The 56,428-nt window shown below is 72.8% G+C and carries 48 protein-coding genes, 1 tRNA gene and 2 pseudogenes (1 of these 51 cut by a window edge); 27 read left to right on the top strand and 24 right to left on the bottom strand.

The features are described from left to right. The 10 genes from DT057_RS11995 to DT057_RS12040 form a co-directional block, all read right to left on the bottom strand. Window positions 1–374, bottom strand: a 374-nt coding sequence (locus DT057_RS11995; RefSeq protein ID WP_338103505.1) for a biotin/lipoyl-containing protein, incomplete at its 3' end; no start/stop codon positions are given. Between the two features lies 1 nt (window position 375). Further along, window positions 376–1,389, bottom strand: coding sequence for an alpha-ketoacid dehydrogenase subunit beta (locus DT057_RS12000; RefSeq protein WP_128562340.1), 1,014 nt, complete (start codon window positions 1,387–1,389; stop codon window positions 376–378). Window positions 1,390–1,391: 2 nt separating this feature from the next. Then, window positions 1,392–2,624, bottom strand: a complete 1,233-nt coding sequence (locus DT057_RS12005; RefSeq protein WP_128562341.1) for a 3-methyl-2-oxobutanoate dehydrogenase (2-methylpropanoyl-transferring) subunit alpha — start codon at window positions 2,622–2,624, stop codon at window positions 1,392–1,394. Between the two features lie 365 nt (window positions 2,625–2,989). Then, the gene (locus tag DT057_RS12010) at window positions 2,990–3,604 is read right to left on the bottom strand and encodes a helix-turn-helix domain-containing protein (RefSeq protein WP_128562342.1); all 615 of its coding nucleotides are present in this window, start codon (window positions 3,602–3,604) and stop codon (window positions 2,990–2,992) included. A gap of 137 nt (window positions 3,605–3,741) precedes the next feature. Continuing rightward, window positions 3,742–5,040 carry an NAD(P)/FAD-dependent oxidoreductase gene (locus DT057_RS12015; RefSeq protein WP_238314081.1) on the bottom strand — a complete coding sequence of 433 codons (1,299 nt, stop codon included), beginning with the start codon at window positions 5,038–5,040 and terminating at the stop codon, window positions 3,742–3,744. A 34-nt stretch (window positions 5,041–5,074) separates the two neighbouring features. Continuing rightward, entirely contained in the window at window positions 5,075–5,830 is a 756-nt protein-coding gene (locus tag DT057_RS12020) for an SDR family NAD(P)-dependent oxidoreductase (protein ID WP_128562344.1), read from the bottom strand. Between the two features lie 25 nt (window positions 5,831–5,855). Beyond that, window positions 5,856–7,052: an NADH:flavin oxidoreductase/NADH oxidase gene (locus DT057_RS12025; RefSeq protein WP_128562345.1), complete on the bottom strand. Its 1,197-nt coding sequence runs from the start codon at window positions 7,050–7,052 to the stop codon at window positions 5,856–5,858. Between the two features lie 18 nt (window positions 7,053–7,070). Further along, the gene (locus tag DT057_RS12030; RefSeq protein ID WP_128562346.1) at window positions 7,071–9,089 is read right to left on the bottom strand and encodes a hydantoinase B/oxoprolinase family protein; all 2,019 of its coding nucleotides are present in this window, start codon (window positions 9,087–9,089) and stop codon (window positions 7,071–7,073) included. Continuing rightward, window positions 9,086–11,134, bottom strand: a complete 2,049-nt coding sequence (locus DT057_RS12035; protein ID WP_128562347.1) for a hydantoinase/oxoprolinase family protein — start codon at window positions 11,132–11,134, stop codon at window positions 9,086–9,088. The genes DT057_RS12030 and DT057_RS12035 overlap by 4 nt, the downstream gene beginning before the upstream one ends. Window positions 11,135–11,403: 269 nt before the next feature. Next, entirely contained in the window at window positions 11,404–12,447 is a 1,044-nt protein-coding gene (locus DT057_RS12040; protein ID WP_128562348.1) for an extracellular solute-binding protein, read from the bottom strand. 263 nt (window positions 12,448–12,710) lie between these two features. On the opposite strand from DT057_RS12040, the gene DT057_RS12045 reads away from it, so the two are divergent. Genes DT057_RS12045 through DT057_RS12055 form a run of 3 tightly spaced genes read left to right on the top strand, consistent with a single transcriptional unit; the run spans window position 12,711 to window position 15,546 of the window. Next, on the top strand, window positions 12,711–13,793 hold the full coding sequence (locus DT057_RS12045) for an ABC transporter ATP-binding protein (protein WP_128562349.1): 1,083 nt from the start codon (window positions 12,711–12,713) through the stop codon (window positions 13,791–13,793). After that, on the top strand, window positions 13,790–14,689 hold the full coding sequence (locus DT057_RS12050) for an ABC transporter permease (protein ID WP_238314082.1): 900 nt from the start codon (window positions 13,790–13,792) through the stop codon (window positions 14,687–14,689). Before DT057_RS12045 ends, DT057_RS12050 begins: the two co-directional genes overlap by 4 nt. Continuing rightward, a complete protein-coding gene (locus DT057_RS12055) occupies window positions 14,686–15,546 on the top strand; it encodes an ABC transporter permease (protein ID WP_238314083.1) in 861 nt (286 codons plus the stop codon). Before DT057_RS12050 ends, DT057_RS12055 begins: the two co-directional genes overlap by 4 nt. Window positions 15,547–15,628: 82 nt before the next feature. On the opposite strand, the gene DT057_RS12060 is transcribed toward DT057_RS12055, so the two are convergent. From DT057_RS12060 to DT057_RS12070, 3 genes are all read right to left on the bottom strand, one after another. Further along, window positions 15,629–16,525: a polysaccharide deacetylase family protein gene (locus DT057_RS12060; protein ID WP_128562350.1), complete on the bottom strand. Its 897-nt coding sequence runs from the start codon at window positions 16,523–16,525 to the stop codon at window positions 15,629–15,631. A 157-nt stretch (window positions 16,526–16,682) separates the two neighbouring features. Beyond that, window positions 16,683–17,378, bottom strand: coding sequence for a GntR family transcriptional regulator (locus DT057_RS12065; protein ID WP_128562351.1), 696 nt, complete (start codon window positions 17,376–17,378; stop codon window positions 16,683–16,685). Between the two features lie 143 nt (window positions 17,379–17,521). Next, a complete protein-coding gene (locus DT057_RS12070; RefSeq protein WP_128562352.1) occupies window positions 17,522–18,688 on the bottom strand; it encodes a M20 family metallopeptidase in 1,167 nt (388 codons plus the stop codon). A gap of 266 nt (window positions 18,689–18,954) precedes the next feature. On the opposite strand from DT057_RS12070, the gene DT057_RS12075 reads away from it, so the two are divergent. The 12 genes from DT057_RS12075 to DT057_RS12130 all read left to right on the top strand — a co-directional run bounded on the left by DT057_RS12075 (window position 18,955) and on the right by DT057_RS12130 (window position 35,748). Next, entirely contained in the window at window positions 18,955–20,310 is a 1,356-nt protein-coding gene (locus tag DT057_RS12075; RefSeq protein WP_128562353.1) for an MFS transporter, read from the top strand. Beyond that, entirely contained in the window at window positions 20,294–22,099 is a 1,806-nt protein-coding gene (locus DT057_RS12080; RefSeq protein WP_128562354.1) for a hydantoinase B/oxoprolinase family protein, read from the top strand. The genes DT057_RS12075 and DT057_RS12080 overlap by 17 nt, the downstream gene beginning before the upstream one ends. Next, window positions 22,086–24,110 carry a hydantoinase/oxoprolinase family protein gene (locus DT057_RS12085; protein ID WP_128562355.1) on the top strand — a complete coding sequence of 675 codons (2,025 nt, stop codon included), beginning with the start codon at window positions 22,086–22,088 and terminating at the stop codon, window positions 24,108–24,110. The genes DT057_RS12080 and DT057_RS12085 overlap by 14 nt, the downstream gene beginning before the upstream one ends. A 70-nt stretch (window positions 24,111–24,180) precedes the next feature. Next, complete coding sequence (locus tag DT057_RS12090) at window positions 24,181–25,404, top strand: amidohydrolase family protein (protein ID WP_128562356.1); 1,224 nt, start codon at window positions 24,181–24,183, stop codon at window positions 25,402–25,404. 79 nt (window positions 25,405–25,483) lie between these two features. Beyond that, a complete protein-coding gene (locus tag DT057_RS12095) occupies window positions 25,484–26,776 on the top strand; it encodes an MFS transporter (RefSeq protein ID WP_128562357.1) in 1,293 nt (430 codons plus the stop codon). Window positions 26,777–26,971: 195 nt separating this feature from the next. After that, window positions 26,972–27,922, top strand: coding sequence for an ABC transporter permease (locus DT057_RS12100; protein WP_128562358.1), 951 nt, complete (start codon window positions 26,972–26,974; stop codon window positions 27,920–27,922). A 42-nt stretch (window positions 27,923–27,964) separates the two neighbouring features. Further along, the gene (locus DT057_RS12105; protein ID WP_128562359.1) at window positions 27,965–28,855 is read left to right on the top strand and encodes an ABC transporter permease; all 891 of its coding nucleotides are present in this window, start codon (window positions 27,965–27,967) and stop codon (window positions 28,853–28,855) included. Between the two features lie 26 nt (window positions 28,856–28,881). Further along, a complete protein-coding gene (locus tag DT057_RS12110; RefSeq protein WP_128562360.1) occupies window positions 28,882–30,465 on the top strand; it encodes an ABC transporter substrate-binding protein in 1,584 nt (527 codons plus the stop codon). A gap of 11 nt (window positions 30,466–30,476) precedes the next feature. Then, window positions 30,477–31,493, top strand: coding sequence for an ABC transporter ATP-binding protein (locus DT057_RS12115; protein ID WP_128562390.1), 1,017 nt, complete (start codon window positions 30,477–30,479; stop codon window positions 31,491–31,493). Further along, window positions 31,490–32,599, top strand: a complete 1,110-nt coding sequence (locus DT057_RS12120) for an ABC transporter ATP-binding protein (RefSeq protein ID WP_162501383.1) — start codon at window positions 31,490–31,492, stop codon at window positions 32,597–32,599. Before DT057_RS12115 ends, DT057_RS12120 begins: the two co-directional genes overlap by 4 nt. Before the next feature lie 45 nt (window positions 32,600–32,644). Continuing rightward, on the top strand, window positions 32,645–34,279 hold the full coding sequence (locus DT057_RS12125) for an amidohydrolase (protein ID WP_128562361.1): 1,635 nt from the start codon (window positions 32,645–32,647) through the stop codon (window positions 34,277–34,279). 17 nt (window positions 34,280–34,296) lie between these two features. Further along, entirely contained in the window at window positions 34,297–35,748 is a 1,452-nt protein-coding gene (locus DT057_RS12130; RefSeq protein ID WP_128562362.1) for an amidohydrolase family protein, read from the top strand. Between the two features lie 48 nt (window positions 35,749–35,796). Here DT057_RS12130 and DT057_RS12135 read toward each other — a convergent pair whose 3' ends face one another. After that, a complete protein-coding gene (locus DT057_RS12135) occupies window positions 35,797–36,195 on the bottom strand; it encodes a group III truncated hemoglobin (RefSeq protein WP_128562391.1) in 399 nt (132 codons plus the stop codon). Between the two features lie 172 nt (window positions 36,196–36,367). On the opposite strand from DT057_RS12135, the gene DT057_RS12140 reads away from it, so the two are divergent. Continuing rightward, a complete protein-coding gene (locus tag DT057_RS12140) occupies window positions 36,368–38,335 on the top strand; it encodes a transglycosylase domain-containing protein (RefSeq protein WP_128562363.1) in 1,968 nt (655 codons plus the stop codon). A gap of 70 nt (window positions 38,336–38,405) precedes the next feature. On the opposite strand, the gene DT057_RS12145 is transcribed toward DT057_RS12140, so the two are convergent. Then, entirely contained in the window at window positions 38,406–38,675 is a 270-nt protein-coding gene (locus tag DT057_RS12145; protein WP_128562364.1) for a hypothetical protein, read from the bottom strand. A gap of 371 nt (window positions 38,676–39,046) precedes the next feature. Between DT057_RS12145 and DT057_RS12150 the strand changes: the two genes are divergently transcribed. Next, window positions 39,047–39,121 (top strand) — tRNA-Gly (locus DT057_RS12150). A 199-nt stretch (window positions 39,122–39,320) separates the two neighbouring features. On the opposite strand, the pseudogene DT057_RS12155 reads toward DT057_RS12150, so the two are convergent. The 5 genes and pseudogenes from DT057_RS12155 to DT057_RS12175 form a co-directional block, all read right to left on the bottom strand. Then, a pseudogene (locus DT057_RS12155) lies at window positions 39,321–39,458 on the bottom strand (IS5/IS1182 family transposase); the annotation flags it as partial. A gap of 180 nt (window positions 39,459–39,638) precedes the next feature. After that, window positions 39,639–40,544, bottom strand: a complete 906-nt coding sequence (locus DT057_RS12160) for a LysR family transcriptional regulator (protein WP_203236252.1) — start codon at window positions 40,542–40,544, stop codon at window positions 39,639–39,641. Between the two features lie 43 nt (window positions 40,545–40,587). Next, window positions 40,588–41,340, bottom strand: a complete 753-nt coding sequence (locus tag DT057_RS12165) for an SDR family oxidoreductase (protein WP_128562365.1) — start codon at window positions 41,338–41,340, stop codon at window positions 40,588–40,590. 108 nt (window positions 41,341–41,448) lie between these two features. Beyond that, a complete protein-coding gene (locus tag DT057_RS12170; protein WP_203236253.1) occupies window positions 41,449–41,823 on the bottom strand; it encodes a YciI family protein in 375 nt (124 codons plus the stop codon). Between the two features lie 292 nt (window positions 41,824–42,115). Next, window positions 42,116–43,045 (bottom strand): LysR family transcriptional regulator, encoded by a 930-nt coding sequence (locus DT057_RS12175; protein WP_308220162.1) that lies wholly within the window; start codon window positions 43,043–43,045, stop codon window positions 42,116–42,118. 154 nt (window positions 43,046–43,199) lie between these two features. On the opposite strand from DT057_RS12175, the gene DT057_RS12180 reads away from it, so the two are divergent. The 4 genes from DT057_RS12180 (at window position 43,200) to DT057_RS12195 (ending at window position 46,556) form a co-directional block, all read left to right on the top strand. Then, window positions 43,200–43,946: an SDR family NAD(P)-dependent oxidoreductase gene (locus DT057_RS12180; RefSeq protein WP_128562366.1), complete on the top strand. Its 747-nt coding sequence runs from the start codon at window positions 43,200–43,202 to the stop codon at window positions 43,944–43,946. A 33-nt stretch (window positions 43,947–43,979) separates the two neighbouring features. Continuing rightward, the gene (locus tag DT057_RS12185; RefSeq protein WP_128562367.1) at window positions 43,980–44,381 is read left to right on the top strand and encodes a DUF427 domain-containing protein; all 402 of its coding nucleotides are present in this window, start codon (window positions 43,980–43,982) and stop codon (window positions 44,379–44,381) included. 132 nt (window positions 44,382–44,513) lie between these two features. Beyond that, the gene (locus tag DT057_RS12190; protein WP_128562368.1) at window positions 44,514–45,260 is read left to right on the top strand and encodes an SDR family NAD(P)-dependent oxidoreductase; all 747 of its coding nucleotides are present in this window, start codon (window positions 44,514–44,516) and stop codon (window positions 45,258–45,260) included. A gap of 12 nt (window positions 45,261–45,272) precedes the next feature. After that, window positions 45,273–46,556, top strand: a complete 1,284-nt coding sequence (locus DT057_RS12195) for an MFS transporter (protein ID WP_128562369.1) — start codon at window positions 45,273–45,275, stop codon at window positions 46,554–46,556. Between the two features lie 190 nt (window positions 46,557–46,746). Here DT057_RS12195 and DT057_RS12200 read toward each other — a convergent pair whose 3' ends face one another. Then, a complete protein-coding gene (locus DT057_RS12200; RefSeq protein WP_244937374.1) occupies window positions 46,747–47,925 on the bottom strand; it encodes a LysR family transcriptional regulator in 1,179 nt (392 codons plus the stop codon). On the opposite strand from DT057_RS12200, the gene DT057_RS12205 reads away from it, so the two are divergent. From DT057_RS12205 to DT057_RS12225, 5 genes and pseudogenes are all read left to right on the top strand, one after another. Continuing rightward, the gene (locus DT057_RS12205; RefSeq protein WP_128562370.1) at window positions 47,924–49,159 is read left to right on the top strand and encodes an ABC transporter substrate-binding protein; all 1,236 of its coding nucleotides are present in this window, start codon (window positions 47,924–47,926) and stop codon (window positions 49,157–49,159) included. The two genes, DT057_RS12200 and DT057_RS12205, sit on opposite strands and share 2 nt — an antisense overlap. Window positions 49,160–49,161: 2 nt before the next feature. Then, a complete protein-coding gene (locus DT057_RS12210; RefSeq protein WP_128562371.1) occupies window positions 49,162–49,872 on the top strand; it encodes a nitroreductase in 711 nt (236 codons plus the stop codon). 14 nt (window positions 49,873–49,886) lie between these two features. After that, window positions 49,887–50,477: a DUF4863 family protein gene (locus DT057_RS12215; RefSeq protein ID WP_128562372.1), complete on the top strand. Its 591-nt coding sequence runs from the start codon at window positions 49,887–49,889 to the stop codon at window positions 50,475–50,477. Between the two features lie 486 nt (window positions 50,478–50,963). Continuing rightward, complete coding sequence (locus DT057_RS12220) at window positions 50,964–51,674, top strand: SDR family NAD(P)-dependent oxidoreductase (protein ID WP_128562373.1); 711 nt, start codon at window positions 50,964–50,966, stop codon at window positions 51,672–51,674. A 51-nt stretch (window positions 51,675–51,725) separates the two neighbouring features. Beyond that, window positions 51,726–52,028 (top strand): annotated as a pseudogene (locus DT057_RS12225) (NADPH-dependent FMN reductase); the annotation flags it as partial. A 197-nt stretch (window positions 52,029–52,225) separates the two neighbouring features. On the opposite strand, the gene DT057_RS12230 reads toward DT057_RS12225, so the two are convergent. After that, window positions 52,226–53,152: a LysR family transcriptional regulator gene (locus DT057_RS12230; RefSeq protein ID WP_162501384.1), complete on the bottom strand. Its 927-nt coding sequence runs from the start codon at window positions 53,150–53,152 to the stop codon at window positions 52,226–52,228. Between the two features lie 136 nt (window positions 53,153–53,288). On the opposite strand from DT057_RS12230, the gene DT057_RS12235 reads away from it, so the two are divergent. Beyond that, the gene (locus DT057_RS12235; RefSeq protein WP_162501385.1) at window positions 53,289–54,257 is read left to right on the top strand and encodes a Bug family tripartite tricarboxylate transporter substrate binding protein; all 969 of its coding nucleotides are present in this window, start codon (window positions 53,289–53,291) and stop codon (window positions 54,255–54,257) included. Window positions 54,258–54,433: 176 nt separating this feature from the next. Here DT057_RS12235 and DT057_RS12240 read toward each other — a convergent pair whose 3' ends face one another. After that, window positions 54,434–56,026 carry a DUF2272 domain-containing protein gene (locus tag DT057_RS12240; protein WP_128562376.1) on the bottom strand — a complete coding sequence of 531 codons (1,593 nt, stop codon included), beginning with the start codon at window positions 56,024–56,026 and terminating at the stop codon, window positions 54,434–54,436. Between the two features lie 116 nt (window positions 56,027–56,142). Next, window positions 56,143–56,428 carry the final stretch of a DUF3616 domain-containing protein gene (locus tag DT057_RS12245; RefSeq protein ID WP_128562377.1) on the bottom strand. Its footprint extends 704 nt past the window's final position, so the window shows 286 of its 990 coding nt (coding positions 705–990); its start codon lies beyond the right edge, outside the window — the gene reads right to left on this strand; its stop codon occupies window positions 56,143–56,145.

Consider the following 56,428-nt stretch of genomic DNA (forward strand, 5'->3'; position numbering starts at 1 on the left):
GGGGGCTCGAGGCCGTCGGCCGCGGGCTCGAGGGCCGCGACGGGCAGGCCCGCCTCCCGGCGCTCGGCCGCCGCGACCTCGGGCGCCACCGCGATCCCGGGCTCCGGCCCGGCCGGCGCCGCGCCGGCCTCTCCGTCGAGGGCCAGGCGGACGAGCTCGGCGCCCACCGCCAGGACCTGCCCGGCCTCGGCGCCGAGCGCCGCGACGGTGCCGTTCACCGGCGAGGGGATCTCCACCGTGGCCTTGTCGGTCATGACGTCGGCGAGCGGCTGGTCCTCGCGCACGACGTCGCCGACCTTGACGTGCCAGGCCGCGATCTCGGCCTCGGCCACGCCCTCGCCGATGTCCGGCAGCTTGACGATGCGGAACGCCATCTCAGCCCTCCATCGCCGCCAGAAGGGCGCGCCCGACGCGGTCCGGCCCCGGGAAGTAGGCCCATTCCTGCGCGTGCGGGTAGGGCGTGTCCCACCCGGCGACCCGGACGATCGGCACCTCGAGGTGGTAGAAGCAGGCCTCCTGCACCAGGGCGGCGAGCTCGGCGCCGAAGCCCGAGGTCAGGGTCGCCTCGTGGGCGATGACGCAGCGGCCGGTCTTGCGCACGGAGGCCTCGATCGCCTCCATGTCGAGGGGCAGCAGCGTGCGCAGGTCGATGATCTCGGCGTCGATCCCGGTCTCGGCCGCGGCCGCCTCCGCCACGTGCACGATGGTGCCGTAGGCCAGCACCGTCACGGCCGCGCCCTCGCGGCGCAGCGCCGCCTTGCCGAGGGGCACCGTGTAGTAGCCGTCCGGGACCTCGCCGCCCTCGTGCCGGGACCAGGGCGTGACCGGCCGGTCGTGGTGGCCGTCGAAGGGGCCGTTGTAGAGCCGCTTGGGCTCGAGGAAGATCACCGGGTCCGGGTCCTCGATCGCGGCGATCAGCAGCCCCTTGGCGTCGTAGGGGTTCGAGGGCACGATCGTCTTGAGGCCCGCCACGTGGGTGAACAGGGCCTCGGGGCTCTGGCTGTGGGTCTGGCCGCCGAAGATGCCGCCGCCCGTCGGCATGCGCACCACGAGGGGCGCCGAGAACTCGCCGCCCGAGCGGTAGCGCAGGCGCGCGGCCTCCGAGACGATCTGGTCGTAGGCCGGGTACATGTAGTCGGCGAACTGGATCTCGACGCAGGGGCGCAGCCCGTAGGCCGCCATGCCGACCGCGGCGCCGACGATGCCGAGCTCGCTGATCGGCGCGTCGAAGCAGCGGCTCCTGCCGAAGCGCTGCTGCAGGCCCTGCGTGCAGCGGAAGACGCCGCCGAAGTAGCCCACATCCTCCCCGAACACGACGACCGTCTCGTCGCGCTCCATCATCACGGCCATCCCGTCGCGGATGGCCTCGATCATCGTGCGGCGCGGCATGGTCAGTATCCCGCCTGCTGGCGCTGGCGGCGCAGGTGCGGCGGCATCTCGGCGAACACGCCCTCGAACATGTCGCGCGGCGAGGGCCTGCCGCCGGCGTGCAGGGTGCCGTGGCTCTCCGCCTCGCGCTGGGCCGCCACGACCTCGTCGAGGATCTCCGCCTCGCCCTGGCGGTGGCGCTCCTCCGACCAGGCGCCCCGGGCGATGAGGTGGGCCTTCAGGCGCATCACCGGGTCGCCGAGGGGCCAGGCGTCGAACTCGGTCTTGGGCCGGTAGGCGGAGGGGTCGTCCGAGGTCGAGTGGGCGCCCGCCCGGTAGGTCACGTACTCGACGAGGGTGGGCCCGAGGTTGCGCCGCGCGCGCTCGACGGCCCACTTCGCCACCGCGTGGACCGCGAGGTAGTCGTTGCCGTCGACCCGCAGCGCCGGGATGCCGAAGCCGTGCCCGCGCGCCGCGAACGTGGAGGAGCCGCCCCGGGCGAAGCCCTGGAAGGTCGAGATCGCCCACTGGTTGTTGACGATGTTGAGGACGACGGGGGCCCGGTAGGTCGACGCGAACACGAGGGCGGCGTGGAAGTCCGACTCGGCGGTCGAGCCGTCGCCGATCCAGCCCGCGGCGATCCGGGTGTCGTTCCGGATCGCCGAGGCCATGGCCCAGCCGACCGCCTGGACGTACTGGGTCGCGAGGTTGCCGGAGATCGAGAAGAACCCGTACTCCTTCGAGGAGTACATCACGGGGAGCTGGCGGCCGTGGAGCGGATCCTGCTCGTTGGAGTAGATCTGGCTCATCATGTCGACCATCGGGTAGCCGCCCGCGATGAGGAGGCCGGCCTGCCGGTAGGTCGGGAAGTTCATGTCGCCGGGCTCGAGGGCGCGCCGGAAGGCGGTGCTGACCGCCTCCTCGCCGAGGTGCTGCATGTAGAAGGAGGTCTTGCCCTGGCGCTGGGCCATGAGCATGCGGGCGTCGAAGGCGCGCAGCTTCATCATGTCGCGAAGCCCCGCCAGGAGCTCCTCGTCGGTCAGCGCGCCGGCCCAGGGCCCGACCGCGCGGCCCTCGCCGTCGAGGACCCGGATGATCGTGTAGGCGAGGTCGCGGATGTCGGCGGCCGGGACGTCGACCGCGGGGCGCCGGACGGCGCCCGCCTCCGGGATCTCGAGGTCGGCGAAGCTCGGGGTCCCGCCCGGGCGGACGGCCGGTTCGGGGACGTGGAGGCTCAGCGGAGCGGTTCCGGTCATCGCGTGCTCGGGGGGGTTGGGCGGGGGCGCGCCGGCCCGGCGCGGTCGGGGCGGGGAAGCGGGCGGGCGGAGCGGGGCGTCACCGCCGGGACCCGGGGCGGGAGCGGCCCGCGACCGGGTGCGCGGTCGCGCTCGCTCCCTCCCGGACCAGGCCTGCCCGAGGATCCTGCACGGTCTCGCCTCCCCCCAACATCCCGGAGGAGTAGCCGGATCCTGAGCGAAGTTGAAGCCCGCCCGGGCGAACTTCGCGCCCCGGCCCGAGGGACCCCGCCCCGGGCGGGCGTCGCGCACGAGGACCCCGCCCCGGGCGGGCGTCGCGCACCAGGACCCCGCCCCGGGCGGGCGTCGCGCAGCAGGGCCCGGCCTCAGGGGGGCGTCGCGTACTCGGCCCCCGCCATGATCCAGACGAACTCGGCCGGCCGGTCGCCGTCGTTCGAGAGGACGTGCGGCTGGTCGGCCCGGAACTGGAAGCTGTCGCCCTCGCCCAGCACGCTCTCGTCCCGGGCGACGGCGAGGCGGACGACGCCGCGCAGGACGAGCCCGGCCTTCTGCCCCTCGCCCATGATCATCTCGTCGATGCGCGAGCCGGGCGGCATGGTCACCAGCATGAAGCGCAGGCCCTCGGTGCCGGGCGGGGACAGGATCGCCTTGTCGATCCCGAGCGGGCCGACGCTGAGGTGGGGCCGCCGCGCGCGGCGGCGCACGAAGCCCGGCTCGGCGCCCGGGGCGGGCGCGCCCTCGATGAGCGTCATCAGGGAGACGTCGAGCGCGACGCGCAGGCGCTCCAGGATCTTCAGACTCGGGTTGCCGAGCCCGCGCTCGATCTGGCTGATGAGTCCCGCCGACACGCCGGCCTTGATGGCGAGCTCCGCGGTCGAGAGGCCGCCGCGCTGGCGCAGCGCTCGGACCCGCGCCCCCATGGCGGCGGTGTTGAGGGCGTCGCGCGGGCCGAGCGGCTCCGGCGTCGTGGTGGCGTCCATCTTCGTTGCTCTCCGGCCGCGCGCGATGGCGCATGAACCTCCCGCGGCGGCGCCCCGTCCGCCCCCTCGCGCCGCGCCCGCCCGGCCGTGACCGTCGCGTCCGCGGGGGACCTCCCCGGCGCGGGGCGGGCGCCGCCTCAAGCCCGCCGGCGGGCCACCCGCCGGGCGGCGAGCCGGTCCTGGAGGCTGTACCAGGCGAAGACGCCCGGCATGAACCACGCCCGCCCGTTGAGGAGCGGCACGTAGCCCGGCGGCCGGAACGCCAGGGCCGAGTCGCCCGCCTGGTCGCCCAGGACCTGGAGGGCGGCCTTCTGGCCGGCCCAGCGCGCCCAGACGACGCCGGAGCCGCAATAGCCCGCGGCGTAGCGCAGGCCGCGCCGGGTGAAGATGCGCGGGACCATGTCGCGGTTCATGGCGACGTGGCCGTACCAGCTGTGGGTGATCGCGCCGCCGTCGAGCTCGGGGAAGATGTCGGCGAGAGCCCGGCGCAGGTTCGCGGTCGGCCAGTCGGGGTCGCCCGCCACCGTCCCGTCCCGGCCGCCGAACAGGATGCGGGTGCCGTCAGGCGAGGGCCGGTAGTAGTAGTGGAGCTTGCGCGTCTCCGTGTACATCATCCGTGTCGGCATCAGCGCGCCCATCAGGTTCGGCGAGAGCGGCGCCGTGGCGATGATGCGGCTGCGCACCGGCACCAGGCGCCGGCGCAGCCAGGCGTCCGAGGCGTCGGTGTAGCCGTTGGTGCCCACGATGACGTGCCCCGCCCGCACGGTGCCCCGCGCCGTCGCGACCTCGTAGCCGCTCCCCTCGGGCCGCACGCCGCGCACCGCGGTCTCGCCGTGCACCACCGCACCGGCCGCCTCGGCGAGCCGCAGCATCCCGGCGTGGAACTTGGCGGGGTGCAGGCCGCCGATATCCATCCGGACGTTGCCGCCGTGGTAGTAGTCGGTGCCGATATAGGCGCGCTGCTCGGCCCGCGGGACGGCGTGCGCGTCGATGCCGAGGACGCGGTGGAGGTGCTCGGCATCGCGCGCGAGGCCCTCGTAATCCTCCGGCGTCGCCGCCCCGGCGAAGCGGCCCACGAGGGCGAAGTCGCAGTCGAGCCCCTCGCGGGCGATGAAGGCGTAGAGGTCCTCGCGGGCGGCCTTCGATTCCGCCAGGATCGCGTCCGCCCGGGCCTCGCCGAAGCGGCGGACCATCTCGGCCCGGCTCGGGCGCAGGTTGCCGCTCGTGATGCCGCCGTTGCGGGTGGAGGCCCCCTCCCCCGGCCGCATCTTGTCGAAGACCTGGACCGAGCGCCCGGCGCGGGCGAGGGTCAGGGCGGCGCTGAGCCCGGTGTAGCCGGCGCCCACCACCACGACGTCGCAGGTCCCCGCCACGGGCCGCGCCGCGGCCGAGGCCAGGGGGGCCGCCTGCCACCAGTATGCGTCGCGCTCGCTCAACGGTCCCTCCCCCGTGCCTGGCCGTGCGGCCGCCTCAGAGCCGGCCGCCATCGACCGCCAGCACCTGCCCGGTGATCCAGCCCGCCTGCTCGCTCGCCAGGAACAGGGCCGCGGCCGCGATGTCCTCGGCCCGGCCGAGGCGGCGGGTGTGCAGGGATTCGAGCACGCGCTGCTGGCCGGCCTCGCCGTAGGCCGCCCACTGGGCGTGGGTCGCCGGGTTCGTCAGGATCAGGCCCGGCGCCACCCCGTTCACCGTGGTGCCGTGCGGCCCGAGCTCCCAGGAGAGCTGGCGCACCACCCCGATGAGGGCGTGCTTGGCCGCCGCGTAGGCCTGGATGCCGGTGAGGCTCGGGCGCAGGCCGGCCCCGGAGGCGATCGCCACGATCCGGCCCCAGCCCGCCTGCCGCAGGTGCGGGCCCGCGGCCTGCGCGATCCAGAAGGCGGCGTCGACGTTGGCCTCGAACAGGGCGCGCCAGGCCTCCTCGGTGATCTCCTCGATCGGGCGCCCGACCTGGCCGCGCACGCCGCCGGCCGCGAGCGCCAGCACGTCGAGGCGCCCCTCGCGGGCGAGCACCTCGGCCACGAGGGCGTGGGCGGCGGCCCGGTCGGCGAGGTCGGCCGCGTGGGCCGGCGCGCCGAGGTCGCGGCCCGCCGCCGCGACGCCCTCGCGGTCGAGGTCGGCGAGGTGGACGCGGGCGCCGGCCTGCGCGAAGGCCCGCGCCATGGCGCGCCCGATGCCCTGGGCGGCCCCCGTCACCAGGACCACGCGTCCCTCGAGGCGGATGTCCATCGCGGTTCTCCGAGGTGTGAGGCCGTCAGGCCGAGATGCCGATCCGGTCGCGCATCTCGAGCCACCAGCCGTAGGAGGGCGGCCAGTGCCGCCAGTCGGGATCGGCGCCGAGGGCCTGCGCGGCGTGGAGCGCCCAGTGCGGGTCCGTCAGCGCCTCGCGGCCGATGGCGACGAGGTCCGCCTGCCCGGCCCGCAGGATGGCCTCCGCCTGCGGGCCGTCGAGGATCACGCCCACCGCCATCGTGGGGATCCCGGCCTCGCGGCGGATCGCCTCGGCGTAGGGCACCTGGTGGCCGCGCCGCAGCCGCGTGCGCGTCTTGACGAAGTCCATCATCGAGTTCTCGGCCCGGATGCCGCCCGAGGAGCAGTCGATGACGTCGACGCCCCGCTCCGCCAGCGCCCGCGCCAGCACGATGCTGTCCTCGATGGTCCAGCCGTCCGTGCGGGCGTCGAGGTCCCGGCGCCAGTCGACGCAGGAGATCCGCACGAGGAGCGGCCTGCCGGAGGGCCAGTGCGCCCGCACGCTCTCGGCGATCTCGAGGAGGATGCGCATCCGCCCGGCGCGGTCGCCGCCGTAGGCGTCCTCGCGGGTGTTCGACACCGGGGAGAGGAAGGAGTGGATGAGGTAGCCGTGGGCCGCGTGGATGTCGAGGACGTCGAAGCCCGCCCGCGCCGCCCGCCCGGCCGCCCGGCCGTAATCCTCGACGAGGCGCGCGATCTCGTCCGGCGTCATGGCGCGGGGCTGGTGCCAGCCCTCGACGCTGCGGCCGGCCGAGGCGCCGACGGGCTGCCAGGGCGCCTCGCCCCGGGCCGCCTCCGCGGCGCCGAGGGGGCCGAGCCCCTCCCAGGGCCGCTGGCGCGAGGATTTCGGGCCGGCATGGTGGAGCTGGGCCGCCGCGAGGCTGCCCTCCCCCTGCAGGAAGGCGGCGATGCGCGAGAGCGGCGCGACGTGGTCGTCCGACCAGATCCCGAGGTCGCCGTAGGTGTTGCGCCCGACCGGATCGACGATCAGGGCCTCCGTCATCACGGTGCCGGCGCCCCCGACCGCGTACTTGGCGAGGTGCTGGAAGTGCCAGTCCGTCGCGAGGCCGTCCGGCCCGGCCTTGTACATCTGCATCGGGGCGATCACGATCCGGTTCGGGAACGTGACCCCGCGCAGGCGCCAGGGGCTGAACAGCAGCGGGGCGCCGGCGGGGGGCGGGGCGGCGGGGCGATCGGTCATGCGGGTCCCTCCTCCCGGCTACTCGGCCGCCGCGGCCCGGCCCGGCCCGGCGCCGGGCAGGCCGGGCAGGTCGCCGAAGCGCCCGCGCAGCGCCTCGTAGGCGGCCTCGACGTCGGGCGCGCCGCCGCCGAGCGGCGCCTCCCGGTCCTTGAGCGCGGCGAAGAGCTGGTGCTTGACGAAGAAGCGCCAGGTCACCGGCACCAGGGCGAGGATGCGCGTCAGCGCGTCGTAGCGCTCCTGCGTCCAGACCCGCTCGAAGGCCCGGCGCCCCGGCCCGTGGCCGAACTCCGGCGCCGAGCGCCCCCGGGCCATCTCGCCCCGCAGGCGCGCGGTCGCGGCCGCGTCGAGGGTCGGGCCGTCGGCCACGACGACGCCGTAATCGGAGCGCGCCCGCGCGGCCGAGACGAAGCCCCGGCGCACGTCGGCGAGCACCTCCTCCTCCGGCCGCTCCAGCGGGTCGCCGTAGCCCCCGGCCCCCGGCCCCTGGATCAGGATGACGTCGCCCGGGTCGCACGGGACGATGTCGGTCGAGCCGAGCTCGACGCAGTGCGCCGTGCCGGGGTTCCTGGCGAAGCGCGAGGTGGCGCCCGAGCCCCCGCCCCTGAGGCCCCAGGCCGAGAACACCGAGCGGTCGCGGTTGCGCGCCGTCACCATCGATTGCGGCGCGAAGAGCTGGAACTCCATCTCAAGGGCGGTGCCGCCCCGATGGCGCCCCGGGCCGCCGGAATCCGGCACGAGCCCGTAGCGCAGGATCCGCACCGGCACCTCGGCCTCGTTGATCTCGACCGGGGTGTTCTTGAGGTAGGACATGTTGGCGCCGCAGCCCTCGGCGCCGTCCGCCCGCGGGCTGCCGCCCCCGCCCCCGCCGACCGGCCCGATCGACGCCATCACGGAGCGCCCGGCCCGGGTCGTGGTCTTGACGTTCATCAGGCTCATGCCGCTGCCGGGCGAGGCCGGCATGCGGTCCGGCAGGGCGCGGCAGAAGGCCCCGAGGACGACCGTCTGGGCGAGGTTGCACATCAGGCTGCGCATGCCGACCGCCGCCGGCATCACGGCGTTCATCACCGAGCCCTCGGGCAGGATCGCCCGCGCCGGCCGCACGAAGCCGGCGTTGAGCAGGGCGGTGCGGTCCTGGCTGTAGAGGGCGTAGACGACGCCCACCATGGCGAGGGCGTGCCGCTCCTTGCCGCCGGTCGGGACGTTGAGCGAGGAGGCGAGCTGCGGGTCGCTGCCCGTGTAGTCGAGCGTCAGGGTGTCGCCGTGGATCGTCAGGGTGACGGCGACCCGGACCGGGTAGCCGCCGGCCTGGTCCTCGTCGGCGTAGTCGGCGAAGAAGTACGCGCCGTCCGGGATCCCGCGGATCACCGCGCGCGCCTGGTTCTCGGCGTAGTCGAGCAGGTCGCCGAGGCCGGACCGGAACGCGTCCCGGCCGAAGCGGTCGATGATCTCGTGGATCTTGCGCTCGCCGACGTTGACGCAGGCGATCTGGGCGTTGAGGTCGCCCCAGTTCTGCTCGGGCAGGCGCACGTTGTTGGCGATCAGGCGCAGCAGGTCCTCGTTCATCACGCCGTCGCGCATGAGGCGCATCGGCGGGATGCGCAGGCCCTCCTGGTGGATCTCCGTCAGGCTGCGCGAGAGCGTCGCCGGCACGGCGCCGCCGACGTCGGTGTTGTGGATGTGGCAGCCGACGAAGCAGACGATCTCGCCGTCGCGGAAGACCGGCTTCCAGATGTGGACGTCCGGCGTGTGGGTGGCGACGTACCCGGCGTAAGGGTCGCTCGTCAGGCAGATGTCGCCCTCGCGGTAGTCGAAGAGCGGGATCACCTCGCCGTAATCGAGGCCCGTGTACCAGGTCGCCCCGAAGGTCTTGGGCGAGGCGACGGTCAGGCCCTCGGGCGTGAGGACCTGGCAGGAGAAGTCCTCGGTCTCCTTGACGAAGGTCGAGTGGGCCGTGCGCATGAGCGTCCAGCCCATGCTCTCGGCCGCGGCCGCGCAGTAATTGGCGAGGACCTGGAGGTTCGTGCTGTCGAGCGTCACCGTGCGGCCTCCGGGGTGATGCGCAGGTTGGCGTACTCGTCGACCCGCGCCGCGAAGCCGGGCGGCAGGACCGTGGTGCAGTCGTCCTGGGTGACGACGGCGGGTCCCGCGAAGGTCTGGCCGGGCAGGAGGTCGGCCCGGGCGTAGACCGCCACGCGCCGCGCGGCGCCGTCGAGCCAGACCTGCGCCGACGCGGCGGCCGGCGCGGCGCCGGGCGTGAGCGGGTGCCGGGGGAAGCGGGGCTTGGCGGTCCTGCCGCTGATCACGAGGCGCAGCGAGATGATCTGCACGGCGGCCTGGCGGTCGGCGTGGCCGTAGACCCGGGCGTGCTCGGCGTGGAAGGCCTCGGCGATGGCTGCCACGTCCCCGGCCTGCGCGCCCGCGCGGTCGACGGGCGTGTCGATCTCGAAGGACTGGCCGCGGTAGCGGATCTCCGCCGAGCAGGTCAGCTCGTAGGGGCCGTCGTAGCCCTGGTCCCGGCGCAGCCACGCGACGGCGCTCTCCTCCAGGGCCGCGAGCTCGGCCCGGATCGTCGGCGCGAGCGCCGGATCGAGGTCGGCGTAGAGGGTCTTGATGAAGTCGTTCTTGAGGTCCGCGATCAGGCCGCCGAGGGCGCTCAGCACGCCCGGGGTCTGCGGCACCACCACCTCGCGCATCCCGAGCTCCCGCGCCAGGAAGCAGGCCATCATCGGGCCGGCGCCCCCGAAGGCGAGGCAGGAGAATTCCCGCGGGTCGATGCCGAAGCGGGACACCAGGGCGCTGACGTCGGTGTACATCCCCGACACGGCGATGCGGATGATCGCCTCGGCGGTCTCCTCGACCGTGCGCCCGAGCGGCCCGGCGAGCGCCCCCACGGCGGCCCGGGCGCGCTCGCGGTCGATCGTCACCGCCGCGTAGCCGATCTCGGCGAGGCCCACGAGGCCGAGGGCCGCGAAGGCGTCCGTGATGGTGGCGCGGGTGCCGCCGCGGCCGTAGCAGGCCGGGCCGGGACGCGAGCCGGCGCTCTCCGGGCCGACCTTGAGGACGCCCTGGCCGTCGATCCAGGCGATCGACCCGCCGCCCTCCCCGATCGAGCTCACGGAGACGGACGGGATGTAGATCTGGAAGTCGCCGATCTGCTCGCCGACCCCGTACTGGGGCTTGCCGTCGACGATGATGGCGACGTCGGCGCTGGTGCCGCCGATGTCGAGGCTCATGCAGCGGGCGATGCCGCAGGTCTCGGCGACGTAGCTCGCGCCGATCACCCCGGAGGCCGTGCCCGACAGGATCATCTGCACGCATTGCTGCTTGCCCTGCTCGGCCGTCATGACGCCGCCGTTCGACTTCGTCAGGCGCGGCTCGGCCGCGACCCCGATGGTCTTGAGCGCGGCCTGGAGCGAGCCGAGGTAGTGCGAGACCCGGGGCTGCACGTAGGCGCCGATGGCCGCCGTGATGGTGCGCTCGTACTCGCGGATGATCGGCCAGGTCTCGCTGGAGCAGAACACCGGCAGGCCCGGCGCCAGGCGCTCGACCAGCGCCTTGGCGGCGTGCTCGTGGGCGGGGTTGCGGTAGGCGTGGAGGAACGACACCACGATGCCCTCCGCGCCCGCGCTGCGGGCGCCCTCGACCGCGCGGGCGACGCTGCCGGGATCGAGGGGCTCGAGCTCGTGCCCCTCCGCGTCGAGGCGGCCCGCGACCCCGAACACGAGGTCGCGGGTGACGAGGGGCGCGGGCCGCTTCGACAGCAGGTTGTACATGTCCGGGATCTTGAGGCGGGCGATCTCCAGGACATCGCGAAAATGCTCGGTGGTCAGGAGCGCGAGCCGCAGGCCCTTGCGCTGGATCACCGTGTTGACGCCGACCGTGGTGCCGTGGGTGAAGTAGGCGATGTCGGCCGGGCTGATCCCGTAGCGCTCGCCCGCGAGGCGGATGCCCTCCAGCACCTCCGCGCCGGGCTCGTCGGGGCGCGAGAACACCTTGAGGCTCCTGAGGCTCTGCGTCGCCTCGTCGAACAGGGCGAAGTCCGTGAACGACCCGCCGATGTCGACGCCAACCCGATAACCCATGCCGCACTCCCCGGGGCCGGTCGCGCCGGCCCAAAAACCCTGATCCGGGCACCCCGCCGGCGGGCGGGGCGCGTGATGCCGGCCCCGACGGCGTCCCCGGCCGCGAGGAGCCGGTTCCGGTCGCGGGCCCGTCCCGCGGCGCCCCGCCGGAGCCCCGCTCCGGCGGGGCTCCCGGGCGCTGTCGGGTGCGGCGGAGCCCCGCTCCGGCGCAGGCGTCCGCGCGCGGACGTCCGGGCGGGTGCCGGCCGCGACCGGTGCGGGCGCGCGCGCTAGCGCCCGATCTCCTTGTTCCAGGTCTCGACCCACTTCGCCTGGCGCGGCGGGATGTCGGTGAAGGGCGGGAAGATCAGCCGCGACGGCTCGGTGATCTCGTGCCGGATCGCCGCGTCGAAGGTCGCGTCCTTGTTGACGACGCCGTACCGGATCGCGCTGCCGAAGCAGGATTGCGCCTCGGGGCTGAGGGACATGTCGGCGAAGGCGTAGCCGAGGTCGCTGCTGTTCTTGATCTTCTGGATCCAGGTCAGCCCCACGACGACGCCGGGATCGGGCGAGACGTACTTGTACTGCGGGTTCTTGTCGTCGATGAAGGCCCAGGCGCGCCCGTCCCAGTACATCGCCATGTCGATGTCGCCGCTCCTCAGCCCGTTGAGGACGCTGTTGGGATCGCTCCAGAGGCTGAGGTTGCCGCTCTTCTGCATGCGCTTGACCTGGGCGAGGCCGGGCGCGATGTCGTCGATGCCGCCGCCGTAGATCTTCGAGAACATCCAGACCGAGATGGTGAGGCCGCCGCTCGGGTAGTTGATGCTCGGCATGGCGGCCTTCCACTTGCCCGCGACCGTGCCCTCGACGAAGGCCTTCCAGTCCTTCGGCGGCTCCTTCACCGTCTCGGAATTGTAGATCAGGCCCATGCCGCCGTAATTGTGCGGCGCGCCGTAGCCGTCGCCGAGGCTCTTGAACTGCGGCGCGAGGTTCGCGGCGTTCGGCACCCGGTCCGGCGGGAAGCGGTCGACGAGGCCGCGGTTGATCGCGTCGAAGGCCGTCTCGGAGGGGTTGTAGACGATGTCGAGGGGCGGCTTGCCGGGGCTCGCGGCGATCTGGTTCAGCCACTGGATCGGGGCCCCGAGCACGACGTCGACGGTCTTGCCGGTCTTCTTCTGGAAAGGCTCGACCACGCAGCGCCGCAGGCTCTGCTCCCAGACGCCCCCGAAGGCGCCCACGACGAGGTCGGCCGCCGGCGCCGCCGAGGCGCCGCCCGCCAGGATCGCGGCGGCGCAGAGCGCGGCCCTGGTTCTCGTACCGACGGTGACGCGCATGGGGCCGACTCCCTCGCTGAACGGGCGACCGCGCTGTTATTCACTATGATGAATGCGGGCACAACCACCCGGCCGGTAAAAATCGGCGCCTGCCCAAGAAGGCACCATCTGCACAAAGATCTTACAAGGGCGTCGGGACCGGTCGGGCGCCCGCGAAAATGATCTTGCGGCGCGGTTGCGGAGGCCGTTCAATTCATTCTATTGAATGAGCGAGGACACCCTGCGCGGCCGCCGCCCCGGGGTCGCGCCCCGAGGGACCGCCCATGACGAGCGCCGTGCCGCTGAAGCTCATCGAGGTCAGCAAGAGCTTCGGCTCCCTCCAGGCGCTGAAGCCCCTGACGCTCGGCATCGGCGGCGGCGAGATGCTGGCCCTGCTCGGGCCCTCGGGCTGCGGCAAGACCACGACCCTGCGGATCATCGCGGGCTTCGAGGCGCCCGACACCGGACAGGTCGTGATCGGGGGCGTCGACGTGACCGACCTCCCGCCGAACCGGCGCGGCCTCGGCATGGTGTTCCAGAACTACAGCCTGTTCCCGCACATGAGCGTCGGGGCGAACGTCGCCTACGGGCTCAGGATGCGGGGCGTGCCGGCGGCCGAGCGCACCGCGCGGGTGCGCCGGATCCTCGGCCTCGTGCGCCTCGAGCAGTACGAGGACCGGCAGATCCACCAGCTCTCGGGCGGCCAGCAGCAGCGCGTCGCCCTGGCGCGCTCCCTCGTGACGAACCCCTCCGTCCTCCTCCTCGACGAGCCGCTCGGCGCCCTCGACAAGAACCTGCGCGAGCGCATGCAGTTCGAGCTGCGGGAGATCCAGCGGCGCCTCGGCATCACGTCGATCATCGTCACGCACGACCAGGAGGAGGCCCTGACGATGAGCGACCGGGTCGCCGTGATGGCGGAGGGCCGCATCGTCCAGGTCGGGCCGCCGACGGAGGTCTACGAGCACCCGCGCACCCGCTTCGTCTCGGAGTTCCTCGGCACCGCCAACATCTTCTCGGGCATCGTCGCGGACCGGGCCGGGCCGCGTTCCTGGTCGGTCGCCCTCGACCTCGACCGCTCGCCCCGGAGCCTCGTCGAGAGCGACGAGGCCCTGGCGGCGGGGCACCGGGTTCTGCTGGCGGTCAGGCCCGAGCGCCTGAAGCTCGGCCCGCCCGAGGCGGACGGCATCCGGGCGAGGGTCCAGGACGTCGTCTTCCGGGGCAGCTACTTCGCCTACGAGCTCGCGGTCCCGGGCAGTCCCGGGCCGGTCTTCGCCTACGCCCAGGCCCGCGAGGCGGTGCCGGCCGACGGGATCGTCGGCGTCTCCTGGGGGGCCGGGGGCGCCATCGTGCTCCGGGACGCGCCGTGAGCGTCGACGTCGAGCAGGCCCCCGCCGCCCTCGCGGCGCTCCCGGCCCGCCGCCCGGGCGGTCCCTACCGGCTGGCGCGGTCGACCTGGACCGTGCCGGTCCTCGTCTTCCTCGGCTTCTTCTTCGTGATCCCGCTCGGCGCCAACATCTGGCGCAGCCTCGCGACCGGCGACGCCCTGACGCAGGGCGCCTTCGTCTTCTACGGCAAGCTCCTGGGCGACGCCTACTACGCGGGCATCCTCTACGAGACCTTCAAGGTCGGGGTGATCGCCACCGCCCTCAGCCTCGTCCTCGGCTACCCGGTCGCCTACTTCATGGTGCGCCACGCCGGGCGCTGGAACGGCGTGATCGTGTTCCTGCTCATCGCGCCGCTGCTCACCTCGATCATCATGCGCACCTTCGGCTGGCGCGTGCTCCTGGCCCGGCGCGGCCCGGTGACGATGCTGCTGCACGACTGGGGCCTGATCGCGCGGCCGACGAACCTCGCCGACGATCCCGTGGCGGTCTACGTCGCCCTCGTCCACGTGCTGGTGCCGTTCATGGTCCTGTCGATCTCGGCGGTGCTCCAGCAGGTGGACGTGCGGCTCGAGGAATCCTCCCGCGTGCTCGGGGCCGGCCCCCTCGCGACCTTCTTCCGGATCACCCTGCCGCTCAGCCTGGACGGGGTCGCCACCGGCTGCATCCTGGTCTTCGTCGTCACGAACGGCAGCTTCCTCACCATGCTGCTCCTCGGGGGCGGCAAGGTCACCACGCTGTCGCTCCTGATCTACCAGCAGTTCAACGTCGCGCAGGACACCGGCTTCGCGGCCGCCATGGGCAACCTGCTCCTGTTCGTCGCCCTCGCCTGCCTGGCGCTCCAGGCCCGGTTCCTGCGCCGCCAGGGGATCAGGCCGTGACCCCGCCCGCCGCATACCCCGCGCCGGGAGGGGCCGGCGCCCCGGCGCCCCGGCGCCGCCGCAGGCGCCCGAACTGGGCGGCGCTCGCCCTCGGCGCCTACGTGGTGGCGTTCCTGGGCTTCATCGTGGCCCCGATCGCCGCCGTGGTGATGGTGTCGTTCTCCACCGCCTCGTTCATCACCTTCCCGATCCCGGGCCTGACGCTGCGCTGGTACTGGCGCATCATCGAGTACCGGCCCTTCGTCGACGCGATGATCGTCTCGATCGAGGTCGCCCTCGCGTCGACCCTGATCGCGGCCGCGCTCGGGGTGCCGGCCGCCCTTGCGCTCGCCCGGGCGCGGGGCGCCGCGAGCGCCCTCCTGTCGAACTTCCTGCTCGCGCCGATCACCGTGCCGGCGATCGTGCTCGGCCTCGCGCTGCTCTACTTCCTGGCGAGCCTGTCCCTCGGCCTGTCCTTCACCGCGCTGCTCATCGCCCACACGGTCGCGGGCATCCCCTACGTGGTCAGGACCGTGCTGGCGGTCTACCGCGCCCTGCCGCCGGACCTCGAGGAGGCCTCGGCCGTGCTCGGGGCCACCCGCTGGCAGACCTTCCGGCACACCACGCTGCCGCTGATCCGGCCCGGCATCTTCGCGGGCGGGCTGTTCTCCGTGCTGACCTCCCTCGACAACCTGCCGCTGTCGTTCTTCTTCGGGAGCGCCAGCACCAGCACGCTGCCGGTGGTGATGCTGAGCTACATGGAGAACCAGTTCGACCCCTCGATCGCCGCCGTCAGCACGGTCCAGATGCTGATCGCCGTCGTGGCGCTCGTCGTCACGGACCGCCTCTACGGCATCGAGAAGCTCACCGCCGCCTGAGGGATCCCGGGCGGCGCCGGGACCGCGCGGCGGCGCCGGGACCGCGCGGCAGCGCCGGGACCGCGCGGCGCCGCCCGCGCCCCTACCCGTGCGCCTTGGCGTAGGCGGCGATCTCGGCGTGGGTCGCGAACCACACATCGCCCCGCGCCTTGGCGTGCCGGACGATCTCCTCGAGGATCCAGATCCGCGAGCGGTAGCCGATGATGTGCGGGTGCATGGTGAGCTGGAACAGGCCGCCCTCCGCGTAGGCGGCGTCGAACTCCCGCCGGAAGATGTCGAGGACGTCGGCGGGCGGCGTGTAGGGCCGCAGGGACTGGAAGCGGTGCATCATGAAGTAGACCGCGTCGTCGCGCACCCACTCGACCGGCAGCTCGACGATGCCGGTCGGCTCGCCGTGGAGCAGGAGCTCGTAGCAATCCTCGTCGGCCATGAGCGAGGAATCGTAGGCGAGGCCCATCTCCTTCTCGATCGCCAGCGTGTTCGGGCTGAAATCCCAGGACGGCGTGCGCAACCCCACCGGGCGCGTGCCCGTGACGGTCTCGAGGGCGTCGGCGGAGCGCAGCATCAGGTCGCGCTCGGCCTCGTAGGGCAGGACCGAGTTCAGCTCGTGGATCCAGCCGTGGATGCCGATCTCGTGGCCGTTCGCCACGAGGCGGCGCTGCTCGTCCGGGTACAGCAGGGCGGCGACGGCCGGGACGTAGAAGGTCGCCCTGACGCCGTGGCGCTCGAGGAGCGCCTCGATCCGGGGCACCCCGACCCGGTTGCCGAACTGGCCCCAGGACATGCGGCCGATGGACTTGCCGCCCTCGCGCAGCTCGTTCGTCTCGTGGTCGGAATCGAACGACAGCGCGACCGCGCAGCGCGCCCCGTCCTTCCAGCGCTGCGGGCGGTAGCGCCGGCCCGCCCGCACCTGCTCGACCAGCTTGCGCCAGTGCGGCTCGCTCCACTGCCAGGGCTCGGTCGTCGTGGCGTCGGGCATCGGTTCGGCTCCGCGTGAGGCTCCCGCCCGGCACCCGCCGTGCGGGACGGCGCCGGGCGGCACCAGGGTCGGCGAGGCGCCCCGCGCCCGCAAGGGCACGGTCGGGAGGGCAGCTATGCGGGAGGAGCCCACGGCGCTCGCGCCGCCGGGGCCCCGCTCACCGCCGGCGCTCGCGGGGGGGCGGCGCCTCGGCGAGCTGCCGGAGGGCCGCGTCCCGGGCGCGGCCGACCGATTCGGCGATCAGGCGGGCGGCGGTCTCGGCGTCGCGCGCCCGCACGGCCGCCAGCACGGCGCTGAGTTCCTCGATGCTGGCGGCGATCCGCCCCGGCACCGCCATGGCGCGGACCCGCAGCCAGTTGATCCGCGCGTTGAGCTGGGCCAGCAGGTCGCGGGCGAGGGCGTGGTCGGCCACCGCCACGAGGTGCGCGTTGAAGCGCAGCATCAGGCCGACGATCTCCGGCACCGCCTCCGCGGCCGCGGCCCGCCGCACCTCCGCGAAGATCGCGCACAGGCCCTCGACCTCCGCCTCGCTCGCCACCGCGGTGAAGCGCCGGATCAGCAGGCTCTCGAGCATCGCCCGGACCTCGTAGATCTCGGCCGCCTCCTTGGCGCTCAGCGTCATCACGGTCGGGCCGCGGCGGGGCGCCACCGAGACGAGGCGCTCGGCCTCCAGGCGACGGATCACCTCGCGCACCGAGGCCCGGCTGATGCCGAGGGCCTGGCACAGTTCCCGCTCGACGAGGCGCGTCCCCGGCGCCAGGCGCCCGTCCACGATCGCGTCGCGGATGGTCTCGAAGGCCTGCTGGCGGACCAGCACGGGGGGTTCCAGCGCCGCGAGCGCACCGGCGAGCATCGCTGTCCTGCCTCCTCGGGAATGCCGCCGGCCCCCCGGCGGGGCGCCCGACCGGACCCTGAGTACCTGCTTTGCCGCGCGGCCGGACGGGGAAACGGTGCCGCGCCGGTGCGCGCCGCGCGCCGCGCGCCGGCGCCGCGCCCTCAGCCCCCGGCGGCGAGGCCCGCGATCGTCTGCGCCAGGGCCTGCGCGCGGGGCACCAGGGTGGCGAGTTCGAGGTACTCCTCCGGGCTGTGCGCGCCGCCCCCGACCGGGCCCACGCCGCACAAGGTCGGGGTCCCCACGGCGGCGGTCAGCCCGGAATCGGCGCAGGAGCGCGTGAACTCGCCGCCCACCGGGAAGCCGACCACCCGGGCCGCCTCCACGTAGGCCTCGAACAGGGCCTTCGCCCCGGGCGACTGCACCATCGGGTAGAACTCGCCCAGGATCGCGACCTCGGCGCTCGTGCCCGGGACGCTCGTCTCGGCGGCGATGGCCCGGATGCGCGCGACGAGGTGGTCGCGGGCCCCCGGGTCGGCGTAGCGCAGGTCGATCTCGCACGCCGCGTCGGGCGCGACGGTGTTGACCGACTGCCCGCCCGAGATCAGGCCGACGTTGACGGTGGTGCCGGGCTCGGATTCCGGCAAGCTCATCCAGCGGTCGATCTTGCGCGCGAGGGCCAGGATCGCGCTGCGCCCGTCCTCGAAGTTCAGCCCGGCATGGGCCGCCCGGCCGGCGAGGGTGCAGCGGAAGAAGATGCCGCCGCGCCGCCCCGTCACCACGTTGCCGCTGACCCGGCCGGGTTCGGCGTTGAGGACGCAGCGCGCCGCGCGGGCCTCCTCGGCGATGATCGGACTCGCGCCGGGCGAGCCGATCTCCTCGTCCCCCGTGAACAGGCCGACGAGGGGCAGCGGCGCCCCGCCCGCCGCCGCGAAGGCCGCGAGCACGAAGGCGTGGAGGACGAGGCCCGCCTTCATGTCGGCGACGCCGGGCCCGTAGGCGCGGCCGTCGCGCACCGAGAACGGCCGCCGCGCCGCCTCGCCCCGGGGGAAGACCGTGTCGCGGTGGCCGAGCAGCAGCACCGGCCGCCCGCCCTCCGCGCCGCCCGCCCCCCGCTCCGGCAGGGCGGCCCGGAACACGTCGCCCTGGGGCGCGACCGGAATGCGCGTGCAGGCGATGCCGGCGCCGGCCAGGAACTCCGCGAGCGCGGTTCCGACCGCGTCGACGCCCGGCTTGTCGTAGGAGCCGCTGTCGCGGTTCACCAGGGTCCCGAGCAGCGCCACCATGGCGTCGTGCCGCGTCGCGAGCCATTCCGCGGCGGGGTGCATCATCGTCGGCCTCCGTGCCCTCGCGTGTCCCGGCGCGCCGGCCCCCCGGCACCTTGACGCGCCCGCCCACGACCGTACGATTTTGTCAGACAAAAAGACAGCCGGACAAGAAGGCGGCACTTGCCCACCGGAGCGGCAGGACGGGCGCGAGGCCAGGGGGCCCGCGCCGGGCCAGGGGTCCTCGCCGGGGCTCCAGGGGCCCTGGTGCGGGGCTTGCAGAACCGGTGGGGTGTATCGGAGCCGAGGTGATCCCGGAGGGCCCAGGACCCATGTCGCGACCCGCAGCCGACCTCCTCGCGCCCGGCCGGCCGGACGCCTCCGGCCGATCCGGCGCCGCAGCCCCGGAGGGGGCCGAGGCCGCCGCCGTGCGCCGGCGCGCGGTCCTGTCCTGCGCGGTCGGCAACTTCGTCGAGCTGTTCGACTTCCTGATCTTCGGGCTGTTCGCGGCGCAGATCGGCCAGAACTTCTTCCCGGCCGGCGATCCGGTGGTCTCGCTGCTCTCGGCCTTCGCGACCTACGGGGTCGGCTTCGTGATGCGCCCGGTCGGCGCCGTCGTGATCGGCGCCTACGGCGACCGGCGCGGGCGCAAGGAGGCCCTGATCCTCACGGTTGGCCTTATGGCGGGCGCGACGGCGCTCACCGGGCTGATCCCCTCCTACGACACCCTCGGCGTGTGGGCGCCGCTCCTCCTCGTCGCCTGCCGGCTGGTCCAGGGCTTCTCGACCGGCGGCGAGTGGGGCGGGGCGGCGGCCTTCCTGGTCGAGTACGCGCCGCCGGGCCGGCGCGGCTTCGTCGGCAGCCTGCAGCAGTTCAGCGTCGGCCTCGCGCTCCTCGCCGGCACCCTGACGGCGGCGGCGCTGAACGCCGCCCTCGACCCCGCCCAGATGACCGCGTGGGGCTGGCGGGTGCCCTTCCTGCTCGGGGTCGTGCTCGCGCCGATCGGGCTCTACCTGCGCTCGCGAGTCGCCGAGACCCCGGCCTTCGGCCGCGCCCTCTCGGCGCGCCAGGTCAGCGCCGCGCCCCTGCGCGAGGCGCTGACGACCTACCGCCGCCCGGTGCTCGCCGCGTTCGGCCTCTCGGTGGTCGGGACGGTGGGGAACTACACCTTCAACATCTTCCTGCCGAGCTTCGCCGCCGGCCAGCTCGGCATCCCGGCCGGCACCGCCTACGCCTCGTCGGCCGCCGCCGCCGTGATCCTGACGGCCCTGACGCCGGCCGCGGGCGCCCTCTCGGACCGCGTCGGCCGCAAGGCCGTGCTGCTGGTCTCGGCCGTCGGTTACGTCGTGCTCGCCTACCCGCTGATGCGGCTCGTCGTCGACCACCCGACCGGCCTCGGGCTCGCCGCCACGCAGGGCCTCGCCGCGGTGCTCCTCGCCCTCTACGCCGGGCCGCTCTGCGCCGTCCTGTCGGAGCTGTTCCCGACCCGCGTGCGCGCCACCGCGCTCTCGGTGGGCTACAGCCTCGCCGTCACGCTGTTCGGCGGCTTCGCGCCCTTCGTGGCGACCTTCCTGATCCGCGCGACCGGCGCCCCGGTCTCGCCCGCCCTGTTCGTGATCGCGGCCGCGCTGATCAGCACCGTCACCCTCCTGCTCATCGAGGACCCGACCGATGCGCCCCTCGACTGAGGCCGCCGCCTGCGATCCGGTGACGCTCGAGATCGTGCGCGGCGCCATCCGGTCGGCCCAGGCCGAGATGGAGGCGCTGATCGAGCGCACCGCGATCTCGGCCTTCATCCGCGAGAAGAAGGACTTCTACACCGGCCTGTTCGACGCCGCGGGCGTGCTCGCGGTCGGCTCGAACGTCCCGATCTTCGGGGACATCACCGGCCCGGTCTTCCGCGACTTCCCGCCCGAAACGATGCGGCCGGGCGACCTCTACTGGTACAACGACTGCTACGGCTCCGAGGGCGCCGTCTCGCACTCGAACGACCAGGTGCTGCTGGCGCCGGTGTTCCGGGCGGAGCGCCGCTGCGGCTTCGTGATGGCCTGGGCCCACTTCGCCGACATCGGCGGCCTGCGCGCGGGCTCGATCAGCCCCGACGCCACCGACATCTACCAGGAGGGCATCATCGTGCCGCCGACGCGGCTGATCGAGGCCGGCCGCACCAACGAGGCGGTGCTGACGCTCTTCCACCGCAACTCGCGCTTTCCCGCCCAGAGCCTCGGCGACATGCGGGCCCTGATGGCGAGCGTCGATCTCGGGGTGCGCCGGGTCGGCGAGATCCTCGACCGCTTCGGGCCGGAGGTGGTGGCGGACGCCCTCGGCCAGCTCCTCGCCCGCACCCGCGAGCGGGTGCGCGAGCGGCTGAGCCGGACCTTCGCGCACGGCACCCACCGCTTCACCGACGCCATCGACACCGACGGGCACGGCAACGGCCCGTTCCGCATCCGCCTCGCCCTGACCCGCAGCCGCGGCCCCGACGGCGCGGACCGCTTCGCCCTCGACGCCTCCGAAACGGACGACCAGGCGCCGGGCCCGGTCAACTTCCTGATGAACCCGAGCATCCCCGGCATGGCGCTCGGCCTCTACTACCTCGGCGGCGACCCGACGCAGGTCTGCAACGCCGGCGGGCCCCAGGCCCTCGACGCCGTGACCCTGCGGGAGGGCTCGCTGCTGCGTCCCCGCTTCCCGGCGCCCCTCGGGATGCGGGGGCTCACGATGATGCGGGTGCTCGCCGCGCTCAACGGGCTCATCAACGTGGCGGGCGGGGGCGCCCCGGCGGCGCACTCGGCCTACGTCATCATCCTGCTGCGCGGGAGCGTGCGGCGGGAGCCGGCGGGCCCGCCCGAGCCCTTCCTGCTCTCGGACGGCATCGGGGTCGGCTACGGCGCCCGGCCGGAGGCCGACGGCATCGACGCGGTCTACTTCGTGGCGCAGGAGAACTACCCGGTGGAGTTCCTCGAGGCCGGCTACCCGGTGCGCCTGCGCCGGTACGGCATCGCGGCGGATTCGGGCGGCGCGGGCCGGCGCCGCGGCGGCTGCGGCATCGTGCGGGAGTACGAGATCCTGGCCGACGAAGCGGTGCTGGCGGTGCGCATCGACAGCGTCGCCAACCCGCCCTGGGGCCTCGCCGGGGGGCGCGCGGGCGGATCCGGGCGCGCGGTCGTGAACCCGGGCACGCCCGGGGAGCGGCTCCTCGCGCCCCTGTCGGACGGCAACCGCCTCGCGCGGGGCGACGTCCTGCGCATCGAGACCGGCGGCGGCGGCGGCCACGGCCACCCCTTCGACCGCGAGCCCGAGGCGGTGCTCGAGGACGTGCTCGGCGGGTTCGTCAGCCGGGAGGCGGCGCAGCGCCACTACGGCGTCGCGCTCGCGGGCGACGCCCTCGACGCGGCCGCCACCGCGGCCCTGCGGGCCGACCGGCCGCCCACCAGGGCCTTCCACCGCCACGAGTACGTCGATGCCCTCGCCTGAGCCGGATCTCGCCGTCGCGGTCGACATCGGCGGCACCTTCACGGACGTCGCCCTCCACGATGCCGCGAGCGGCCGGACCTGGCGCGCCAAGACGCCGAGCGTGCCGGCCGATCCGTCCCGCGCCTTCATGGCGGGCGTGCGCCTCGCCCTCGACGAGGCCGGGCTGCCGGCCGGTGCGCTGCGCCGGGTGCTCCACGGCACCACGGTCGCCACCAACATGATCCTGGAGGGCAAGGGCGCCCGCGCGGCCCTCGTCACCACGGCGGGCTTCCGGCACGTCCTGGCGATCGGCCGCCAGGACATCCCGCGCCGGGAGAACCTGTACGCGTTCGTCAAGCCGGCGCGCCCGGTGCCGAGCTCCCGCGTCCTGGAGGTGCGCGAGCGGGTGGGGCCGGGCGGGACGGTGCTGGAGCCCCTCGACGAGGCGAGCGTGCGGGAGGCCGCCGAGGCCTGCCGGGGCCTCGGGGTCGAGGCCGTGGCGGTGTGCCTGCTCCACGCCTTCGCGAACCCCGCCCACGAGGAGCGCGTCGCCGGGATCCTGCGGGCGGCCCTGCCCGGGGTCGCCGTCACCGCCTCCTCGGACGTGCTGCCGGTGGTGCGCGAGTACGAGCGCTCCCTCGCCACGGTGCTCAACGCCGTGGTGATGCCGGGGGTCGCCTCCTACGTCTCGCGGCTCGAGGCGCGCCTCGAGGAGGCCCGGGTGGCCGCACCCCTGCTCCTGATGCAGTCGAACGGCGGCGTCGCCGGCAGCGCCACGATCCGGCGCGCCCCGGCGCTCACCGCCCTGTCGGGCCCGGCGGCCGGCGTCGTCGGGGCCCGGGAGGTCGCGGCGGCCTGCGGCGTGCGCGACCTGATCACGGTCGACATCGGCGGCACCAGCGCCGACATCTGCCTGATCAAGGACGGCCGCATCGGCCTGACCCAGGCCGGCCACGTCGGCCCCTGGCCCCTGCCGCTGCCCATGGTCGACATGGTGACGATCGGGGCCGGCGGCGGCTCGGTCGCCCGCGTCGCCGGCGGGGCGCTCGCGGTCGGGCCGCAGAGCGCCGGCGCCGACCCGGGTCCCGCCGCCTACGGCCGCGGCGGGCGCGAGGCGACCGTGACCGACGCCCACGTGGTGCTGGGCCACCTGCCGGAGCGCCTCCTCGGCGGGCGCATGGCCCTCGACGCCGCGGCGGCCCGGGCCGCGGTGGCCGGGCGCGTGGCCGGGCCCCTCGGCCTCTCGCCCGAGGCGGCGGCGCGGGGGATCCTGGCGGTCGTCGACAACCACATGGTCGGGGCCCTGCGCGTCGTCTCGATCGAGCGCGGGCACGATCCGCGCGACTTCACCCTGGTGCCGTTCGGCGGCGCCGGCCCCCTGCACGGCTGCGCCCTCGCGGACCTGCTCGGCGTGCGCCGGGTCCTCGTGCCGCCGGCGCCCGGCGTGCTCTGCGCCGACGGGCTCCTGGCCGCCGACCTGAAGGCCGAGTTCAGCCGGACCCTGCCGACGGCCGGGCCGCCCGACCCGGAGGCCGTGGCCGGGCTCTACCGGGACCTCGCCGCCCAGGCCGAGGCCTGGCTCGCCCGCGAGGGCGTCGCCGCCGCCGACCGAAGCCAGGCCCGCGTCGCCCTGATGCGCTACCACGGCCAGGGCGGGGAGCTCGCCGTGCCCTGGGCCGGGGACGCCACGGCGGCGGCCTTCGCGGCGGCGCACGAGGCGCTCTACGGCTTTCGCCTCGACAGCCCCGTCGAGCTCGTCACCGTGCGGATCGAGGCGGCGGGCCGGATGCCCCGCCCCGCCCCGCCCCGCCTCCCGCCCGGCACGGGCGCGCGGGCCCGGGCGCGGCTGCCCGTCCACCTCGCGGCCGGCCTCCGGGACGTGCCGCTCTACGACCGCGGCGATCTCGGGGCCGGGGACCGCGTCGCGGGCCCGGCCATCGTCGCCCAGCTCGACGCCACGACCCTCGTGCCCGCCGGGTGGAGCGGCGCGGTGCACGAGACCGGCGCGATCCTGCTCGGCAGGGAGCCGTGAGGACCCGCGCCGCGCAGCCGGGGCCGGCGCCGCGCCGGGCCCCGGCTCCCCCGTTCCGGAGGCCGACACCATGGACCTGATCGTGCGGGGCGCCCAGCTCCCCGAGAACCCGCCCGGGACGCTCGTCGACATCGGGGTCGAGGCCGGCCGCATCGTCGCGGTCGCGCCGGACCTCGCGGCCGAGGGCGAGACCTACGCGGCGGACGGGCGGCTCGTCTGCGCCGGCCTCGTCGAGACCCACATCCACCTCGACAAGGCGCGCCTGCTCGAGCGCTGCCCCGCCGAGCCCGGGCGCGCCATCAACCCGGTGCGCTACGTCGAGGCGTTCAAGCCCGAGATCACCGAGGAGGACGTCTACGACCGGGCGCGGGCGACCCTGCGGGAGTGCCTCCTCCAGGGCACGACGCGCATCCGCAGCCACGTCGAGATCGACCCGAAGATCGGGCTCAGGGGCTTCCGGGCCGTGCGGGCGCTCGCCCGGGACCACGCGTTCGCGGTGGACCTCCAGCTCTGCGCCTTCCCGCAGGACGGCCTGACCGACCGGCCCGGCACCGAGGCGCTGCTGACCGAGGCCCTGCGGGAGGGGGCGGCGGCGGTCGGGGGCGCCCCGCGCTACGACGCCGACGGCCCGGCGCAGATCCGCCGCATCTTCGCGCTCGCCCGGGAATTCGACGTCGACGTCGACCTGCACCTCGACGTCGGGCCGACCGCCGACAGCCTCGACGTTCACCTCGTGATGGACCTGACCGAGCGCTACGGCCTCGGCGGGCGGGTCACGGTCGGGCACATGGCCAAGCTCTCGCTGATGCCGCCGGACGCGGTCGCGGCCATCGCCCGCCGCCTGTCCGACGTGGGCGTCGCCGTCACGGTCCTGCCCGCCACCGACCTCTTCCTCATGGGGCGCAGCCACGACCACGCCGTCCCGCGGGGCGTCGCGGACGCCAACGCGCTCCTGCGCCACGGCGTCAACTGCTCGCTCTCCTCGAACAACGTCCTGAACCCGGCGACGCCCTACGGCGACTGCTCGCTCATCCGCATGGCGAACCTCCACGCCAACGTGCTCCAGGTGAGCCAGCCGCACGACCTGTGCGAGTGCTTCCGCATGATCACCGACCGTTCGGCGCGGCTCCTCAACCTCGACGATTACGGCGTGGCGCCGGGCAACCCGGCCGACCTCGTGGTCATCGACGCGACGGCGCCCGACCGGGCGATCGCGGAGATCCGCCGGCCCCTCGCGGTGTTCAAGCGCGGCCGCCGCACGATCGTCTGCGAGCCGGCGCGGCTGCTCGAGTGAGAGTTCTTCCCAAGTTCGCCCGCGCGGGCGGGCGACGGCAGCCCGCGCGGGCGGGCGACAACCAGGAGACCGTACGACGATGTCAGGGATCAGCGTGCCGGCACCGGCCGAGGACCAGCGGCGCAAGGCCATCGTGGCCGGCGTCGTCGGCAACATCCTCGAATGGTACGATTTCGGGGTCTACGGCTACTTCGTGTCGACCATCTCGGAGCTGTTCTTCCCGGCGAGCGACCCGCTCTCGTCCCTGCTCCTGACCTTCGCGGTGTTCGGCGTCGGCTTCGTGATGCGGCCGATCGGCTCGATCGTGTTCGGCATCTACGGCGACCGCTACGGCCGGCGCGCCGCCCTGAGCGCCGTGATTTTCCTGATGGCGTTCTCGACCCTCGCCATCGGGCTCCTGCCCACCTACGGGCAGATCGGCATCCTGGCGCCGATCCTGCTCGTGCTGATCCGGCTGGTCCAGGGGCTGTCGGCGGGCGGCGAGTGGGGCGGCTCCACCTCCTACCTCGTCGAGTTCGCGCCCGAGGGGCGGCGCGGCTTCGTCGGCTCCTGGCAGCAGGTGAGCGTCGCCGGCGGCTTCCTCCTCGGCTCGCTCAGCGCGGCGCTGGTCTCCCAGATCCTGCCGCCCGCCGACGTGCTGGCCTACGGCTGGCGCATCCCGTTCCTGCTCGGCATCGTGGTGGGCCTCTGCGGCGCCTACCTGCGCTGGAGCCTCGACGACACGCCCTCCTTCGTGGCGCTCGAGGCGCAGGGCGCCGTCTCGAAGGCGCCGCTCCGCGAGGCGTTCACGACGCAGCGCAAGGCCACGCTGACGATCTTCGGCCTGACCCTCCACAACACCGTCGCCTACTACATCCCCCTCGTCTACATGACGAACTACATCCGCAATGTGGGCAAGCTCACGGCCTCGCAGGCGATGTGGATCGGCACCGCCTGCCTGACCGTGTTCGTGATCCTGATCCCGATCTGGGGCGCGGTGTCGGACCGGATCGGCCGCAAGCCGCTGCTGCTCCTGTCCTCGGGCGGCTACATCCTGCTGTCGTTCCCGCTCCTGATGATGGCCTCGTCCGGCAGCGTGGCGCTCGCCTTCCTGGCGCAGCTCATCATGATCGTGTTCCTGTCGTTCTTCTCCGGCCCCTGCCCGGCGGCCTATTCCGAGCTGTTTCCCACGCGGGTGCGCTACACCGCGCTCTCGGTGGGCTACAACGCGGCCGTCGCGGTCTTCGGCGGCTTCGCGCCCTTCATCTCGACCTGGCTGATCCAGGCCACCGGCAGCCCCCTCGCCCCGGCCTACTACCTCGTGGCGGCCGCGCTGATCACCTTCCTGGTCACCCTGCGCATCCGGGAGACCGCCTTCGAGCCCCTGCCGTGAGCGTCCGCGGGCTGGCCCGGACCTTGCTCCCAGGCTCTCACATCGACGGGGGCCGGGGCGCCCGTCGGGCGGCCGCGGCGCGCGGTCAGGAGCCCCGCCCGCGCAGGCCCCGCCCGCGAAGCCGGCCCGCGGCGGGACACCGCGACGGGACGGCCCCCGACCGATCTGCCCGACGAGGACACCAGGCGAGGATCCATGCTGCGTCACGTGCTCCAGCGCCTCCTGCTCGCCGTCCCGGTCCTGCTCGGGGTGCTGCTCGTGGGCTTCCTGCTGATGCAGGTGGTTCCCAACGACCCGGCGGTGGTGCGCGCCGGCCCGACGGCGACGCAGGACGTCATCGAGGGGATCCGGCGCGACCTCGGGCTCGACCGGCCGCTCTGGCTGCAATTCGCGCTCTACCTCGGGCGCCTCGCCCGGGGCGACCTCGGCGTCTCGATCATCAACAACATGCCGGTGCTCGAGGAGCTCGGGAACACGATCGGGCCGACGCTCGAGCTGATGCTCGCCTCCCTGGCCTGGTCGGTCCCGCTCGGCATCGGGCTCGGGACCGTGGGCGCCTGCTGGCGCGGCGGCCTGCTCGACCGGGCGATCATGATGGTCTCGGTGGCGGGCGTCTCGGTGCCGGTCTTCCTGCTCGGCCTCGGGCTCGTCTGGCTCCTCGGCTTCACCTTCCCGGTGCTGCCGTTCTCCGGCCGGGCGGGGCCGCTCTGGACCCTCGAGGGGCTCGCCGGGATCATCCTGCCGGCCCTGACCCTCGGGGGCGTCTTCGTCGGGCCGGTCGCCCGGATGACGCGCAGCGCCGTCCTCGACGTGCTCGGCGCCGACCACGTCCGCACCGCCCGCGCCAAGGGCCTCTCCGAGACCGCCGTGGTGCTGCACCACGCCCTGCGCAACGCCCTCATCCCGGTCGTGACCCTGATCGGGCTCCAGATCGGCTTCCTGCTCGGCGGGGCTGTGGTGGTCGAGTCGATCTTCAGCTGGCCGGGCATCGGCCGCCTCGCCGTGGGGGCGATCCTGTCGAGCGACGCCCCGATGGCGCAGGGCACCATCATCATCCTGTCGGTCGGCTTCATCCTGGTGAACCTCGCGGTCGACGTCCTCTACGCGGTGCTCGACCCGCGGATCCGGGAGGCCTCCGGCCCGTGAGACCAGACCCGTGCCGTCCCGCCCCCGCATGAGGACCGATCCGTGAGCGAGACCATCGCGCTGACGCCGGAGGCGGCGCCGCACGCCGATTTCGCGGTGGCCCGGCGGCCGTCGCTCCTGCGCGCGCTCCTGCGCGACCCGCTCGGGGCCGCCGCCCTCGCGGTCGTGCTCCTCGTCGTCCTCGCGGCCCTCCTGGCGCCCTGGATCGCCCCCGGGGACCCCTACGGGGGCGACCTCGCCAACACCCTGAAGGCGCCCGGCGAGGCGGGTCTGCTCGGCACCGACGGGCAGGGCCGGGACATGATCACGCGCCTGCTGTTCGGCCTGCGCACCACCCTCGGCATGGGCATCTCGGCCGTCGTCATCGGCTGCGGCCTCGGCGGGCTCGCGGGCTTCGCGGCCGCCTACTATCCCGCCGCGTCGGGGGTGGTGATGCGGCTCATGGACGTGCTCCTGTCGTTCCCGGCGATCCTGTTCGGCCTCGCGCTCACGGCGATCGTCGGCCCGGGCCTGCGCGCGGTGGTGATCGCGCTCTCGGTCGCCACGGTCCCGCTCATGGCCCGGGTCGTGCGCGGCGCCGCCCTGGTGGTGCTCCGCCAGGACTACATCGAGGGCGCGCGGGCGCTCGGCATGAGCGACGCCCGCATCCTCACCCGCTACGTCCTGCTGAACTGCCTCTCGCCGATCTTCGTGTTCGTGACCCTGCGCTTCGGGCAGGTGATCCTGCTCGGCGCCACCCTGTCGTTCATCGGGCTCGGCGCCCAGCCGCCGACGCCCGAGCTCGGCGCCATGGCGGCGGACGGGCGCAACTTCCTGTTCTTCGCCCCCCACGTCGCCGTGCTGCCGAGCCTCGTGATCTTCGTGATCGTCCTCGCCTTCAACGTGCTCGGGGATTCCTTGCGCGACGCCCTCGATCCCCGGCTGCGCCGCTGATGCCACGCCACAGGAAAGCTCCGCCGATGAAGCTCGCGACCACCGCCCTCGCGGCCGGAATCTCCGCCCTCTGCCTCGCCCCGGCCGCGGCCCAGACCAGGGCGCCGCTGTCCATCCTGCGGGTCATCGACGCCGACCGCTACGACCCGGTGCGCTCCACCGCCACCTCGGCGGCGGAGGTCATCTTCATGCTGGCCGACACCCTGGTGTCCCTCGACTTCGACATGAAGACGATCAAGCCGCTGCTGGCGACGTCCTGGACGGTGTCGCCGGACGGCCGGACCTACACCTTCGACCTGCGCCGGGACGTGAAGTTCTGCGACGGGCGCCCGATGACCGCCGAGGACGTGGTCTACTCGTTCAAGCGCTGGATCGACCCGGCGACCCGCTCGCCCGTGGCGGCGCGGGCCGGCTTCGTGAAGGACATCCGCGCGGCCGACGACCACACCGTCGTGTACGAGCTGAAGGAGCCCTCGAGCGACCTCCTCTACCAGCTCACCCTGTCCTTCGCCTCGGTGGTCGACAAGGCCGCGGTCGAGGCGCTCGGGCAGAACTTCGGCGTCCAGGGCTTCAACGCCACGGGGCCGTACTGCTGGGCGAGCTGGACCCCGCGCCAGGAGCTGGTGATGAAGCGCAACCCCCACTACACGTGGGGACCGCCGATCTACAGGAACCCGGCGCCGCAGATCGACCAGATCGTCTGGAAGATCGTGCCCGAGGCCAACACCATGATGGCCGCGATGCAGACCCGGCAGGCCGACGTCACCTACTACCCGCCGCACATCGCCATCGACACCATGAAGCGGGTGCCGGGCCTGAATGTGCAGCAGCAGAAGAACTACATCTACGACGTGTTCGTCGGCTTCAAGGTCAACAAGCCGGTGGTGGAGGACGGCACGATCCGCCGCGCCGCCAACATGGCGGTGAACAAGGACGCCATCGCCAAGGCGGTGTACTTCGGGAACGGCACGCCGATGCACGCGCTCCTGAGCCCGACGGTGATCGACTACGACGCCAAGGCGGCGAGCCTGATGCCGGCCTTCGATCCCGCCGGGGCGGCAAGGCTCCTCGACGCCGAGGGCTGGAAGCCCGGCCCGGACGGGGTGCGGGTCAAGGACGGCAGGCGCGCGAGCTTCACCCTCTACGGCATCCGCAACGACACCGGCCCGCGCATCACCGAGGCGATGCAGGCCGACCTGCGCAAGGTCGGGATCGACATGCAGATCCAGCTCTGGGACGCCACCGTCGCCTGGGGCAAGCTCGCCACCCAGGAATTCGACGCCTTCATCCTGTCCTACCCCTACGTGACGGCGACCGAGGCCCTCAACCTCTACTTCAAGAGCACCCAGGCGCCGACGCCCAACCGCATGAACTGGAAGGACGCGAAGACCGACGCCCTCCTCGACGCCGCCTCGACGGCGAACGACCCGGCCGCGCGCACCGAGGCCAACGCCGAGGCGCAGCGCCTGCTCACGCAGGCCAACGTCTGGATCCCCCTCGTCACCCAGCAGATGTGGCTGGTCTCGGGCGACCGGGTCGAGGGCGCGCGCCCGCACGGGCTCTACGGCGCCGGGCTCTACAAGGGGCTCGACCTCTCCCTGAAGCGCTGACGATGGGCGTCATGACCCTGGCGGGCCCGCCTCCCGCCCTGGCCCCGGCGGCGGCGCCCGTGCTCGCGGTGCGCGACCTCGTCACGACCTTCGAGACCCCGAACGGCACGATCCGGCCCGTGGACGGCGTGTCGCTCGCGGTGGCGCCGGGGCGCACCCTCGGCATCGTCGGCGAGAGCGGCTGCGGCAAGAGCATGCTGTCGCTCTCGCTGATGGGCCTCGTGCCCCCGCCCGGGCGGGTCGCGGGCGGCTCGGTCCGCCTGGAGGGGCGCGAGCTCGTCGGCCTGCCGGCGCGGGCGCTGCGCGCGGTCAGGGGCAACCGCGTGGCGATGATCTTCCAGGAGCCGATGACGAGCCTCAACCCGGTGCACACGGTCGGCGGCCAGATCGTCGAGGCGATCCGGGCCCACCGGCGGGTGCCGGCGCGCCGGCTGCGGGCGGAGGCGGTCGAGGCCCTGCGGCAGGTGCGCATCCCGGCCCCGGAGCGGCGCTTCGACGAGTACCCCCACCAGCTCTCGGGGGGCATGCGCCAGCGGGTGATGATCGCGATGGCGCTCGCCTGCCGGCCGGCCCTCCTCATCGCGGACGAGCCGACGACCGCCCTCGACGTCACCATCCAGGCCCAGATCCTCGACCTCCTGCGCGACCTCCAGGCCGAGACCGGCATGGCGATCGTGCTCATCACCCACGACCTCGGCGTGGTGGCGCAGGTCGCCGACGAGGTGGCGGTGATGTATGCCGGCCGCATCGTCGAGCACGCGCCCGTGGGGGCGATCTTCGACGATCCCCAGCACCCCTACACGATCGGGCTCCTCGGCTCGATGCCCCGCATGGAGGAGGACGTCGCGCGCCTCGTCGCCATCGGCGGCACGGTGCCCCCGCCCTTCCGGCTGCCGCCGGGCTGCCGCTTCGCCCCGCGCTGCCCCTTCGGTGACGCGGCCTGCCGGGAGCGCGACCCCGCCCTCGCGGCGGTCGCGGACGGGCACGCCGCCGCCTGCCGCAAGGCGCCCGTGGAGGCCCACCCGTGACGCAGCCGCCCCGCCCGGACCCTATCCCCGCGACGACGCCCCTGCTCGAGCTGCGCGACGTCAGCAAGCACTACCCCGTGCGCCGGGGCCTCCTGCGCCGCGAGGCCGGGGCCGTGCGGGCGGTCGACGGCGTCAGCCTCCACGTCGATCCGGGCGAGACCCTGGCGGTGGTGGGCGAGAGCGGCTGCGGCAAGTCCACGACCGCGCGCCTCGCCCTGCGCCTCGTGCCCGCGAGCGGCGGGAGCATCCGCTTCGACGGGCAGGACGTCACCGACGCGCGCGGGCCCGCGCTGCGGCGCCTGCGGCGCGAGATGCAGGTGGTCTTCCAGGACCCGTTCGCGAGCCTCAACCCGCGCATGAGCGTCGCCGAGATCCTGGCCGAGCCGCTCCTCGTCCACGGCGTCGGCGACGCGGGCGCGCGCCGCGAGCGGGTGCGCGATCTCCTGCGCCTCGTCGACCTCGCGCCCTACCACGCCGAGCGCTTCCCCCACGAGTTCTCGGGCGGGCAGCGCCAGCGCATCGGCATCGCCCGGGCGCTGGCGCTGTCGCCGCGCCTCATCGTCTGCGACGAGCCGGTCTCGGCCCTCGACGTCTCGATCCAGGCCCAGATCGTCAACCTGCTGAAGGACCTCCAGCGGGAGCTCGGCCTCGCCTTCCTGTTCATCTCGCACGGGCTCGCGGTGGTACGGCACGTGGCCGACCGGGTCGCCGTGATGTATCTCGGGCAGGTGGTCGAGACCGCCCCGAAGGCGGCGCTCTACGGGGACCCGCGCCACCCCTACACGCAGGCGCTCCTCGCCGCGGCGCCCGAGCCCGATCCGGCGCGGCGCCTCGCCCGCACGCCGCTCGCCGGCGACGTGCCGAGCCCCCTCGACCCGCCCGGCGGTTGCCGCTTCCACACCCGCTGCCCCGCCACGCAGGCGCACTGCCGCAGCGAGGCGCCGGCCCTGCGGCCGCGGGCCGCCGGCTCCGGCCACGCCGTCGCCTGCCATTTCGCCGAGTCGATCCCGGCCTTCACCCGGTTCCGCGACCCGCGGCCCCGACCCCCGCGGCTCCAGGCCCGGCTCGCCCTCTACGAGGCGCGCCGGGCCGCGCCCACCCCCTGAGGCGCGCCGGCCGTCCCCCGATCCCCCGCGAGACCGAAGACCGCCATGCCGAACCTGCCCGACGCCGACCTCGTCCTCACCAACGGCCGCGTGTTCCGGGGCCTGCGCGAGGGCATGGCCGAGGCCGTGGCCCTGTGGGCCGGGCGCGTCCTCGCGACCGGGACGAGCGCCGAGATGGCCGCGCTCGTCGGGCCCGCGACCCGCGTCGTCGACCTGCGCGGGCGCCTCGCCACGGCGGGGCTCCACGACGCCCACCTGCACCTCCTGCCCTACGGGCTCGGGATGCGGGACCTCGACACGACGCCGGCGGCGCTGCCCACCCTCGACGCCCTCCTGGCGGCGGTGCGGGCGCGGGCGCGCGCGGCGGCGCCGGGCGCCTGGATCCTCGGGCGCGGGCACGACCAGTTCGAGCTCGACGCCAAGCGGCACCCCACCCGCGAGGAGCTCGACGCGGCGGCGCCCGACAACCCGGTCTACCTCGTGCGCGCCTGCGGGCACGTCGCGATCGCCAACTCGCGGGCCCTCGCCCTCGCGGGGATCGACGAGGCGACGCCGGTGCCGCAGGGCGGCGCCATCGAGCAGCGCGACGGCCGCCTCACCGGGCTCCTCGCCGAGACCGGGCGCGACCGCCTCAAGGCGGTGCTGCCCGACCCCGGCGACCAGGACCTCGTCGAGGCGATCGAGCGGGCGGGCCGGGCCTGCCTCGCCTACGGCATCACCAGCGTGATGGACGCGGCCGTGGGCATGCGGGCCGGCTACCGCGAGGTCGTGGCCTACCGCACGGCCCAGCGCACCGGGCGCCTGCCGGTCCGGGTCAACCAGTGCCTGCTCGGCGGCCCGGGCGGCATCGTCGAGCGGGCCCACGCGGAGGGCGTGGTCACGGGGGCGGGCGACGACATGCTGCGGGTCGGCCCGGTCAAGATCTTCACCGACGGCAGCGCCGGCGGCCGCACCGCCGCGATGTCGCAGCCCTATCTCGGCGAGCCGGAGACCCGCGGCCTGATGCTGCTCAAGGACGCCGAGATGGCGGCCTACGTGTCCGACTACCACCGCATGGGCTACCAGCTCGCCGTCCACGCCATCGGCGACGCCGCCATCGAGCAGACCCTCGACGCCTTCGAGGCCGCCCTCGCCGCCGATCCCGACCCGGACCGCCGCCACCGCGTCGAGCATTGCGGCTTCAACCGTCCCGACCAGATCGACCGGATGGTGCGGCTCGGGGTCGAGCCGGTGCCCCAGCCCGTGTTCCACTACGATTTCGGCGACCTCTACCGCACGGTCGTGGGCGACGCGCGGGCCTTCGCCGCCTACCCGATGCGGACCTGGATCGCCCGGGGCCTGCGCCCGGCCGCCTCGAGCGACGCGCCGGTCTGCGACATCAACCCCTTCCCCAACCTCTACACCATGGTCACGCGCCGGACCTCCCGCGGCGCCGTGATGGACGAGGGCCAGGTCCTGACCATGGCGGAGGCCCTCGCCGCGTTCACGGAGTTCGGCGCCTACGTCAACCGCTGCGAGCACCATCGCGGCCGCCTCGCGCCGGGGCTCGCCGCCGACGTCGCGGTGTTCTCGCGCGACCTCCTCGCGGCCGCGCCCGAGGCCGTGCTGCACGACACCCGCTGCGACCTCACGATCCGGGGCGGCGTCGTGGTCCACGACGCCGCCGGCGAGGCGTCCTGATGCAGGAGACCGATGCGATGACCGAGACGACCCTGCTCCCGACCGTCTACCGGGGCTGCGACTGGATCGTGGCCTGGGACGCCGCGGCGCGCTCCCACGTCTACCTCCAGGGCGCCGACCTCGCCTTCGCGGGCCGCGACCTGACCTTCGTGGGCAAGGGCTACGACGGCCCGGCCGGGACCGAGATCGAGGGGCGCGGCCTGATGCTGATCCCGGGCTTCGTGGACATCCACAGCCACCCCGGGCACGAGCCGGGCTGGAAGGGCATGCTCGAGGAGCTCGGCAGCCCCCGCCTCGGCCAGAGCTCCCTCTACGAGTTCATGCCGGTGTTCAACATCGGCCCGGCCTACGCCCGCCACGCCCGCCGGGTCGCCGTCTCGGAGCTGCTGCGCAGCGGCGTGACGACGATCTGCGACCTCGGCCAGCCCCGCGCGGACTGGCCCGAGCACTACGCCGACACCGGCATCCGGGCGGTGCTGTGGGCGATGTTCCGCTCCGGCCCCTGGAAGACCCGCGACGGCCACTCGGTCGAGTACGACCTCGACCCCGCCACCGGCGACCGCCTGCTGCGCGAGGCCGTCGTGCTGATGGACGAGGCCGCCCGGCACCCGAGCGGGCGCATCTCGGGGATGCTCTGCCCGGCCCAGATCGACACCGTGACGGAGGGCCAGATCCGCGACGCCCTGGCGGCGGCCCGGGAGCGCGGCCAGCCGATCCAGATCCACGCCGCCCAGAGCGTCGTGGAGTTCCAGGAGATCCTGCGCCGCACCGGGCGCACGCCGATCGGCTGGCTCGACGCGATCGGGGCGCTCGGCCCCGACCTCGTCATCGGCCACGGCATCTTCCTCAACGACCACCCCTGGCTGCACTTCCCCCACGCCGACGACTTCGCGCGCCTGCGCGACAGCGGCGCCGGGGTGGCGCACTGCCCCGTGGTGTTCGCCCGCCGGGGCATCGCCATGAACTCCCTCGGCCGCTACCGCGAGGCGGGCATCCCGTGCGGGATCGGCACCGACAGCTTCCCGCACAACATGCTCGACGAGCTGCGCCTCGCCTGCTACGCGGGCCGCATCATCTCGGGCAGCTACACGGGCGCCACCACGGCCCAGGCCTTCACGGCGGCGACCTCCGGGGGCGCCGACCTGATCCGGCGCCCGGACCTCGGCCGCCTCGCGCCCGGCTGCAAGGCCGACTTCGCCGTCATCGACATGGCGACGCCCTCGATGCAGCCCGACTACGAGCCCCTGCGCAGCCTGATCTACTCGGCCAACGACCGCGCGGTCCGGGACGTCTACGTCGACGGACGGCAGGTCGTGCGGGGCGGCACCGTCCAGACCTTCGACATCGCCGAGGACATCGAGATGCTCCGCCGCGGCCAGCGCGAGGTCATCGCCGGGGCCCCGGGCCGGGACTGGGCCGGCCGCACCCTCGAGGAGCTCTCCCCGCGGGTGTTCCCGATCCGGCCCTGACGCCGGCGCCCGGTCTCAGGGATCCTCCCGCGCCGCCGGCGCCCGGTCTCAGGGAACTTCCCGCGCCGGCGGCGCGCCGGGGCGGAAGAACAGGCCCGCCTTCAGGCTGTCGCCGATCCGGTGGGCCCGCTCGACCAGGACAGCGGCGGTCGCGGGGTCGAACCGCTCGGCCGCGCTCTCCTCGAACAGGCCGAGCCAGCGGGCGAAGTGATCCGGCGTGAGGACTCCGAGCGCCGCGTGCCGGCCGAAGGGATTGCCCTTGTAGCGCCCGGTCCTGAACAGGACCGAGGACCAGAAGTCCCGGATCGCCGCCATGTGGCGGGGCCAGTCCGGGTCGGGGATCGCGGCCGCGAAGACCGGACCGAGCAGGGCGTCGCGGCGCACGCGGGCGTAGAAGGCGTCCAGGAAGCCGGCGAGGCCGGCCTCGTCGAGGATCTGCTCGGGCATCCTACCCGAGATGACGACGCGGCGCCCCCGCATCAAGGGGCGCGCTCCCCGGCGCCGGCGCGAGGCCTCCGGCGCAGGCGCCAGGCCCGCCCTTGCCGATCGTCCCGCGCGATCACACCTCCTGCGGGCGCGGCGGCGCCCGCCTCGCGGGGCGCGGCCCGGGAGTCGAGACATGCGCCACCTCGTCGGCCTCGCCCTCCTCGGCGCGGTCGCCCTCGCGGCCCCGGCCCGCGCCGGATCCCCCGACGCCCCGTCGGTCTGGGACCTCGAGCCGGCGGCGTTGCGCACGCTCGTCGCGGCCCCGCAGGTGATGGTGACCCGCACGGCGACCGGCTGGGACGCCTATTGCCGCTGCCCCGTGGCGCTGCGGCCCGACGAGATCCCCGAGGCGATGAAGACGGCCATCATCGCGGTCGAGGACCGGCGCTACATGGATCACGGCGGCGTCGACCTCATCGCCCTCGCCGGCGTGCTGCGCGGCGGCCTGAGCCGGGGCGGCAGCACCATCCCGATGCAGCTCCTGAAGAACCTCGTGTTCCACGACCTGCGCGGCGGCGATCTCCTGAGCCGGCTGGAGCGCAAGGGCTCCGAGGTCTGGCACGCCGGCGTCGTCGACGGGGCGGTCGGCAAGCAGGCCCTGCTCGCCGCCTACCTCAACCAGATCGAGTTCGGCGGGCGCGAGATCGTCGGCCTCTACCGGGCGAGCCGCCACTACTTCCGCAAGGAGCCCCGCGACCTCACCCTGTTCGAGTGCGCGCTGCTCGCCGGCATGGTGCAGGCGCCGGCCCGCTTCAACCCGCTCAAGGAGACCACCCGGGAGCGCGCCTACGAGCGCGCCCGGCTCGTTCTCGCGCTGATGGTCCGGCAGGGCCGGATCAGCCAGGCCGAGCGGCTGCGCGCCGAGCGCGCCGGCGTGCGCCCGGGGCTGATGCCGGAGTTCAGGATCCAGGTGCAGCCCTTCACCGAGTGGATCGCCCAGACCTGGGCGCCGCGCTACGTGCGGGAGGGCGAGACGCTCCGGTTCTTCGTCACCCTCGACCCCCGCGTCCAGCGGGTCGCCGAGGAGGCGCTGAGCGGCATGGTCGCGGCGGGCGCGATCCCGCCCGAGTACGAGGCGGGCGCCGTGATGATGACCGGCGACGGGCGGGTGCGCGCCATGATCGGCGCCGTGGACTGGGCGCGCCGGCCCTTCAACGCCGCCGTGAAGACGAGCGTGCAGCCGGGCTCCACCGCGAAGCTGCCGCTGCTCGTCGCGGCCTGCGAGGCGGGCCGCGCGCCGGGAAGCCGGGTGGTCGATCTGCCGGTCACGGCGTCCTGGCCCTCGAACGGCGCCCTCGGCTACCGGGGCGAGACGACGCTCGTCGAGGCGGTCGCCTCCTCGCGCAACGCCGCGTCCGTGCGGCTGACGCAGGAGCTCGGGGTGGCGCGCGTCGCGGAGGCGAGCCGGCGGCTCGGCCTCGACCCCGGCCCGGAGCCGGATGCGGGCTTCGTGCTCGGCTCCTACTCGACCAGCGTCATGGCGGTGACGGCGGCCTACGCGGCCGTGGCGAGCGGCGGCCTGCGGGCGGAGCCGGCCGGCGTGCTCGCGGTGGTGGACGGGCGCGGGCAGGTGCGCGCGAACTTCCTCGACCCGGTCCGGGCGCGGGTCGTGCCCCGGCGCTGCGTCGCGCCGACCCGCGGCATCCTGCGCGAGGTCGTCCGCTCCGGCACCGGCCGCAACGCCGCCCTCGGCCGCTGGGAGGCCTACGGCAAGACCGGCACCACGACGGGCAACGCCGACGCCTGGTTCGTGGGCTGGAGCGAGGGGCGCGTGCTCGGCGTCTGGATGGGACGGCGGCACGACGCGTCGGGCGAGGGGCTGGCCGGCCGGGGCGCGCCCGCCGCGTACTTCCGGCAGGTGTCCGCACGGGTGAACGAGATGATGGACGCCCGCGCCTCCCGGCGCCCGGTCCGGAGCGAGACCCCGGTCGCGGGGACGCAGGACCCCGCCGGCCCGCGCCGGCCCGCCGGAAGGCCGCCGGCCCACGCGCGCCCGTCGCCCGATCCGGCCGCGCTGCCGAAGCTGGCCTCCCGGCCGCGCCCCTGGCCGCCGCGCGAACCCACGCCCTGGTTCCGCCTCGAGGACGAGGAGCCCTGGTGAGGCGCCCCGGGGGGCCGGCGCGGCGGCCGAGCTCCCGGCGGTGTCCCGAGCGCGCCCGCGAAGACGAGGGCTATCGTCGGATCAGGGAGCGTCCGCCGACGCGCGGGACGCTCGCCGGTGGCTCGGCCTCGGCCAGCACGGCCTCGAGGTAGTGCGTGAGCCGGCGCGTCGCGGCCGCCTCCGCGCCCGTGACGCGAAACGCCACGGCTTCGCCGCGCTCGTGGATTCGCCGGATGAGCGTTTCGGCTTTCGTCGCCGCCTCGCGCTCGGTCGCGGCCCGCAAGATGCTGCGCGTCTCCAGCGTCGTGATCCTGATCTCGAATGCAGCGAATACGCTCATGATGCTGGCGATCCAGCTCCATGACTGAGGCGGAAACTTGTCCACGTGACGTGAATGCGCCACCAGGATTACAAGAACACGATTGATGAGGGGGCGTCGGGTCCGCCGCCCGCGTGACGACGCGTGCCGGGCGCTCACGAACGCGCCGCGCCCGGGATCGCAGCCGGGCTCTCGCCGCGACCGGTCCGGCCTCGCGTGGGGCCGGCCCCGCCGGCGCTGCCGAGGGATCGCCCCGGACAGCGTTCTTCAGCCCGCGACATCCCCAAGAATGCCTTTGACGGGATTGCGGCCAGGCTGCTAAAACCCCGCTGGCACGCAGCGGTGCCGGTCCCACGGCCCTGAGCCGCCGGGTTGCTGCGAACCTGTGGTTCGCGGGCGTAGTTCAGTGGTAGAACGTCAGCTTCCCAAGCTGAATGTCGTCGGTTCGATCCCGATCGCCCGCTCCACCAAACCTCTGGAACTGAACACCCTCCTCGCCACCAAGTGGCCGAGGTTTTCCCCTGCCGCGTCCGGGGTCTGTCCCGCTCCTCAGGGCTGATGCCCACGAAGATCATCCGGCCGGCGCGTGTCCCGACGCGCATCGGACCCCGCGTCGAGAAGGGCTGACAGCTCTGCCAGCGAGCGGCGGGTGTCGCAGGCGTTCGGGTCAGCCGGCGATACCCCGGCCAGGAGCAGACGGCCGTCCGTGCCGGTGAGCGCGTGGCGCTCGCGCCCTGTGACGCGCCGGGCCGGAGCGTAGCCGCGCTCACCGTCCACGCCCACGCGCGCGGCCCGCGCGTCGCGGTCGCGCAGGGCTGGTTCTCGCCTGCAGGCTCGGCGCGGGCCGCGGGCCTCCACGTCGGCGAGCCCGGGTGAGCGTCGGATCCTCTGTCCGCGCTCGCCGTCTTCCGTGCTGGCCGCGGCCGTGATCCTCGTCGGACGCCTCGCCAGAGCGTTCTGAATCGTTGGTGTGAACTGGCGCCGCTAGACCGAGCGGAGCACCTCGACGAGGTGGTCGACGAAGGCGCGGGCTCCGGGTTTCGCGGCCTGTCCGCTGGCGAACAGCGCGTGCGCCTCGATGTCGGCGAGTGTCCAATCCGAGAGCAGCTGGACCAGGTTTCCGGTATCCAGATCCTCGCTGAAGCTCGGAAGGCTGGCGACGGCGATCCCGAGCCCGGCGCGCACGGCGCTGACCGCCACCTCGGCGCCGTCGATCGCGACCTGGCCCCTGGGCTGCACCTTCACGTGCCGGTCACCCTGATGGAACAGCAGCTCCTTGCCGGCGACCGGCCCGGCAAGGACGAACGTGTGGTTGGCGAGGTCGTCGGGCGTCTCGGGAATGCCGTGGGCCTCGAGATAGGCGGGCGCGGCTGCGACGATGAGCGGCCAGCGTCCGACCAGGCGAGCGATCGCGCTCGAGTCCGGCAGCCTGCCGAAGCGGATCGCGACGTCGATCCCCTCCTGGATCAGGTCCTGCCGACGATCGTCGATGGTCAGCTCGATCCGGAGGTTGGGATGACGGGCAACGAACGCACCGAGACGGGGGACGATCGCGCGTGAGGCGAAGATCGACGAGACCGCGACCCGCAGCGTACCGCGCAGGTCGTCGCTCCCACGGACGGCGTCGTCCGCTTCGTCGAGCGACGCCAGGATCGGCTGGACACGGGCGAGATACGCGCAGCCTGGCTCGGTCAGCGTCAGCGCCCGTGTCGAGCGCGAGAACAGGGTCGTGCCCAGTTGCTCCTCAAGGAGCGCGATGATCCGCGAGGCGGTGGGCTGCGAGAGCTTCAGGGCCCGCGCGCCCTTGGAGAAGCTGCCGGTCCGGGCGATCTCGACGAACAGCCGGAGGGCCTGGAAACGATCGCTCAAGCCCTCGCTCCCGATGGCCATGACCGTCTCGACTCCTAGCCGGTCTCGGGAGGCGCGACCATCCTCAGACCTGAGCGTAGCCTCCGTCGACCTGCAGCTCGACGCCGGTGATGAAGCTGCTCTCCGACGAGGCGAGGAATGTCGCGACCGAGGCGATCTCGCTCGGCTCGCCGTTGCGCCCGAGCGGCGTCTCGGCGGCGAACTTCGCGAGAAAGCCCGCGACCTGCTCGTCGCTGAGCCCCGCCTGTTCGGACAGGATCGGCGTCAGGATCGTCCCGGGGGCGAGCGTATTGACGCGGATGCGCCGCGCGGCGAGGTCCGTCGTCCAGGTCCGGGCAAAGGAGCGGATCGCCGCCTTTGTCGCCGAGTAGACGGTGAAGGCCGGCATGCCGAGGCTCGCCGCGATGGAGCCGTTCAGGATGATCGAGCCTCCGTCGACGACCAGCGGCAGCAGCGTCTGAACCGTGAAGAACGTGCCCTTGAGGTTCGTCGTCACGCTCCTGTCGAAGTCGGCCTCGGTGATCGTGCCGAACGCGCCGAGCGTGCCGCCGCCGGCGTTCGCGAAGATGACGTCGAGACGACCATGCGTTCCGGCGATATGTGCCCGCAGCCGTTCGAGGTCCTCGAGGTTGGCGATGTCGCTCACGCGCCCCTCGATGGCGCCACCGATCTCGGCGACCGCCGCATCGAGGCGGTCCTGGCGCCGGCCCGTGATGATCACGGTCGCACCTTCAGCCACGAATTGCTTGGCTGTCGCGCGACCCATGCCGCTGCTGCCGCCGGTCACGACGGCGATCTTGCCTTCGAGGCGTTTCATGTCTTGATCCTGATACGGTGTATGGAGCCCCGGCCCGCGCCAGCGCGCGCGCCCTTCGGCTCTGCGTATGATGGTTTGCGCCGCCGCAAAACGAGATGAGGTAGCCGCTTATTCGTGGAATGGCACCCAGAGCATCTTCACGTCGACGTTCAGCATGCCGGATTTCACGGTGGGATCGTCCGTGCCGATCCTCATGGCCTCGTCGCGATCGGCAGCTCTGAAGATCGTCATGCCGCCATCGGCCAGCACGCCGTCGAGGCCGCCCGCCTGTTCCATGAACGGACCGCTGAGGACGGTGATACCCTTCTCCTGCAGTTCGGTCATATAGCCGACATGCTTCATGAACTCGGGCTGTTCATTGTATCTCACGCCTTTCGCCCAGTTCGGGCCTGGTGTCTGGAAAGCCACAAAGTAATGCGGGCCATTTTCGTCAACCATCGTTGCGCACTCCAGCAGAACTGATCGCCAATCGATCTGGTTCATCGATCGCTGTCTATTTCTGCTATCTGACGCCTTCTGGGGAGAGGGCCTGCTTGGATAACAATCATTCGTCGATCGAATGAATGGGGCAACCAGCCTGCCGGGAAGGGGATCCGCCGAACCCCCGAGTCGGGCCGCGAGCGGCCCCTCGCGCCATCATGCCCGTCGTGCCCGTCGTGCCCGGTTCCATCCGCCGGGCTCATCTTGTGGGGAGGGTTTTCGGGCGAGGGGGTCAGGGATCGTGCTCCGCGTGCGATACCGCGCCCGTTCGGGCTGTACCGGCGTGGGCGCCGAGCTATGCCTGCTGCCGCCGCGTGACGCGCACGATCAGCTCTTCAACGCGTGACAGGAACAGCATGAGCAGTTCCGACATGTGCGCCCGACGGTAGCCGAGGACCAGCTCGATCTCCGGCGCCATCCCGCTGAGCGGCCGACTGGTCACCGACCAGGGCAGGAAGTTGCGCGCATAGGCCGGCAGCAGGGCGACGCCCCGCATCGAGGACACGAGCGACATCGCCATCGAGAGATTGTCGACCTCGTGCGCGGGAGCGAGATCGAGCCCGGACCGGGCGAGGTAGTCGGCGATGATCAAGCGCAGCGTCGGAGCTGTCCGCGACACGGTGATGACGGCGTCCTCCGCCAGATCCTCGAGCCGAACGGCCTCGCGCGAGGCCAGCCGGTGGTCGCTGGGCAGGATGGCGACCAGAGGGTCCCTCGCGAGCGGCACGAAGGCGAGGTCCGGCATGTCGATCTCGGGCCGCATGAAGGCCAGGTCCACCGTGCCGTCCCGGAGCGCCGCGGCCAGATCCGGGGAGGTCTGGCTGGAAATGGTGATGTCGACGCTCGGCAAGGCGTCGCGCAGGATGCACATGGCTTCCGCGAGCCAATCCACCTCGTAGCCGGTGAGGAAACCCAGCACGAAGGACGGCTTGGCGGGGTAGACCGCCCGGCGCGCCGCCGCCTTCGCCGCCTCGACCTGCGCGAGCGCGAGCCGGGCGTGCTCCAGGAAGGCGTGGCCGGCCTCGGTCAGTTCCGCGCCGCGCACGCTCCGGCTGAGCAGGGGCACGCCGACTTCGTGCTCCAGGTCCCGGATCTGTCGGCTGAGGGACGGCTGGGCCGTGTGAAGGCGCCGCGCGGCGGCCAGCGTCAGGCTGCCTTCCTCGGCGACGGCCACGAAGTAGCGCAGGTGTCGCAGTTCCAATCCAGCCTCCCCGATGACCGTCATGCCTGCGAGGTATGCCCTCCCTCCTACAAAGTCTTTTTCGAAGCCGCCAGAGCCCGCTAACTCGAGACACACACGGCGGCCCTGCGCCCCGCACAGCCGAGACCCAACCCGAGCCTTCGGCCGCCGCGCCGGCCGGCCTCGACGGAGCACAGTCATGAGCCAGCGAGTCGTTCTGATCACCGGCGCGCTCACGGGCATCGGACGCGCAGCCGCGCTCGGCTTTGCCCGCGCGGGCCACGCCGTCGTCATCTCCGGCCGGCATGAGGAGACCGGTGAGGCACTCGCGGCCGAGTTGCGCGACCTCGGCGCAGAGGCCGCCTTCATCCGGGCGGACGTGCGACGCGAGGCGGAGGTAGCGGGCCTGGTGGACCAAGTGGTGGCACGGTTCGGGCGCCTCGACGCCGCGATCAACAACGCCGGCACCGAGGGTCGGCCCGGACCGGTGACCGAGCAGGATGCCGAGAGCTACGCCGCGACCTTCGACACCAACGTCCTCGGCACGCTGCTCAGCATGAAGCACGAGTTGCGGGTGATGCTGGCCCGGGGTTCCGGCAGCATCGTCAACATCTCGTCGACCTACGGGCACGACGGGGCCGGCGGCGCCTCCGTCTACTCCGCCAGCAAGCACGCGGTCGAGGGCCTGACCAGGTCCGCCGCCATCGAGGTCGCGGCCACGGGCGTGCGCGTGAACGCGGTCGCGCCGGGGCCGACCGACACGGGGATGCTTGACCGCTTCACCGGCACGGCCGAGCGCAAGGCCGGCCTGACGGCGGGCGTTCCGATGCGGCGCGTGGGGGAGCCCGGCGAGATCGCCAACGCGATCCTGTTCCTGGCCTCCGACCAGGCGTCGTTCACCACCGGGCAGGTCCTGTCGGTCGACGGCGGCAAGTCGGCGGCCTGAGCCGCCACCAACATCGAGACGAGCGAGGCGATCATGGAACAGACGCATTCGAGCGCCGGACGGCCCGTCAAGGTTCCGGGCCCGGACCACCCGATCAGCATCGAGCCGACCGTCGGCCGCGTCGTCGTGACGGTCGCCGGCCGCGTCGTCGCCGACACGAGGACCGCCCTGACGCTGCGCGAGGCCGGCTATCCGCCCGTGCAGTACATCCCGCTCAGGGACGTCGATACGGGGCTCCTCGTGCGCACGGATCACGCGACGTATTGCCCCTACAAGGGGGACTGCGCCTACTTCAGCATCCCGCTCGGCGGGGAACGCGCGGTGAACGCCGTGTGGACCTACGAAGCCCCGTACGAGGCCGTGGGGGCGATCGTGGACCACGTCGCCTTCTACCCCGATCGCGTCGACGCCATCGCGGAACCTGCGGGCTCGTAGGCCCCCGCACGCTCCCACCATGCCGCCGCGGAGGCGGCACTCCTCACACACACCCGCCGGCGCACCGCGTCGGCGGCGAAGGGCGGCCGCGCCGATCCCCGGCGCACCCCTCGGGCTCGAAGGACCCTCGTCATGATCGATCTCTCAGGCAAGACCGCTCTCGTCACGGGCGGCTCGCGCGGCATCGGCCGGGCGGCGGCGCGCGCGCTCGCCGCAGCCGGCGCGCAAGTCCTGGTCCACTACGGCCGCGCCGAGGCGGAGGCCGACAGCGTCGTCGCGGCGATCGCGGCAGCGGGAGGACGCGCCGAGACGGTCGGCGGCGACCTCTCCGATCCGCAGGGCCCGCATACCCTGGCCAAGCGCGTGCGCGCCATCGTGGGCGACCGGCTCGACATCCTGGTCGCCAACGCGGGTGTCTCCAAGGCCGCGACCATCGAGGAGACCACGGTCGCGGAGTTCGATGCGCTCTTCGCCGTCAACGTGCGCGCGCCGTTCTTCCTCGTGCAGCAGCTGCTGCCCATCCTGGGCCGCGGGAGCAGCGTCGTCGTCACCGGCTCGCTCGCGGCGCACGCGGCGGTCCCGGGGCTCGCGGCCTACGCTGCCACCAAGGGCGCCATCGACACCCTGGTGAAGCACCTCGCCGCGGCACTCGGGGAGCGCGGCATCCGCGTCAACGCGGTCGCGCCCGGCGTCATCGATACCGACATGTCGAACTTCGCGAGAACCGAGGAGGGACAGCGCTTCGTCCTCGGGATGCAGGCCCTGCAGCGCATCGGCCAGCCCGACGACGTGGGTCAGGTGATCGCGTTCCTGGCCTCCGACGCCGCGCGCTGGGTCACGGGCGACACCGTCCGGGTCGACGGCGGCTCGAAGCTCTGAGGGAGCACGACCATGACGGTCACCGCTCCCGCGCACCCGCTCGCCTCGGACCCCGCGGCCCGTCCGGCGGGTCGGCCCGCGGCCCGCGTGCTGGGACGACGGGCCAGCTTCTGGGTCTCGGCCGGGGTGGTGGGTCACACCCTGTGGACCAGCGCCGCGCCGGCCATGACCTACCCGCTCTACGCGGCGCAGTGGGGTCTCACCCACCTCACCCTGACGGCCATCTTCGCCACCTATCCGGCCGTGGTGGTGGCCGTGCTCGTCGGCTTCGGGGACCTCTCCGACCACGTCGGCCGCCGCGCGACCATGCTGCTCGGCCTCGGCGCCTCGCTCGCCGGGGTGCTGCTGTTCGCCCTCGCACCGAGCGTGGCCTGGCTGTTCGCCGGTCGCGCGCTCATGGGTCTCGGCGTCGGCCTGTCGGTGGGCCCGGCCACTGCCGCGCTGGTGGAGTTCGCCCCCGAGGACCGGCCGGATCTCGCGGGATCCGTGACGACGGCGGCGCAGGCCGCGGGCTTCGCCGCGTCGCTGCTGCTGGGCGGGCTGATGGTCCAGTACGCCCCCCTGCCCACGCGCCTGAGCTTCTGGCTCCTGGCGGCGATCATCGCGGCCCTCCTCGCGGCCACCTGGTTCCTGCCGGGGCGGCGGGCGGGCGACGCCGGGCGAGGCTGGCGGCCCCGGCTGCCGCGGGTTCCGCGCGCGCTGCGAACGGGCTTCGCGGTGGCAGCCCTCGGGGTGGTCACCGCCTACACGCACGGGGTTCTCATCCTCTCCCTCGGCGCGCAGGTGGCGCGTGACCTGGTGGGGTCCGGCGACGCCCTCGTCAACGCGGCGGCGCTCGCCCTCTTCGCGGTTGCCTCGGGAATTGTCGGGATCCTGGCCAGGCACGTCGTGGCGCGCGTGGCACTGATGACGGGCGCCCTGGCCTCGGCCGCGGGCATGATGCTCCTCGCCGTCTCGGTCCACACACGGGCACTCGGCTGCCTCCTGGCCGCGACGTCGATCTCGGGCGTCGGCTACGGGCTCCTGTTCCTGGGTGGGCTGGAGGTCATCAACCGGATCACGCCGTCCAGCCGTCGCGGCGGCGTGTTCTCGGCGTTGTACCTCCTGGGATACCTCTCCATGGCGGTCGTGGCGCTCTTGCTCGGCCACGTGGCGACGCTTCGCGGCCTCTCCCTCGCGACCGATCTCGGGGCCGGCATCATCGCCCTGTTCAGCGTCGGGACAGCGGCGCTGGCGACCACCCTCCTGCCCTTCGAAGGCCAAGGGCCGCGGTGCGATGCCGACGTGTCCGCCTGACGTCCTCAGCCGCAATCCGGCCGGAAAGCCTGGATGCCTCAGGGTCCGGGAAGGATCGGCAGGCCCTTTCAACCCCCGTGAGCTGCCCGGATGCTGGCGAGTGCGGCCTGTCAGGCGAGCCGAAGACAGCGGCACAGTGGCGGCGGGCGAACCGGCCGAGGCCGGCAGCCTCGTGTCCGCATCGTCCTCGTCACCGGACTGACGACCGCGTCAGCGCAGGATGCCGGGCCTGCCCCACGGCTTCTGCGACACCGCGACTGGCATGGAACAGTGCCTCCCGAAGCCAGGTATGGGCCGGATCCTGCCTCCAGCGCTCGTGCCAGACCATCTGCACGGTCATCGGACGCGGTTCCCAGGGCGGAGCGGACACGCGCGCGACGCCGGCCGCCTCGAAGCCGTGCGCCAGCGACGCCGGGACGATCGCCACGCGGCGCGAGTTCGCGAGCAGGCTCGGCACCGCCAGGAAATGGGGCTGGAGGACGCTGAGGCGGGGCACCAGGCCCGCCGCCCTGAAGGCGCGGTTGAGGGCGTCGCGATCGAACATCTCGGTCTGCCGGGTCAGGCCGCGCTCGGAGAGGCGCCCGTCCGGCAGGCCGTCCTCGCTCCCGCCGACGGTGACCACCATCAGCGGGTCGCGCGCCAGCGTGCGGATGTCGGTCGCGCCACCCGCCTCCGGGTGATCGGGCGCGGTGACGAGGAGGTCGCGGTCCTCGAACAAGGTCCGCGCCTGCAAGCGGTGCGGGATCTGCGAGAAGATGCCCACGGCGATGTCGATCTGGCCGAGATCGACCTGCATGGTCAGGTCGATCCGCGTGGCGGGCCGGATCAGGATGGACGCGTGGGGCGCCTCCGTCTCGAAGGTCCGCATGAGGGCGGGGGCGACGACCGCGGTGATGTGGTCCGTCGCGGCGAGCCGGAACTGGCGCGTCGAACTCGACGGGTCGAAGCATTGTGGCCCGATCGCGCCTTCGATCGCCGTGAGGGCGTCACGCACCTGCACGGCCATGGCCAACGCCCGCGGGGTCGGCTCCATGGCCTGTGCGGTTCGCACGAAGAGGTCGTCCCCGATCAGTGTCCGCAGGCGACGCAAGCCGTGGCTCACCGCCGACTGGCTCAGCCCGAGGGACTGGCCGGCCCGTGCGACGTGACGCTCCCGCATCACCGCGTCGAACAGCCGGAGCAGGTTCAGATCGAGCCGGTTCAGGATGCTCGCGCGCGTCCCGGCGCTCCTCGTCATGATCGCCCCCTCTTCAGCGCGAGGACCGAAACCGCGCGATGAACGATGCTCATAATGAGATTGCCGAACTTGCACTTCCGCAAGTGCACCCCGGCCGGGCATCGTTCCTCGCTCTCGAAGGGAACGCGCCATGCCGTCTTCGCCCGCTCTCGCCCGACGCCTCCTCAGGCGAGGATCGCTGGCCCTGACGGGCCTCTGGCTCGCCGTCGCGCCGGTCGGTGCGCAAGGCGGCCCGCCCTTGAGGATCGGCGTGCTCACGGACCTGTCCTCGCTCTACGCGGACAACGGCGGCAACGGTTCGGTCGTCGCCGCGCGGATGGCGGTCGAGGATTTCGGCGGCCGCGTCCTCGGACGCCCCATCGAGGTGATCGCCGCCGACCACCAGAACAAGACGGATGTCGGCGCCGCGCTGGCGCGCCGCTGGCTCGACGCGGACGACGTCAAGGTGATCGTCGACGTCCCGAACTCCGCCATCGCGCTCGCGGTGCAGGACATCACCCGCGAGCGTGGCCGGGTCTTCCTCGCCTCGGGGGCGGCGACCTCCCGGCTGACCGGGGATGCCTGCTCGCCGACCGGCATCCACTGGACCTACGACACCTACGCGCTCGCCCAGGGTACGGCGCGCGCGGTGACGCGGCGCGGCGGCAAGTCCTGGTTCTTCGTCACGGCGGACTACGCCCTCGGCACGCAACTCGAGGAGGACGGCCGGCGCGTGATCCAGGCGGCGGGCGGCCGCGTGCTCGGCTCGGTGCGCCATCCCATCGGCAGCCCGGACTTCTCCTCCTACCTCCTGCAGGCGCAAGGCTCGGGGGCGCAGGTCGTCGGGCTGGCGGACGCGGGTGGCGACCTCATCCTCGCGCTGAAGCAGGCCGCCGAGTTCGGGCTGGTGCAGTCCGGCCAGACACTGGCGGGCCTGCTCGTCTTCATCGCCGACATCCACGGCCTCGGCTTGGCGGCCGCGCAAGGCCTGATCCTGAGCACCGCCTTCTACTGGGACCTGAACGACGAGACCCGGGCCTGGTCGCAGCGCTTCGTCGCGCGCACCAGCAAGGTGCCGACCATGATCCATGCCGGCACTTACGGTGCGGTCACGCACTACCTCAAGGCGATGGCCGCCGCGAACACGGATGACGGCCCGACCGTCGCGGCGCAGATGCGCAAGATGCCGGTCAACGACTTCATGACCCGCGACGGCCGCATCCGCGAGGACGGGCGGCTCGTGCGCGACATCTACCTCATGCAGGTCAAGTCCCCCGCCGAGAGCAAGGGGCGCTTCGACTACTACAAGCTCCTGGAGACGATTCCGGGCGAGGAGGCGTTCCGGCCGATCTCGGCCGGCAAGTGTCCGCTGGTTACACGGGGGTGAGGATGTCGAACGTCGATCTCGTCCAGGCACTCGACAGCGTGATGAAGGAACGCTTCGCCACCCGCTTCTACGCCGACCGGCCGGTGTCCCACGACACCGTGCGCGACATCCTCGAGGCCGCGCGCCACGCGCCGAGCGGCGCCAACATCCAGCCCTGGCAGGTCCACGCGCTGGCCGGCGCGGCAAAGGCCGAGATCTGCCGCGACATCCTCGCGACGCACGCCGCCGAGGCGGCGCAGCACGTCTCCGAATACACCTACTACGCGTCGAGCCTGCCCGACCGCTATCAAGGCCGGAAGCAGGCCTTCGGTCAGGTCTTCTACGGCTCGCTCGGCATCGCGCAGGACGACGCGCGCGGGCGGGCGGCGCAGACGGCCAGGAACTACGACTTCTTCGGCGCGCCGGTCGGCCTGATCGTGACGATCGACCGACGCCTGGAAAAGGGCAGCTGGCTGGATCTCGGCATGTTCCTGCAGAACGTGATGCTGGCCGCCAAGGTGCGCGGCCTCGACACCTGCCCGCAGGAGACGCTGGCGAAGTACCACCGCGTGCTGCGCCGCCACCTGCCGATCGCCGCCGAGGATGTCGTCGTGTGCGGCATGGCCCTCGGTGTCCGCGATGCCGCCGCGGCCGCGACCCGCGGGGTCATGGAGCGCGCGCCGGTCGAGGCGTTCGCGCGCTTCCACGGTTTTGAGACGCCCTCGGGCGCGTGACGAAGGAGAGCGAGATGGACGGACGCGAACAACTGATCGAGCGCAGCATCCCCTTCCTCGACGAGGTCAAGAACATGACCGCGGGGCCGGAGGTCGAGCGCTGGTTGAACGAGACCTACGGACCGGGCAGCGCCCTGTATGAGGACCTGTCGCGGCTCATCAGGCAGGGGGTCGAGGAGGGCTGGGCGGCCAACATCGAGGTGGGCGGCCGGCGATACCGGCGCAGCCGGCTGTGCGAGCCGACGGCGCGGACGCTGAACTTCAGCATCACCGCCGTCTACATGGACAGCCAGGGCGGCCGGATGGTCATCGACGATCACGATCACGATGACGAGCCGGGCGGCACGGAGGCGAGCTTCCGCGGCGACTACCACGGCCATCCCTACGGCGAGCTGAACATGGTCGTGCCGCTCGACGAGAAGGCCGTACTCGCCGGGCCGAGCGGATGGTGCCACGCGGGCTGGACGGCGCCGGGGCCCGGCAGCCATCACTACCCGGAGGTCAAGGGCGGCGCGCTCATCGCACTGTTCTTCCTCCCGGCGGGACGCATCTCCTACGACGTGAAGCCGCCGGTCGAAGAGCCGCTCCGGTCAGCCCAGCCGTGACGGGCTACAAGACTTGAGCGCCGACGCGAGGGGCAAGCCGGCGTCCGTGTCAGACGCCGGCCCGGCTACCCGGCTCTGGAACCGGGTCGGTGAGCCCGCAGCCGGACCACGTCGCGCTATGCGCCGCAGATCCTGTCGGGGTTCGAGGGCATTGCTCGCGAGCGAGAGCCACCGCCCCGCGTCAGCGTTCCCCATGATCGTCATGCGCGGGGAACCCGGTTCGTAGACCAGCACATCAGTCAACGGCCGAAATCGAGCGGCTTCGATTTCACAAAAAGACCTCGGGGGCCCGCTCGGACCTTTCGACCACCTCGTCCGCAACGGCACGGATGGCCGGATCTCTCCCGTCGCGCCTGCCGGTCAGTCGACATACGTCTCTGCTCGGCAGAGCTGATCCGGGACCGCAGGTCCTCAACAGTGACGGAAGAGCCGCACGGGCTGTCGAGAGGACGACGCCGTTGCCACGGCCAAGAAGGAGATCCAGCAATGTCGGACATCAAGAAGGCCGCAATCGTCACCGGCGCGTCCCAGGGGCTCGGCGAGGGCATCGTGCGGGCGTTCCGCGCCCGCGGCTACGGCGTCGTCGCCACTTCGCGCGCGATCCAGCCCTCGACCGATCCGGATCTGGTGACGGTCGCCGGCGACATCGGTGATCCCGATACGGGCAAGCGCGTGGTCGCGGCCGCTCTCGAGAGGTTCGGCCGCGTTGACACGCTGGTGAACAATGCCGGCATCTACCTCGGCGGCCCCTTCACGGACTATACAGAGGAGCAGTATCGACTGAAGCTGAAGACCAATCTCGATGGCTTCTTCTTCACGACCCGGGAGGTCATTCCCGTGATGCTGAAGCAGGGCAGCGGTCATGTTGTCCAGATCACGGCGACGATCGCCGATTACGCCAACTCGAAGTCTCCGTCGGTCCTGGCGTCGCTGACGAAGGGCGGCCTCAACGCGGCCACCCGCAGCCTCGCCATCGAGTATGCCACACGCGGCATCCGCGCGAACGCCGTCGCCCCCGGTATCATCAAGACGCCGATGCACTCCCCCGGCATGTACGAGGTTCTGGCGAGCGTCCACCCGATGAAGCGCATGGGTGAGATCGGTGACATCGCCCAGGCCGTGCTTTACCTCGAGGATGCCGCCTTCGTGACCGGCGAAATCCTCCACGTCGACGGCGGCCTGATCGCCGGCCGCTGACGTCGCGCGGAAAGGTCCGGGGGGTTGTCGTGAGCTCGACGCCTCGCCCTCGTCATCGGCTCGACGCGCCCCGCCCGCCTCGCCGACAAGCCGGCCCGGTGGAGCTTGGAGCAGGCCCGCCGCGACATCGCTGTGGAACCGGTGGACCTGCGCGACCACCCGCCGCCCTTCTTCGACGAGGCGGTGTCCAACGGGCAGGTGCCGCCCTGCCCGGCAGCGCTGGCGTTCCGGCGTGAGGCGGCGGGAGGGGCATCCCACTTAGCGGGCAGGGGCGCACCCGCGGCCCTTCGCCGGCCTGCCGAGCCTTCGGGGCTTCGGACAGGGTCTGAAACCGCTCGTCCTCCTCGACAATGACGGTCCGGCATCCATCGGCCCGCGACATCCCCATTCCGGGATCGCCGCCGCTGCGACCGATCGGAACTGTGAGACGGCGGCCTTTGCTGGTTCCATACGCCGAGCTTGTGCGAAAAACCGGGCAGCCCGCGCAGATATGGAAGCCCGCTGTCTTGCGAGATCCGGATGATCTGTTGCGGCGTCAGGATCAATTGCACTCAGTCGCAGCTTGAGCGTGAGATCGGGAACACAGTGTCGACATAGCTCGCCAACATCTCGCAAAAAGCCGTGGCATAGAGCGGCAATGAACGACGTCTGCTCCAGAACAGGGCGAGGGGCTCGCGAAGAGGGCTGCTCCGGTAGGTCAGACCGGTGAGCCGCAGATCATACCCGCGGGTGCGCAGTGCCGACGGGATGACCGCCACACCAAGCCCATGTTCCGCCATGGCCAGCAACGTGTGCGGCGTTCGGCTCTCGAACGTGGCGTGCGGCTCGAATCCCGCCAGGCGGCAGCAGGCGTCGAAGGTGCGCCGGACTATGAAGCCGCCGTCCAGGAGGAGCAGGCGGTGCGAGGCGAGCTGCGCGATCTCGACGGTTCCGTCCCGGCCGAGCCCCAGCTGTGCGTGGCAGGCGGCGAGCAGATCGATCGGCGCCAGAGGATAGTGGGCGAACCGGCCGTCACCGGGCTCTACGGCGCGCAGCAGGTTCTGCCCGAGATGGACCTCGCCGCGCTCCAGCAGACCCATGATCTCGGGCCAGCCGATTGCCTCGGTCAGGAGGATCTCTACCGCCGGGTAGCGCTCCGCGTAGATGTGGAGGAACGGCGCGACCACACTCTCGATCAGCTGGGGAGAGGCTGCCACCTTGAGCACGCCGGCATCACCGCGCCGCAGCGCTCGCGCGCGGTCCAGGACCGCACCGGCATGATCCAGGAGTGCGCGGCAATCGCCCAGGAGTTGGGCGCCCTCGCCGGTCAGGACGAGGCGTCGCCCCAACCGGTCGAACAGCTTGAGACCGAGTTCCTGCTCGAGATCGTTGATCTGCCTCGACAAGGCTGGTTGGGCGATCCGCAGCCGCAGCGCCGCCTTGGACACGGTGCCGAGCTCGGCCACGGTGACGAACGTTTTCGCACGCCTGAGGTCCATGCCCGCTCCCATGCCGAGCCGGCATAAAGAATTAGCGTACATGGCGATTGGACGCACGACCGTGATCGGGTCGACAACACCAACATCGGCAGGACGAGCACCCCCGCCCCTGTTCCACTGCAACGAGGAGGCCGTCATGAAACCGCTCTGCTTGCAGGGGTTCACTTGGCTCGCTCTCGCCGTCGCGGCTGTCCCGGTTGAGGCTCAAACCTGGCCGACCAGGCCCATCAGGGCGATCGTGCCGATCGCGGCAGGCAGCCTCACGGACATCGTTCCCCGGCTGGTGCTCGAGCAGCTCTCGACCCAGCTCGGCCAGAGGATCGTCGTCGAGAACCGCCCCGGCGCTGGATCCACGCTCGGGACCGCCGCCGCGGCCAAGGCCGCCCCGGATGGCTACACGGTCCTGGTCAACTCGTCCGCTCACACGGTCGCACCGTCGCTCTACGCGAACCTGGACTACGATCCGGCGAGGGACTTCGTGGCCGTCGCACCCCTGGGTGTGTCTCCGTTCGTCCTGGTGGCTCCGCCGGCGCGGGGCTTCAGGACGGCCGGGGAACTCGTGGCCGCCGCCAAGGCCAAGCCCGGCACGTTCAACTTCTCGTCGCCTGGCATCGGAACGGCGTCGCATCTAAGTGCAGAGCGCTTCCGGCTCAGCGCGGGGGTGCAGGCGAGCCACGTTCCGTTCAAGGGTGGCTCCGAAGCGCTGACCGAGGTGATGACGGGACGGGTCGATTTCTTCTTCGTGGCGCTCGGGGCCGCGCTGCCTCTGATCCAGGAAGGAGCCGTGACGGCACTGGCGGTCAACGACGTCAAGCGCTCCGCCGCTCTGCCGGATGTGCCGACCACGGCCGAGGCGGGATTTGCCAACGCGGAATACCCGACATGGTTCGGGCTGTTCGTTCCGGCTCGAACGCCTCGCGAGATTATCGACAGGCTTCAGCGCGAGACGGTCATGGCTCTGCAAGCGCCTAACGTGCAGGAGAAGTTGCGCACCATAGGCGTCGATCCTGCGCCGATGGTGCCTGGGGCTTTCGGAGCGTACGTCGAGAAGCAGATTGCAGCAGATGCAGCCCTGGTCGCCCTGACGAAAATAAAGGCAGAATGACCGAAATCTCGTTCAGATCAGCGCACAGCCTGATCGAACGGATTTATTCAAACAAGATCGATAAGTTATTTTCACGTTCCACACGAGACGAGCCCCGCGCGCGGCATCCCACCGAGACGACGTGCGGCCGGGCATCATCGTGCGGCGATTGCCCTCAAGCGTCGCCGTACGAGACTTCACGCCGTGACGGGTTCGATGAACGTTGCGAAAACGAAGCCGTCCTTGACGCCGTCGCCTTCGAGGTCGACCAGCGCCCAGAGGCCGGTCGCGTTCTCGTCGAAATCGAGCACGTTGAGCCGCGTTCCGTCCAGCAGGGACTTGATCACCGGGAACGTCGGACCCGGGCCGCCGCGAAGCTTGAGGTCGGTGCGCACCTGCACGACGTACGGTCCGAGCAGCAGGTCGGGCGCCGCGCTGCCGGCTTCGAGCAGGTTCTCGACCACGCAGATCAGCTTCGGCCCGATCGCGGCCTGATTGAGAAAGCCGTTCGTATCCAGCGGGAACGCCTTCGTGCCGACCGTCCCGGTCCCGCCCGCCAGGAACTCGTTGCCGCCGATGGTGACGGCGTGGCGCACTCCGTTCCGCATCTCGAAACCGACGACGATGCAGCTGTGCGACGGGTAGCCGGTGTGGTCGCGCGCGAAGTCGAAGCTCAGCGTGCCGCCGCTGCGGTTATGATGAATCAGGTCGCCGAGGGCGGGTGCGTGGTCGCCGACCCGGTGGCCGCGGAACACGCCGACATTCGCCTCGCCGTTGGCGATGGCCGCGCGCACGAACACGCTGTGGCTCAGGTTGAACTTGAACTGGCGCGCGGTCGCGCCGGCTTGCTTGACGCAGAACGAGACGAACGCCGCAGACCAGGCGTTCTCGTTCAGCGTGGGGTCGAGATCACGGCTGCCGCCGCCCGCCTCGTAGTAGTCCGCGATGCGGCTTCGGAGAGGCTCGTCGCCCTCGTCGATGTCGGCGAAGCGGTCGAACTCGGCCTTGGCAGCGGCGACGACCGAGCGGGCCGTGTGCGTCATCGGCATCGCGGCGACGCGGGCAGGCGCCGCCGGAGCGGCGGCATGTGGCGGTGCGGCACCGGGCGCCGGCGTCGGGATGGTGTGAGCGATCTTGATGAACCTGTCGATGTTCTCGCCGTAGAAATGCGCTCCGTCGAAATGGCCCTGCGCGAGCTCTCGGCTTTCCTTGAAGTTGCGGAAACCGGCATTGTAGACGATGCCGACGAACGCCGATTCGCGGTCGGTCAGCTCGTCCCGGTCGGTGAATCCGAGTTGATCGACCGCGTTGGTCAGCTCCCTCATCAGTTTCTCGATCGCGACGTCGATGTCCTTCCAACGCTGCTCGAGGAAGAAATCCGGTTCGCGACGGAAAAATTGCAGATCGTACTGGAAGATGCCGTAGCCGTGCACGAACTTGTCCGGCCGGCTCGCCAGGCTCTGATAGATCTCGATGCCGGTCGCGTCCGCCATCTCGCCCAGCAGCCGGTGGGCGAGCGCGAACATCTCGTCGCCCCTGGGAGCGCCGAGCAGCGCCGCCTTGTTCTTCGGGAAGGCGCTGCGGTTCGGCTCGTCGAGAGTGTCACCGACCGACAGGCGAAGCACGTCCGCCAGCGGGAGTGTCTGCCGCATCTGGCTCCACAATTCGCCCGATTCCTGGAACGCGATGGCACAGACGAGGTCGAGGGAGATCGGCGTGCCGGCCAGTGCCGGCGTCACATCGGCCGCGAAGGTCTCCTTGAACCACTTGATCTCGTTCTTGATGGCCATGGCACCCTCTTGGCTGAGGAGGGACGTCACCGGCAGGAAGGGCAGCGACGACGACGAGACGACCTCAGGTCGAACGGTTCGGAAGGACCAATCCCGGTCGCCGCGAGTCTCCGCGATCAGGGGCGCTCGAGGGTTATCTCGGTCGGCGAGCCCTCCTCGCCGCCGTCGAACAGGATCAGGGCACGCAACCCGGCGTCGCTCGCGTCGAGCGGCAGGATGGCCTCGGGCTTTCGCTTGCCGATCCCGGGGATGCGGGCGCTCAGGTCGCCGATCGGCCGCACACCACCGTCTGAGCGCCCGTCCCAGACGAACACCGCGTAGGCGCCGCCCTCATCGGCCGTCGGCCCGGTCAGGACGAGGATCCGACCCTCATACGCGGCGAGATCGCGAACACCGCGCCCG

This window comes from Methylobacterium crusticola, assembly GCF_003574465.1.
Taxonomy (GTDB): Bacteria; Pseudomonadota; Alphaproteobacteria; order Rhizobiales; family Beijerinckiaceae; genus Methylobacterium; species Methylobacterium crusticola.

Bases quoted from the DNA above. Each gene is read 5' to 3' on its own strand.
- DT057_RS12020 (WP_128562344.1), bottom strand. From the start codon at position 5,830: ATGGACATCCGCCTCGAGGGACGCGTGGTCCTGGTGACGGGGGCCGCC.
- DT057_RS12115 (WP_128562390.1), top strand. From the start codon at position 30,477: ATGACCCTGGCGGGCCCGCCTCCCGCCCTGGCCCCGGCGGCGGCGCCC.
- DT057_RS12135 (WP_128562391.1), bottom strand. From the start codon at position 36,195: ATGCCCGAGCAGATCCTCGACGAGGCCGGCCTCGCCGGCTTCCTGGAC.
- DT057_RS12000 (WP_128562340.1), bottom strand. From the start codon at position 1,389: ATGCCGCGCCGCACGATGATCGAGGCCATCCGCGACGGGATGGCCGTG.
- DT057_RS12060 (WP_128562350.1), bottom strand. From the start codon at position 16,525: ATGCCCGACGCCACGACGACCGAGCCCTGGCAGTGGAGCGAGCCGCAC.
- DT057_RS12240 (WP_128562376.1), bottom strand. From the start codon at position 56,026: ATGGCCATCAAGAACGAGATCAAGTGGTTCAAGGAGACCTTCGCGGCC.
- DT057_RS12200 (WP_244937374.1), bottom strand. From the start codon at position 47,925: ATGGCGCGTTCCCTTCGAGAGCGAGGAACGATGCCCGGCCGGGGTGCA.
- DT057_RS12080 (WP_128562354.1), top strand. From the start codon at position 20,294: ATGCGCCCCTCGACTGAGGCCGCCGCCTGCGATCCGGTGACGCTCGAG.
- DT057_RS12230 (WP_162501384.1), bottom strand. From the start codon at position 53,152: ATGGACCTCAGGCGTGCGAAAACGTTCGTCACCGTGGCCGAGCTCGGC.
- DT057_RS12140 (WP_128562363.1), top strand. From the start codon at position 36,368: ATGCGCCACCTCGTCGGCCTCGCCCTCCTCGGCGCGGTCGCCCTCGCG.
- DT057_RS12005 (WP_128562341.1), bottom strand. From the start codon at position 2,624: ATGACCGGAACCGCTCCGCTGAGCCTCCACGTCCCCGAACCGGCCGTC.
- DT057_RS12125 (WP_128562361.1), top strand. From the start codon at position 32,645: ATGCCGAACCTGCCCGACGCCGACCTCGTCCTCACCAACGGCCGCGTG.
- DT057_RS12075 (WP_128562353.1), top strand. From the start codon at position 18,955: ATGTCGCGACCCGCAGCCGACCTCCTCGCGCCCGGCCGGCCGGACGCC.
- DT057_RS12160 (WP_203236252.1), bottom strand. From the start codon at position 40,544: ATGGCCATCGGGAGCGAGGGCTTGAGCGATCGTTTCCAGGCCCTCCGG.
- DT057_RS12170 (WP_203236253.1), bottom strand. From the start codon at position 41,823: ATGAACCAGATCGATTGGCGATCAGTTCTGCTGGAGTGCGCAACGATG.
- DT057_RS12085 (WP_128562355.1), top strand. From the start codon at position 22,086: ATGCCCTCGCCTGAGCCGGATCTCGCCGTCGCGGTCGACATCGGCGGC.
- DT057_RS12185 (WP_128562367.1), top strand. From the start codon at position 43,980: ATGGAACAGACGCATTCGAGCGCCGGACGGCCCGTCAAGGTTCCGGGC.
- DT057_RS12130 (WP_128562362.1), top strand. From the start codon at position 34,297: ATGACCGAGACGACCCTGCTCCCGACCGTCTACCGGGGCTGCGACTGG.
- DT057_RS12110 (WP_128562360.1), top strand. From the start codon at position 28,882: ATGAAGCTCGCGACCACCGCCCTCGCGGCCGGAATCTCCGCCCTCTGC.
- DT057_RS12090 (WP_128562356.1), top strand. From the start codon at position 24,181: ATGGACCTGATCGTGCGGGGCGCCCAGCTCCCCGAGAACCCGCCCGGG.
- DT057_RS12205 (WP_128562370.1), top strand. From the start codon at position 47,924: ATGCCGTCTTCGCCCGCTCTCGCCCGACGCCTCCTCAGGCGAGGATCG.
- DT057_RS12095 (WP_128562357.1), top strand. From the start codon at position 25,484: ATGTCAGGGATCAGCGTGCCGGCACCGGCCGAGGACCAGCGGCGCAAG.
- DT057_RS12100 (WP_128562358.1), top strand. From the start codon at position 26,972: ATGCTGCGTCACGTGCTCCAGCGCCTCCTGCTCGCCGTCCCGGTCCTG.
- DT057_RS12045 (WP_128562349.1), top strand. From the start codon at position 12,711: ATGACGAGCGCCGTGCCGCTGAAGCTCATCGAGGTCAGCAAGAGCTTC.
- DT057_RS12175 (WP_308220162.1), bottom strand. From the start codon at position 43,045: ATGACGGTCATCGGGGAGGCTGGATTGGAACTGCGACACCTGCGCTAC.
- DT057_RS12070 (WP_128562352.1), bottom strand. From the start codon at position 18,688: ATGATGCACCCCGCCGCGGAATGGCTCGCGACGCGGCACGACGCCATG.
- DT057_RS12210 (WP_128562371.1), top strand. From the start codon at position 49,162: ATGTCGAACGTCGATCTCGTCCAGGCACTCGACAGCGTGATGAAGGAA.
- DT057_RS12190 (WP_128562368.1), top strand. From the start codon at position 44,514: ATGATCGATCTCTCAGGCAAGACCGCTCTCGTCACGGGCGGCTCGCGC.
- DT057_RS12235 (WP_162501385.1), top strand. From the start codon at position 53,289: ATGAAACCGCTCTGCTTGCAGGGGTTCACTTGGCTCGCTCTCGCCGTC.
- DT057_RS12010 (WP_128562342.1), bottom strand. From the start codon at position 3,604: ATGGACGCCACCACGACGCCGGAGCCGCTCGGCCCGCGCGACGCCCTC.
- DT057_RS12035 (WP_128562347.1), bottom strand. From the start codon at position 11,134: ATGGGTTATCGGGTTGGCGTCGACATCGGCGGGTCGTTCACGGACTTC.
- DT057_RS12040 (WP_128562348.1), bottom strand. From the start codon at position 12,447: ATGCGCGTCACCGTCGGTACGAGAACCAGGGCCGCGCTCTGCGCCGCC.
- DT057_RS12220 (WP_128562373.1), top strand. From the start codon at position 50,964: ATGTCGGACATCAAGAAGGCCGCAATCGTCACCGGCGCGTCCCAGGGG.
- DT057_RS12065 (WP_128562351.1), bottom strand. From the start codon at position 17,378: ATGCTCGCCGGTGCGCTCGCGGCGCTGGAACCCCCCGTGCTGGTCCGC.
- DT057_RS12180 (WP_128562366.1), top strand. From the start codon at position 43,200: ATGAGCCAGCGAGTCGTTCTGATCACCGGCGCGCTCACGGGCATCGGA.
- DT057_RS12215 (WP_128562372.1), top strand. From the start codon at position 49,887: ATGGACGGACGCGAACAACTGATCGAGCGCAGCATCCCCTTCCTCGAC.
- DT057_RS12145 (WP_128562364.1), bottom strand. From the start codon at position 38,675: ATGAGCGTATTCGCTGCATTCGAGATCAGGATCACGACGCTGGAGACG.
- DT057_RS12195 (WP_128562369.1), top strand. From the start codon at position 45,273: ATGACGGTCACCGCTCCCGCGCACCCGCTCGCCTCGGACCCCGCGGCC.
- DT057_RS12025 (WP_128562345.1), bottom strand. From the start codon at position 7,052: ATGACCGATCGCCCCGCCGCCCCGCCCCCCGCCGGCGCCCCGCTGCTG.
- DT057_RS12165 (WP_128562365.1), bottom strand. From the start codon at position 41,340: ATGAAACGCCTCGAAGGCAAGATCGCCGTCGTGACCGGCGGCAGCAGC.